Source organism: Acetanaerobacterium elongatum (assembly GCF_900103835.1).
GTDB classification, from domain to species: domain Bacteria; phylum Bacillota; class Clostridia; order Oscillospirales; family Ruminococcaceae; genus Acetanaerobacterium; species Acetanaerobacterium elongatum.
On the sequence record NZ_FNID01000001.1, the window covers coordinates 1 to 57,671 of the forward strand.

Sequence of the window (57,671 nt, forward strand, 5' to 3'; positions counted from 1 at the left end):
TCCATACAGATAGCCGATGAACAGCATGCGAAACATGATTTCCGGTTCAATTGCCGGCCTTCCGATGTTTTCGCAGTAATACGGTCTGCAAATTTCATTGATGAAAGAAAAATCAATGTATCTATCTATCTTTCTGAGCAGATGATCCTTCGGCACCAGATTTTCTATGATTACCAGTTCCATTTTTTCTTGTCGGTTTGTCCCTGTATTAAGCATTGATTTTTCCTCATTTCATGCGGTTTTCTTCCCTTCTATTATACCATATTTTTCATATATTTTCTCCCTTTTTTGCATAAAAATAGACCGCTGACTTGGACTTTGTCAGCGGTCTGGGAACGGCATAAAGCCGTTCAAAATAAAGAAACTTGGGCGGTGAATGTACTCATATTCCGCACCGTTTATTGAATGCTATCATGCCGTAGCAGTATCTGCAATATGCTGTAAATGTTGTTCATGAGGAGCCGCCCATTCATTTTGGAATATTAAGAGTTTAACATTGAAGTATACAGGCAGTATTGTTTTTATAGTACTATTTGCACTGGGCACACATTATTCAAGTATTATTGGTTAGATTTAACCGCTTACCTTTTTTAAGGTGTCTGCCACATAAGCCACATCATCGTCTGAAAGCAGGGTGTGCAGCGGCAACGTAAGCTCATTCTGGTACTGCGCAAAGGCGTTAGGGAAATCTTGTATTTTAAAACCCAGCCGTTTATAGGCAGTAAACATTGGCAGCGGCTTGTAATGCACGTTAGTGGATACTCCGCCCTCTGCCATACGATTAATAACCTGATTGCGCTGCTTTTCATCCGCGTCTTTCAGCCTTACCGGGTAGAGGTGAAGGCTGGAACGCATCCCCTCGGCAAAATGCTGAGGCAGTATGAACCGGCTGCCGCCTAGTGCTGCTTCGTAACCCTTTACAATCTCCAAGCGCCGCTGCAGAAAGGAAGGAAAACGCTCGAACTGTGCTAGGCCCACGGCGGCAAGAATATCGGGCATATTGCATTTAAACCCCAGTGCCACAATATCGTATTCCCAGTTGCCAAGCAGGGTTTTCTCAAAAGCGTCCTTGCTCTGCCCATGCAGGGAAAACAGCATATACAGGTGATAAAGCTCTTCGTTTGAGACACCTTCAATGGTTTTCCATGTTACCGCTCCCCCTTCGGAGGTGGTAAGGTTCTTGACGGCGTGGAAGGAGAAGCAGCTGAAATCGGCGGCGCTGCCGCTTACCTGCCCGTTATATTCCGCCCCAAAGGAATGTGCGGCATCGGCTATAACCGCTAGCCTGCCCATCGCCTGCTGCAAACCGCTTTTGGGCCGGAACAGCCCCATTTTTGCCTGTGTAATCTGCACAAGGCGGTTGTAATCACACATCATGCCCGCCACATCTACCGCTATAATAGCCTTGGTTTTTTCGGTAACGGCGCGTTCCACGGCATTATAATCAAGAAGAAACGAACCGGGTGCGGTATCCACCAGCACGGGCTTTGCACCAACGTGACAGATAACACTGGCGGAAGCCGAATAGGTATAGGCTGTGGTAATCACCTCATCGCCGCGGCCAATGCCGAGAATCCTCAGTGTCAGGCCGAGTGCAGAGGTGGCAGAATTCAGGCATACCGCCCGCTCGGTGCCGCAGTACTCCGCTATAAGGTGTTCAAATTCCTTGGTTTTTGAACCGGTTGTAATCCAGCCGCTGCGCAGCACCTCAGTAACCGCGTCTATCTCCTTTTCAGAGATATCAGGGGGTGAAAAAGCTATATTCTCATCCATACCATCAGCCACCTTTTTTCGCAACGCCGTTTTGAAGAATAGAGTTTATTGATATCGTTTATAAGAGTGATTAATGATTAATATGCACCATCGGCAAACCATATATTAGCTTTTTATAATTAAAGTTTTAAGTTCTTCACCTAACACATTAGGAATTTACCTTTTGTTCAATTTTTATAGCTGATCTGTGGTAAAATAGAAAATGAGTGAAAAAGATGATTTTTGCAGAAGCATAAGGAGAGATAAATTTGCAGGAATGGATTTTGGGCATTATGAACCAGTTTGGCTACCCCGGGGTAGCGTTTTTGATTGCGCTTGAGAACATCTTCCCGCCAATACCATCGGAGATTATCCTGACGTTCGGCGGGTTTATGACTACCTACAGCCGCCTGACCAGTTGGGGTGTTATACTGGCTGCTACTGTCGGTTCTTTAGTCGGTGCGATTTTGCTCTATGCTATCGGCAGAATCTTTAAACCCGAGCGATTGGAATCGTGGCTTAGCGGCAGAGTGGGACGTATTCTTCACCTTAAGCAGGGGGATGTTACCAAAGCCTGCGCGTGGTTTGAAAAGCGAGGCAAATCTGCGGTGTTCTTTGGCCGCTGTGTGCCGATTATCCGCAGCCTCATCTCGGTTCCCGCAGGGATGGCAAAGATGAATATTCCGCTGTTTTTGGTATTAACCACCGCCGGATCGCTGGTTTGGAACACGGTGCTGGTTATGCTGGGAGTTGCCGCAGGTGCCTCGTGGGAACTTATTATTCAGTACACCGACCTTTACACAGCCATTACCATCGCCGTGATAGGCGGCATTGTTGTTATTCTGGCCGCACTTTATATCTATAAGAGGTTTTTAAAGAAGAAACTCTCCGGGGAGAGCAAAGGCGACGAAAGCGCTGAATAACCGCAGAAAACCCGATGAACCAGTTTATGATTCATCGGGTTTTGTATGTATATGAGGATTAGTCATTATAAGAGGATATAAGATAATACTGTAATAACAGCATCATGCAATCCGTGCGCAAGAGCAAGGGAGAGCAGCGAGCAATTCTTTATTTTCCACCTGCAAAAAGCGTAACCCAGCCCCAGTATCGAGGTCATAACAACATTCATAATATTAAGCGTATTGGGAAAATGCCATAGGCCAAACAAGAGCGCCGAAAATATTACGGGCATCCATTCCTTTTGCGAGAGGGCCTTTATTCTGCTGTAAAAATACCCACGAAAAGCAACTTCTTCTCCAAAACCGACGCAGATGATATCGTAAAAAACATAAAAAATCAGAATAGGCAGTGATCTGCACTTAAAACCTAATACTTCGGTTTTGTTTATTCCAATTAACAATGGAATTATAACACAAACACCTATTGTAACAGCCAAAATTGCAGCCGCGGCCAGCAGCTGCTTTCCAGCCTTCTCCTTCGAAAAGCCTAGTGATGAGAACGGTATTTTCTCAAGCTTTATTACTGCCAGCGGAATCGCGGTTAATATAACATACACCAAAACTGTAAGTGCCATTTTTGCACCCACTGTGTTGCCAAGCTTTACAATATCCGATGAAAACGCAACAACTGTCATCAGTAGGATATATACTACAGCCATCTCTATCACCGGTTTGAATTGTTGTTTCATTGCGTCTTCCCCCAAAAGGACTACCACTTTTCCGATAAATACTTTTATTCATAAGCCTCTTTACAACGAAAAGCAACTATTCCTTACCTATCTTCCACTCTAACTTGTAGCTTCCCTTGTGCTTTACCGCATCAAATCGAACCGTGTAGTCGCCGCTCTTTTCAAGCTTTACGCTGAAGCTGGAGGTGGGAAGATCGGTACCCTGATAACAGGAGCTACCTTCCTGATCGGTGATGGAAAGGCTTAGCTTTCCTTCCTCTGTTTTAATGTCAACATCCGCCTCGGCGGTTTCGCCGGAATCAAGATGGAAGGTATTTGCCTTATAACCGTTAAAGTATTGGTAGCTCATCGACATACCGGTGGAGGTGTTATTCTCTATGGACCCTATAGTGGTGTAACTGCCGCTGGTACAGGCAGTGGTAAGCAGCAATACCGGCAACAGCACCGGCGCCAACCGGAAGATTCGTTTAATCACATCTATCATTCCTTCCTGCAGATATTATAAAGGGCTGTGCAGCCAAAAGCCGTCTGCCTTTGACTGCAGCAGCATCTATTAAAGGCTTCGCCACTGCCGTTACTTCTGGCGACTGTCGGGGTGCCGTTAAATATTATTCAAGATTCAGTTTTTTGTTGAGAATAACATTTGAGATGATATAATACCCTATACCAAAAAGAATGTTCAGCAAAAGAATCGAGCCAAAGAATAACGACATTAGCCCGGTAGTCAGCTGAGATTCATCAATATTAATACCGTTCGGATTTATTACATAAATGATTGCCACAATGATGCTGGAAACTAGCTGGCTTACAAAATTAAGTGCGATAAACGCACCAAAGGAAGCTATTAGCTTGTGACGGGTAAACAACTGACCGATAGAGATGGACGCATAGATATACAGAATACTGCTAAAGAGTGATACGAAAACCGAAGCCACCATCCATGCAATAAATACATTCTTATCAAAGGGTACACTCCAGTTATAAAAAGCAGTTATCAGTTGATTAAACTTCTCGAAGAAATCCGCCTGTGCGAGCATAGCAAACAGCGATAGAATAACAACAAGAAAGCTGATTACCTCCCAAGCCACCGACATCAAAAGCTTTGCAACGATATTCTGCTGCGGCGTTACCGGAAGAGTAAACATCAGGTAGCCCTCGTCGCCCAGCAGGTTTTTATAATAACGCTGTATCATTACAACAAAGGTTAGTATAAAGGTAGCCGCAATGGCTAGCACATACACCATCATTGCCAGTCCTGAAGGAATGGCCAGCAGGCCTCCCTTTTCGGTGTTACCCTGATTTAACATAAAAAAGAATCGGTTTACTATTGCAAATAGCAGAATAGCACCATAAAACGGTAAAAACACTCGTGAGGTAGCCTTCCATTCGTATTTTAACAGCTTGCCTAACATCTGAACACCTCCCTGAAGATTGCGTCAATCGATTTGCCATACTGCGTACGGAGTTCATCCACGCTGCCCTTCATGGTAATGCAGCCGTTGGAGATGATAATTACATCATCGAGTACCTGCTCAACGTCGGCAATCAGGTGGGTTGAGATCAACACCGTGGCGTTCTCGTTGTAGTTGGTAATGATGGTATTGATGATATAGTCGCGTGCAGCGGGATCTACGCCGCCGATGGGCTCATCGAGCAGGTAGAGATCCGCCTCGCGGCTCATTACCAGTATCAGCTGAACCTTCTCCTTGGTGCCCTTGGACATCGTTTTTAAGCGGTCATCTGCGTTGATATTCAGCTTCTGAAGCATATCATAGGCCTTTTTGGGGTTAAAGTTCTCATAAAAATCCGTAAAGAGTTCAATGATATCCTTTACGCGCATCCAATCGCTAAGATAGGTTCGCTCCGGCAGATAGGAGACGATCTTTTTCGTCTCGGTACCCGGCTGTTGGCCGTTAATAAGAATCTCACCCTTGGTGGGGGTAATCAGCCCGTTTGCAAGCTTAATCAGGGTGCTTTTACCACTGCCGTTTGGCCCGAGCAGCCCCACAATGCGCCCGCGGTTTACCGTGAGGTTTACATCACACAGTGCATCCTTGCCGGAATAGCTTTTACCCAGGGCCCGGCACTCCAAGATAGGGTTCATTGCACGTTCTCCTCCTTCACCGATGTCATGAGCGCTACTGTCTCCTGCTTGGTAAAGCCCAGCCTGCTCATCTTCTCTAAAAACTCTTTAATCTGTTCGATCGCCAGATTATTTTTAAGCTGCTCCACCATACTCTTATCCTCCGTAATATAGCGCCCGCTGGTGCGCTGTGTATAGACAAGCCCGGCCTGCTCTAGATCAGCCAGCGCCTTCTGCATGGTATTGGGGTTTACCGCCGCTTCCGCTGCAAGATCGCGCACCGAAGGCAGCTTGTCGCCCGGTTTGTAACAACCGGATACAATACTCAGCTGAAAATGCTCGATGAGCTGCTTGTATATCGGACGATCGGAATCAAGTTCCCATGTCAAGTGATCATCTCCTCTTGTATTATTGTATTAAGAGCTTAATACAATAATACAGTAATACAGTTACGCTGTCAATAGGTTACTTAAAAAAATTTTAGGCATCTGTTCGAGTTCCCCCTACAGATGCCTAAAAACATTTATACTAACCTGTATTTAACGTATGCGGCCTTATATGTGCAGCCTGCGAATGATCTTGTATACCACGGTATTCTCCATAACTAAGGGGCGGTTGTTCGTAAAGAAGACGATGCCGTCGGTAGGGGCAGTTATCCTTGAGATAACATTTCCCTCGTATGGGTGAATGATCTCGGCTACCGTTTCACCGTGGATTACCTCATCATTCGGGCTTTTTAAACCGCGGAAGATACCCGCACTTTCGGTTTTAACCGAAATCAGATTATCCTCCTGCACAACACTTGAGATGTAGCCCCCGTGGCCGGAATACTTAATAATGCCCATGCGCATTAAGAAGCGCAGTACCGCACCTAAACCCAACGCTGCCGACTTTTCGTCAATATTGTCGGTTTCGTTGGTATATACCGAGAAGGCGTTGGTCTTCCACTTTTGAAGGTTATAGTTAAGGGTGGAGGTATCCACCGGACGTGGTTTGCGCATAACCACATAGGGCAGCCCAAACAGTGCGGCAAGGCTGGAGGTTTGAAAGCCGGTTTCCATCATGCGCACATGGGGAATGAAATCTCCGGGCATATAAAACGAGGCGAACTGAATACCGTATTGGTATTGCTGTACCTCCTCAAACACACTTGCCGCGATGCGCTCGGTAATCTCGCCGTCTGCCCTGCCGGGAAATCTACGGTTGATATCGGAGTCATCCACCGCCCAAAACCGCTTGCCGATATTCATGGAAAAGTGGTTGACCGAGGGGATAACCAGTATCTCGCGGCCTGAGGCAATTGCCCCATTCTGCTCTAAGCGTTTTAAGGTATTAACCAGCTGTGAGCAGATGTAAAGCTGTTGAATCTCGTTGCCCCTGATAGCACCCACGATGCAGGCTGTTTTTTCGCCACTGCCGAACCGGTAACCGTGTATTTTAAACTCACCGCGATAGGGCGACTGCAGCGAGTAGATTATTTCGTTCTTCACAGATATTTGCTCCTTTCCGGGTATGTATTCTGTTATTCGAAGGTATTCCGGTATGCTGCGAATGCTATGCAGGCACGGTATCCTTAAAAATGCGTGCCAGCAGCGTACCCTTGTATGCAACGGGATATTCCCGCAGGGTGAATATCCTCCCCGCACAGGGAGCTGTAACCCGCTGCTGCAACTGACCAAGCGCCGGGCTTACAATATCGCCGAGGTGTTCGCCTTTTGAAACCGTAGCTCCAAGGCAAACGGCAGGCACAAATACACCGGAAGCTTCAGCGCTCACAAGGCAAAGCTCCCCCTCGCTTAAAAGGCCGGGAGTACAAACCGCGGGCACTTCACCCTGCAAAATATCGATTTCATGCAGCAGCCTGACTATGCCGTCGGTCAGCCGCAGGCCATATTCTGTGTTAATACGCATCCCTGCGCCTATTTCGGCCACCAGCGTAGGTACACCGATGGCATTCAGGCTCTGAGCAAGGGTGGCTTCCAATACGGTAGAGGATTCATAAACCCAGATGAGATCGGTATTTAACAACCGCGCATACGGCATAAGCCGGGGAGCGTTTTCCCTGCTAAGACGCACCTGCGGCAGTTCGTTTAAAAAGATATCGCTGGAATGGATATCTATGCACAGGTCGGCACCTGCGATGTCTTCGATAATCTTCGCCGCCACATACTCCACCGCGCTGCCGTTTTCTGAGCCCGGGAAGATGCGGTTCATGTCCAGATCAAACATCGGGATGCCGCGGTGAATGGAATCAAGCCCCAGGGGGTTCAGCGCCGGGTAGATATCTACTATACCCTTAAGCTGCTGTGGTACTTTGCTAAGCCTTCGTGCAAGCTCATAGCAGATAAACTGGCCGTCCAGCTCATCCCCATGTGTGCCGGTAACAATACATACCCGCTTGCACTTTTTCTGATTATCTACCGGCTGTAACCGGTTCTTTTGTATGGTAAGCTGCTCATCGACGGGCAAGCCCACCGAAACAACATTCATTAACATAATCTTTTCCCCCATATGGCTTTATAAAATGAAAGTTGCCCCTGAAGGCATAGAAAAAAGGCGCTCTTTTCGAGCGCCTTTGCTAACCCTATTGTACTTGTTTATCTGAGCACTGTCAAGTAAGTAAGGCTTTTACTCTGCATCCTTCTTTATGCCGGCCATGACAATCATGGTTTTATCGGTTATAGAATAGGTAATGGATACAGAGGTCTTTTCATCCTTGCTTGCTGTATACATTTTGCTGGTCTCATCAGCGGATTCAAAGGTATTCTGCGTAAAGCCGGCAGCTTCCAAGTCCTTACGGTAGCTGTCGTAGTCACCGGCTTCAACCTCTTCAATCTGAATCCAGCAGGATTCATCAGAGTTTATAACCGATTCAATCTTACCTTTTCCAAACTTCGGCAGTATTTTGCCAGCCTGATTGGAAGGCCATTCGGTGCCGCCAATTACAGCTGTTGCGCCGTCGGAACCGGTAATGGTAACCTGGCTGCCGTTAATGTCAACCTTACCATCTCCGCCTGCCGCACCATTGATAACACCTTCGGTAATGGCTTCGCCAACCTTCTGTTCAATCTTCTCTTTTATGCCGCAGCCCGCAAGGGACAGTAACAGCAAGGTTACCAAGACAATTGCCACAATACGTTTCAAAATGTACTCTCTCCTCATAATTGACTCTCTGTTCTTACTATTTCTTACTTTAATATTCTGATCTTACCGATGATAGGCAGTTCCTTAGCCTTACCTGTAAAACCGTTAATTAGCCCCATAATAGCCAGTGCAAGAACGCCAAGGCTAAGAAGCAGCTGGAATAACCAACCAATATACGGAATGAAAGCCAGAATTGTTCCAACGATGCTGGCAACAATCCCAAAAATCAGCAATACCAGACCCTGATTCGCATGAAATTTGCCATACTTAGAATCCGGGCAAATAACCAGAGGCAGGAAGAATAGGATGCCAAGGTATGCTATTCCGGCAATAGCCTTGTTCTTCTCAATATCCGCAGGATCAAACTCGGGTATGGTCGCTTCAGTTGTCTTTTGTTCCTCAGTCATGTTAATGACCTCCTCATAAAATTTGTTTAAAGCTAAGCACCAAAGGTGCATAGTCACAAAACAGGTAGGAGCAAGGACTATTTTACTTTACTTTTTGCCGCAATATCCTTATAACGGATAATCAGCTCCGCACGGCTGCCAACACCAAGCTTTTTATAAAGCTCGGTCATATGCGTGTTAACCGTAGAATATTTTATGCCCAGCATCTCTGCTGAATCCTTCATGGTGTACCCTTCCAGTAATAGCAGGCATGTTTCCCTTTCACGCTTTGTAAGAGTTGCAAAACGGCTGCGCCTCTCAGCGCTATTGGGCAGAGTCTTTACATTTTTCCCCTTACCGGCAGTTTCCTGCTGCTCTGCGGGAAGTTCAGACGCCGGCGACAATGTATTTCTCAGTTGCTTCAGTAACCCCATAAAACCCCCTCCTTAATTTTCCCTTTTTCAAAATAATAAGGCAGCAACAACCCACCCGTCTATTCATTAGTTTGTATGGTGGGCCGCAAAACGATACTCATTAGTTATAATTAGTTGCGCTTTTTTGGTATAGTTACGCCATTTATATTCATAAGTATGATTTTTTATTCACAAGCTATCATTAGTTCTACTTTAGTAATCACACCCGAAGAACGCTATAAATATCTGGTAAAGCAATAATCACTAAAATCATAAGCAAGATATTCTATTTTAATTCTTGTGTGAATGGTAACTTTTCCTATTTGAATATATCATATTAAGAGGCAATAAGCAATCTATAATTGGGATTTTCTAATAATATATCTTGCATTTTATTGACATAAGAGCGGTGATATGCTATTCTAAATGTAAACTATTGGTATACTTTATGAACTAGCGGTGTATTATGGAGGAGTAGCTTATGAACCGTGAAAACAGAAAGCAGAATATCGCAGCGTTACATCGGCAAAACATCCTCTCCGCCGCTGAACGACTTTTTATAGAAAAGGGTTATAACAACACCACCATGGACGATATCTCCCATGCCGCCGAGTACAGTAAGCGAACAGTATACAGCTATTTCGAAAGTAAGTACGAGATTCATTGCCGAATAGTACTGCAAGGAATCACCTTGCTTAAGGAGTATATCGAACAGGGCGCAAACGCTTCGGATGAATTCTTAGGGCAGTATTACGGTATTTGTACAAAGCTTTTGCAGTTTTACAGTGACCATCCCTTCTATTTTGACGCGGTGATACAGTTTCAAACATCACCGCTGAAGGAAGAACACCCCCCGCAGGTAGTGATAGACATCTACAACAAGGGTGAGGAAACCAACGCCCTGCTGGAGCAGGCCTTTAAAAACTGGCAGCGTCAGGGGGTATTGCGGCCGGATATACGTATTAAAGAGGCGATCTTTGTCTACTGGTCGAGCCTCACCGCGCTTATTCACCTGGTACAGCAAAAGGAAATTTATATTGAAAAGGCCATGGGGATTACGGGGGAGAATTTTTTAAACTACAGCTTTAATCTGCTGCTGGGAGCAATTCTGAAAACTGATATCAATTTAGATGAGTATTCAAAGAGGCAAGGCTTAGCTGAGCACTAATTGTTATTAAAGGTATGGAAGGCGTGATAGGAATATGCAAAAGCACCTCCTAGCCATTTTGGGCAGCCCAAGAAGGCACGGTCGGATTGCAGAGATGCTGCAATCCGCAGTATCGGCTGCAGAAAAGGCGGGCTACATAACCGAGACTTATGATCTTTACAACAAAAACATAGGCTACTGCACCGGCTGTATGGCCTGCCGCAGGGATGGCATTTGCAGAATCAACGACGATCTCCCCGAGCTGCGTGAAAAGCTGCTTTCCTGTGATATGGCAGTGCTTGCGGCCCCTACCTACTTTGCCAACGTACCCGCTACGGTAAAAAACTTGTTTGACCGTTTATCCGGTGCCGTGATGGACGATAACAATGGTCTCATCCCTAAACCGCGGCTGAAAAGGAGCCAGCGCTATCTGCTGCTTACCGCCTGCACCACCCCCGCGCCGTTTGACCGGTTAGCCGGGCAGAGCAGCGGCTGCCTGCGGGCAATGAATGAATTCTTTAGCGCCGGCGGCATGAGCTGCGCGGGCAAGATCGCTTGCGCCGGTACACGAAACCTGAATAAACTGCCTTCAAAGGTGAAACGCCGAATTGAGCGTGTGTTTAAGTAATATTGAAAGGAGTGTTTGCATGTGAAAAGTAAAGGCAGATGGGTTATAACAACGGTCGTTGCTTTGGCTGTTGTTGGGATTGTGTTAGTATGTATATACCTTGTTCGTGTAAGGCTGTATCAAGATAAGATTAAAAGCATCCAATTTGAGCAGATAAATCTTGCAGATGTTCCGGACGGCAGTTACAAGGGGCAATATGACGCGGATATTATCGGTGCGAAGGTTGCTGTAACGGTGAAAGACGGCAAAATTATCGATATTCAACTTACAGAACATAAGAATGAGCGCGGTGCTTCCGCCGAAGCTGTAATACCGGAAATTATTAATGAGCAACGCGTGGATGTGGACGCGGTTACGGGGGCTACAAACTCCAGCAAGGTGATAGAAAAAGCGGTTGAAGATGCCCTGAAAAACCAACGGAAATGAGGAAGGTGCAATGACGCTGCAGCAGCTGAAATATGTGTTGGCGGTCGCCGATAAGGGTTCCATCAACGAAGCGGCAAAAAGCCTGTTCATCTCTCAACCCAGCCTTTCCAATGCTATTAAGGAGCTGGAGGCTGAGCTGAAGATTACGATATTTGTACGCACCAACCGCGGCATCTGCATCTCCACCGAAGGTGCCGAATTCTTAGGGTATGCGCGGCAGGTGGTGCAGCAATCTGATCTGCTGGAAGAGAAATACCTGAGCGCTGCGCCATCCAAGCAACGTTTTTCGGTATCTACACACCACTACCTGTTTGCGGCCAATGCGTTTGTGGATTTAATTAAGGAATTTGGCGGCGAAGAGTATGAATTCTCCTTCAGGGAAACCAAAACCTACGAGGTCATCGACGATGTAAAAAACCTGCGCAGCGAGTTGGGGCTCATCTATCTAAGCGACTTTAATACCCCCGTTATCCTGAAGCTGCTTAAGGAAAGCAACCTGATTTTTACCGAGCTGTTTACCGCAAGGCCGCATATCTTTATCTATAAGAAGAACCCGCTAGCCAGCAAAAAGAGTGTGGTACTGGAGGATTTGGACGACTACCCCTGTGTTACTTTTGAACAGGGCGAGCATAACTCTTTTTATTTCTCTGAAGAGATACTCAGTACGCGCAATGTGAACAAGAGCATTAAGGTGAGTGATCGTGCGGCAATGGTGAATATGATGATCGGCGTGAACGGCTACACGATTTCTACCGGAATATTCCCCGAATACCTGCATGGGGAGGACATTATTGCTGTTCCGTTGGAGGCGGAGGAGACGATTCATGTTGGAACCATTCTGCACAAGGATGTAACGCTGTCGCGGCTTGGCGAAAACTATCTGCAGGCCTTAAAGCGGATAGCGGACGGACTTCAATTCTAATGATTGACACAGGTTTGGAATCATGCTATAAATTAATCCGGTATAGTAATAAGCTATACCGGATTATAGTTTTTTAGCGTTACAATATAACAACAAATCGTTGTATAATAATAAGCAATTAAGCCATTAGTATTATTATTATATATTTTTAGGGGGAGAACCGGCATGAGAGATGAAACCAAATGCCTGCATTCAGGCTATACACCAAAGAATACCGAACCCAGGGTAATTCCGATTTACCAAAGCACAACCTATGTTTTTGATTCCACCGAGGATGTGGGCGATGTATTCGACGAGCCCACCAAGGCGCTGATTTACTCACGCTTTGCCAACCCTACCGTCATGGCGGTAGAGGCGAAGATTGCCGACCTTGAGGGTGGTATCGGCGCGCTTTGCACGACATCGGGGCAGGCGGCGTCGCTGCTTTCTATTTTAAACCTCTGTAAAACGGGTGACAGCTTTATCAGCACCTCGCAAATCTACGGGGGCACCATTAACCTTTTTGGCTTTACGTTTAAAAAGTTGGGCATCGAATGTATCTTCGTGGATGCAGATGCAGATGAACAGACGCTACATGCCGCGTTTAAGCCCAATACCAAGGCGGTATTCGGCGAAACGCTTGCCAACCCTGCCCTGAGCGTATTGGATATTGAAAAGTTTGCAAAGGTTGCTCACGCACACGGTGTTCCCCTGATTATAGACAACACCTTTGCGACGCCGATTTTATGTAAACCAATCGATTTCGGTGCCGATATCGTGGTACATTCCACCTCTAAGTATATGGACGGCCATGCGGTACAGGTTGGCGGCGTGATTGTAGACAGCGGCAAATTCGACTGGACAAACGGCAACTTCCCCGATTTTACCCAGCCGGATGAATCCTATCACGGCATAGCCTATACCGATACCTACGGAAAATCGGCCTACATCATCAAGGCTCGTATGCAGCTGATGCGTGATTACGGCGTGTACCCTTCCGCAAATTCCGCGTTTCTGCTCAACCTCGGGCTAGAAACACTGGCTATCCGTATGGACAGGTACTGCAGCAATGCCATGAAAGTTGCCACCTATTTTAAAAGCTCCAATAAGATTGAATCGGTAAGCTACCCCGGGCTTGTGGGCGACCAATACTACCCTCTTGCACAAAAATACCTGAAGGGTGCCAGTGGCGTAGTTTCGATTGTCATCAAGGGCGGCAAGCCCAATGCCATCAAGTTTATGGATGGGCTGAAGCTCGCCTCCAACGAGGTGCACGTTGCAGATATCCGCACCTGCGTACTGCATCCGGCCAGTGAAACCCACCGCCAGCTTACCGAAGAGCAGCTGGTTGCGGCGGGAATCAACCCCGGTATGATCCGCTTCTCGGTTGGGCTTGAGAATGTCGAGGATATTCTTGAGGATATTGAGCAGAGCTTGGCCAGAATATAATCTTTGTGCATAGCAAACGGCGAATGAGTGATAAAACTCATTCGCCGTTTTTTTGTGACTAAACCTGAATCTTGGCACTCTTTACGCTCATTAAAGGCGACTACTTTTTTGCTCTTAGAATATCCACAAGCCACTCAGCCTTTGGCAGTGGTAGCTCCGGGTAGATTGCCAGATTTTCCGCAGTCCCCTGAACAGCCCCCCAAAAGGTGGCTGAAAGTGCAACAGGGTCTCCCTCGCGAATTTCCCCCAGCTCCTGGCCTTTTTTAATCAGCTCAGCAGCAGGGCCAACCATATCAAAGTCTGATACAATGCGCCTTACCCCTTCGGGAGTCCCCTCGGATTTCATGGCCTGTGCCATCAGCAGAAACATCCTGGAGGTAAACAAATCCTGCCTGAGTGCATCAAGAATGTACCCTGCCATCTGCTCAAACACCACAATGGGTGAGGAAATGCCTATGCTTTGCATAAGCAGGCTCTTGGGGGCCTGAGTACCAATCTGCACCAGCTCTTCGTACACCTTTTCCTTCGATTCAAAGTAGTTGAAAAACAGCCCGGTGCTGATATTCAGCCGCTCGGCGATATCCCGTATCTTGGTGGCCTCGTAGCCGCGGCTGGTGAACAGGTCTAAGCTGCAGCTTAATATCTGCTCTCGTCTTTTATTTCTCTGCTCTTCACGCTTGTTCATGCAAATAATCCTTATAATTTATTCTTAACTATCTTTAACGCTGCACTTTTACCTGACTGTACTGCGGTGCACAACCCGCCGCCCGCGTTTACCCACTGCCCGGCGAGCACCAGCCCTTTTACACCCTCTACCGAGGTTTTGATATTGGTTCTTAATGCCTTTGGAATGGGGACAAAGCCTTCCCATGATCCCTTATACAGGTTGGCGTACCGCATATAGGTGGCAGGGGTAGCTACATCGGTTACCACAATGCTTTCGCGTATGCCGGGAATACGCTTATCCAGCAGCTCGGCTACGCGCTGCGCAAGGGCTGCCTTTTCGGCGCGGTACTTTTCAATGTCTGTTTTGCGAAGGCTCTCCCAATACTCCAGCGGCGCGCCTGTCATTACCATAATACTGCTGCAGCCCTCTGGGGCAGCCGAAAGGTCAAACTCAAACGTTCTTAAATTATAGCCGTTTACCGTAAAGCCGGGGGCGGTTTCCAAGCCTTCCGGGCATTCGTAATCGGTTGCATACGGCAGGTTAAAGCGCTTGTTCAGGCCAAAGGAAATCAGCACCAACGGGTCAAACAGCGGGCTGGTTTTCAGCATCTCATCGAGCTGCTTGTGCCTAAACTTGCCCTCAAGCATGTTATTAAGCGTATCGTACGCGTCGCAGGCAGCTACTACGGCATCGCAGTGATAGGTCTTTCCTTTGGCGACTATACCTGTAACCCTGCCGTTTTCCACCACAATACGTTCCACCCGTGTGCTCATGTTGAGCTTACCGCCAAGCGAAATGTACTTTGCCTTCATGCGGTTTGCTACACCCAGCGCGCCGCCCATTGGGTAGCCCGCATTGCCGCTCATGCGCGTACCCAGCATCATGATAAGCCCGAAGTAGGAAAATTCCGGGGGCATCAGGTGAAACACCAGTTTCTTTAACAGCGGACTTTCAAAGCGCTCGGTATACTCCTGAACGCTTGTATTCATGTATTTGCCTGCAAGCGACATAAAGCCGCTGTTGTTTTTTAAGAAGCTGAAAAACTCCGCAGGGTTAGCAGGCGCACCCGTGGGCATAGAGGAGTTTGCGAATACCGCAACCTCCGTGCAAAACTGTTCTATGGATTTTTCATCCTGCGGTGCAAGCTGGAGCAAAAAGGCTTTAAATTGCTCGAACCTCAGCGGAATCTCGTATAAAACACCGTCAATTTCGGCAGTAATGCTATCGGAGTTATAGATCTCGGTATCCTCCGCAAGTGCATCCACCTCACGGTAAAGGTTATAGAAGTTGTCACCCTTCTTGGTTCCTACCATCCAGTGGATACAGCCATCAAAGCGGTAACCCTGACGCTCCCATGCGATGCACATACCACCTACCTGGCCGGAAATTTCAAAGATCTCGCTTTCAATGCCGTTGTTTTGCAAGTGTATACCCGCACTCAAACCTGCAAGCCCTGCCCCGATTATAATCACCTTTTTTGCCATTGTCAACTCTCCTAACTGATTTATTGAACGTAAATTCATTGATTTTGTGTTCAATGAACAGTATATCACCCAAAAGCAAAGAATGCAAGTAATTTGTTCAATTTCTAATTCTATACACCATAATTCATTATTGTTACAAAATTCGAACCGGTACATATAATGAATTAAAACTGTCTTGACACAAGTTAAATAACTAGGAGTAAGTGAAAATGGTTAGTACTATTGTTCATACCTGCGAAACTACCTATTTGTCTCTCGCACAGCCTAATCAGAACTATTGCAGTGAGACAAACCTTACCATAGATAATCGTCCGTTAGTGAATAGCAGATATTCAAGTCTCATAAAGTTTGCCCTGCCAGCCGCTCCGGTGGGCATGATTCTGCTGCAGGCAACGCTAAGCCTGTATGTAACCCAAACGGGAATCAGCCTTCCCTGTAATGGACGCGCTATCCTTGTATACAACAACCTTGCCGATTTTAGTGCCGACACCGTAACGTGGAGCACCCGTCCTTCCACCGAAGCCTCGGCGGTTGACAGCGTTGAACTTTGCGCATCTTCGGTGGGGCAGTATATTGCTTGCGATATCACTGATCTGGCTAAGGCATGGTTCAGCGGCACCAGCAACTACGGTATTACGCTCGATACCCCCGAACAGACCGCAAACAACCCCATTCTTGCAGATTCGGCAAACAGTACCCACCCGCCGCTGCTGACGCTAATCTATCAGGATATTCCCCAATACAAGGGTACTGCCGTTCCGTTCACCGACAGCAAGCGGTATCAACTCATCGGCACCTCTGCTCAACTTTTTACGACGTCAGTGGATCTTTCCGCTACGCTGAACTGCTCCTTTATCATTCAAAACCTCGGCAGCCAGCCGTTTACTGCCCTATTACAGCTAAGCCCCGATAAGCTGATATTCTTAAATGATGAACAGCGCCTTATCGTACAGCCTTCAACGGTTGTAATGCTGTGCCCGTACCGTTTTGCACGGTATGTCCGCCTGATGATTGATAACAGCGCACACATCAATGTAAACTCCACCATCTGGATACAAACCCAAAACTTAAATTTCAGTTTCAATTATCAAAGCTAAAGTAGCCTGAATAAAATATAGTAGCCTTTTTAGGCTGAAAAGAAATTAAAAGAAAGGATTACTACTCTCAATGAATAATCTTGTATTCAATACTACCGCTGCCGAGCTGAAAACCAGTGTGTACGCACAAAAATCTGATGATTCCTTTGCCGCCATACAAATCGATAACAGCGGCAACCTTTATGTAAATGTAAGCAATACCTCATTAACCGTTGCAGGCTCGGTTACCATCAACAATACCGATCTCAGTATTGCAGGTGACGTAACTATCACCAACACTTCCCTCACCGTTGCCGGTTCCGTAACCATCAATAATACCGATCTTAGTGTTGCGGGCGATGTAACCATCACCAACACATCTCTTACCGTCGCGGGCTCGGTAACGGTAAACAACGCTACCATCACCACCTTTGTAAACGGCAGCCGCCTGACCACCATTACCCTTTCCAGCTCTGCCGTTACCTCCAACACCATTCTCTTAGACAACAGCGATATTTCTCAGTATAAAAACGCAGCGTTTATGCTGTACAACGAAAGTACCGCAACTCTTGTTACGCTGAATCTGCAGGTGAGCCCCACCGATACCACCACAGATTATATCACCGACACTACGCTCGGCACGGTAACCCTTGCCGCAAACGGAAAGCTGTATATCCCCGTTAGCGTAGTAGGCAAGAATGTTCGGCTTTTAGCAACCAGCGCCTCCGATACGGTAACCGTCAACGGCTACTACGTTGCTCAGGCGTAACGTGCTCATATAAGAATAGAACCTTCTTATGTCCCGGTTTGTGCAGTGCCTCTGCTTAAGCCGGGGCATTCCGTAGTAATACAAGATAACTTTTTACCCGCATTGAAAGGAGCGCCTGCCCTATGCCGGTACGCTTAAGCGTGTGTATGATTACTAAAAATGAAGAGGAATTTCTTGACCGCTGCCTGTCAAGCGTTTCGGCAGTGGCCGATGAGATTATTATAGCGGATACGGGTTCCACCGATGATACCGTACAGATTGCCAAGAAGCACGGGGCAACGGTATACCCCATCAAGTGGCGCAACAGCTTCAGTGCAGCGCGCAACCTCTCGATCTCCAAGGCAAGCGGCGATTGGATACTGCTACTGGACGCCGATGAGGTACTGGAGGAGACGGATATCCCCCTGCTGCGGGAGTTTATGAACACTACCTCCTGTGATGGCTGCAACTTTACCATTATCAACTACATCGGCCGCACTGCAGGCGGGCTGCACACCATGCACAACGCCTTTCGGCTGCTGCGAAACAATGGGCTTTACCGATTTGAGGGTGCCATCCATGAGCAGATCATCCGCAGGGACGGAAAGCCTATCCCCGCAGGCGCCATTGAAACGAGTTCCATCCGGCTTTACCATTACGGCTATCTGGATGATGTGGTGCGGCGCAAGCAAAAGCGCAAGCGTAACCTGCCGCTGCTGCTCAAGGAGCTGAATGCCGACCCGCAGAACCCATTTTTAATGTTCAACCTTGCCAACGACTATCTCGCCTGCGGGGAACACGAGAAGGCCCTGAAGCTGTTTGACCGGGCCTACCACAAGATGGACACGACGCAGGCCTATGCCCCCCACCTGGTTTATCGCCGCGCCGTTACACTCTATAATCTGGGGCGATACGACCTTGCCGCCAAAGCCGCACAGGATGGGCTTAATATCTACCCAGCGTGCGCAGACCTTGAATATCTGCTGGGCACCGTTTTCAGCGAATGGGGGCGGTACACCCTTGCCATAGACAGCTTTAACCGATGCATGAGCATGCCAAAACCACCCGACTCTCTGCGCTTTATGCAGGGCAGCACCACCCTGCGCCCCTTGATGGCACTGGGAAACCTGTATTTACGCCTTGGAGATTACTCGCGGGCGTATGATGCATACGCAGCTGTTATTAAGAAAGACATCAACTGCTGCTCGGTACTTTACCAGATTGGCAAGGTTCTGAACCACATCTATGCCGATAAGGCTACGGTAGTTAAAAAGCTGATAGGCTTCTTCTTAAGCCCGGATTATACACCTAATCTGATATTGCTTACCGACATTCTTATTCAGGAGCGGCTTTACTCGCAAGCGGCAAGCTGTTGTGAAAAGGCGGCGGAGGATCTTTCCTATAAACAGGATACCGACTTTTTAAAGGCGAACCTGTATTTTTACAGCCGCAAATTCGGTGAGGCACGCAGGCTGTTTGAGGAACTGGTAAGTCAGGAGGCGGCATCAACCAATGTGCTTCAGAATATTACCTGCCAAAGCGCTCAATACCTGTTTGTTATCAGCCTTATAGAGGGAAAGACCGTACTGGACAGTGACCTTGCACTTGTTGAGCGGTACTGTGACCGGCTGACCTACAGGGTTTATACGCAGGTGCGGAATGTTTTAAACGACCGGGATGAATCCGTCTTCTCCCCCGATGAAAGCTGGCCATCGGTACTCACTGAGGTTGGGAGGCTGTTTGATCGTGTGCTACGAACCGGCGAGTTTGACCTGTTTGAGCGGCTGCTCTACCTGCTTAATTGGGTAGACAGCAAGGCGGTACTGATTGAGCTTGCGCAGGTGTATCTGGATAACGGTTACCCGGGTATGGCGCGGGAGCAGGTGCTGCGTTCGGTGAAGGAGCTGGATTACCTTAACCCTGCCGGGTTAAGCATTCTTGCCCAGACGGCCGGTATCCCACGGGCTTCCACATAATAAAAGCGGCAGACCGTACACTTAAGTACCGATCTGCCGCTGCTTTTATGAAGTGGGATTCATCCCTATTCTTTCTGTGGCTTAAATAAGGTTACTCCCTGTAAGATATCGGGTATTCCATCCTGCAATGCCTTGTATGCCTTTTGGGACTGTGCCGAAAGTTCGTCTAACGGTGCATTGGTTACCGAAAAATAATATACAAGCCCTTCCTGTTCGCCAACCAATCGGTTATCCGTGCAGCCTGTAACCTCCGAGATGTCCTTGCCTCCCGCTAATGCCGCTTGCAGCGTTTCTTTATTATAAACCGTAACGAAGAATACATTTTTCAGGGAGGCGTAAATCTTCTTTAGATTCTCATCCTTCTGCTCCTTGGTAAGGGCATCGGCGTTCTGCTCCATCTCGTTGATGATTTCAAGCGTTTCATAGGGCATGAAGTCTGCGTATAACTTGTGAACATACGGTGTACCGTTCTGCTCCTTGCCGTTTTGTGCCTCGGAGTAGCTGAAAACCCCCTCGGAGGCATAGTCGGAAAACACCTTGGTGAACCTAAGCGAATACCCCGCCGCGGGGAAACTGACGGCATTCTTGTCATGCTCGGGCAACGCCGAGGCAGCCGAGGAATTCTGTGCCAAAGAGGGCAGCAGTGAGCAGGCAGAAAGAACAATGGCAATTACCGGCGGAAGAATTAAGCGCATCGCCCTTTTCAGCAGCTTCATACCGTCGTCACTCCTTTAGTAAGTCATTACTTATGTTCAGTACTTGCATCAGCATTGCGGATATCTACGCGGCGAATCTTGCCGCTGAGGGTTTTGGGCAGCTCGTCCACAAACTCAATCACGCGCGGGTATTTATAAGGTGCGGTTACCTGCTTTACATGGTTCTGCAGGGTTTTCTTCAGCTCGTCGCTGGCGGTATAGCCTTTGGCCAGCACGATGGTTGCCTTTACTACCTGCCCGCGGATGGGGTCAGGCACCGCGGTAATCGCACATTCCAGTACCGAGGGGTGGGTAAGAAGCGCGCTTTCCACCTCAAACGGGCCGATACGGTAGCCGGAGCATTTGATTACATCGTCCTTACGGCCTACAAACCAGAAGTAGCCGTCGCTGTCGCGCCACGCGGTATCGCCGGTGGAGTAGGTATCGCCTGTCCACGCGCGCGCATTGGCTTCCTCATCATTGTAGTAGCCGCGGAACAGACCCGCGGGGTAAGCCATGGAGGTGTTTTTAATTACAATCAGCCCTGTAACACCATCCTCGCAAGACTCGCCGTTTTCATCCACAATATCGATGTCGTATAACGGAGAAGGCTTTCCGGTAGAGCCGGGCTTGATGGGAAACCACGGGAAGTTTGCGAGCAGCACGCTGGTTTCCGATTGGCCGAAGCCCTCGGTAACCTCCAGACCCGTAGCCTTTTTAAACTGGTAGAAAACCTCGGGGTTTAACGGCTCGCCCGCTATGCCCGCATGCTTGATGGTGGAGAAATCGGCCTTGGAGAGATCCTCTTTTATCAGAAAACGGTAAACGGTGGGTGGTGCGCAGAAGGTGGTAAGCTTCAGGCGCGAGATCGTCTCCAGCAGATGATGGGCGTTAAACTTGATATCGTCATACGCCACATTCACGGCACCGCAAATCCATTGGCCGTAGCTTTTACCCCAGCCGAACTTTGCCCAGCCGGAATCAGCCATAGTAAGGTGCAGGCCACCCTCCTCAACATTCTGCCAATACTTCGCGGTAACAATATGCCCGAGCGGGTAGGAAAAATCGTGCCAGATCATCTTGGGCATACCGGTGGTGCCGGAGGAAAAGTACATCAGCATCCGGTCGGTCACCTTGATGGCATCCTTACCGGTCGGGCGTTCAAAACCCGTGGGGGACTGGTCAAGCATCTTGCGAAAATCAATAAAGCCCTCGGGGATATTGCTGCCCACAATGCACACATGGTTTACGGTAGGGCAGGAAGGCAGTGCAAGGGTAATATGCTTTAGTATCTCATCGTCATCCACCGCCGTAATAATCTTTACATCCGCGGCGTTGCAGCGGTAGTCGATATCCTTGGGGGTAAGCTGGTAGGTAGCGGGAATTACCACCGCACCGATACGGTGCAGCGCCACCATGCACACCCATACCTCAATGCGCTGGCGCAGCATGAGCATAACGGTGTCGCCCTTCTTGATACCCAATGCACGATAGGCATTGGCTGCCTGCTCGCTGCGCTCCTTAATATCGGTAAAGGTAAGGCGTTCCTCGTTATCCTTCTCATCGCACCAAACCAACGCGGGCTTGTTGGGTTCCAGGCGTGCCCACTCGTCTACAATATCATAAGCAAAGTTAAAATCCTCGGGGATATTCAGCTTATAGTTCTGTTTAAAGTCTTCATAGCTTGAAAACTCGGTTCTCTCTAAATAACGTTCAACTAAACTCATTGTATAATTTCCACCCTAACTTATTTCGATTAGAAATAGCATAAAATCGAGCGAAAAGGTTGGATTCATGCGCTTTTGTGAAGATTTTTTAATACTATTTCTTTTTGAATTAGTTTTAATCGCAAATAATCGTCAGAAAGCGTGCGGTACCGCCTACGGCCCGCTGGCCGTGAAGCGGCTTGGGGTTAAAGTAGATGCTGTCGCCTTCGTGCAGCACAAACTCATGCCCCTGCGTGGTGACGACAATGGTGCCCTCCAGGACGTAGTTAAACTCCTGCCCTGCGTGGGATACAAGCTCGGGCGGCTGATCCTTGGGGGTAAGGGTAACGATCATCGGGTCCATCTTGCGGCCGATGAAGTTTAATGCCAGTGAATGAAAGGCATAGCCAGCGTAACGTTCTACCGCCACACCCTTGCCGTTGCGCACGATGGTATACTCCGTCATGCGCGGAGCCTCACCGGTTAACAGCTCGGCAGGGTCTACCTTCAGCACCGCGGCGCAGTCGTATAACACGCCGATAGGAATATCGGCCTTGGCGTTCTCATATTCAAGGTAGGTATCGGCCGGGATGCCGACCTTCTGTGCAACCTCTTCGGCGGAGAGTTCAAGAATCTCGCGCAGTTCCTTAATGCGGCTTGAGATTTGTTCCAGCTGGCTGTTCATATAAAGACCATGCCTTTCTTTTTTGAGCTTTTATATTCTGCCTTAACAGGTAGTATAAAGTTAAGGATATCATTAACAGGTTATTGGGCGGAATACACTAAAAGAACACTATAATTATTTTCATTATACCCTCGCTCCAAGGATACGTCAACGTTTTTACAATTAATTAGATTATAACCAATTATTTTACAACAGTATCATGAATTTCTACTTATTTTTCCTGTTCATTGGGTTCTAATTGTGCTATTATAATAACTAGGTGTAATATTTAGTGCATTTTCTGTGAAATAACTGTTATCATAAAATATTTATGTTAACCAAGCAGGAAAAGCACGAAAAAGCTACACAAATCTAATGTAGAGCACTGCATACTATAATTCTTGCAAAAGGGACTGACGCTTTATGAAAAACACCTTTCGTTTTGCTGCCGTTGTGGTTGCATTCAGCCTGCTGCTTGCCTGCCTGCCGACAGTGCATGCGGCGACAAATTCCAAAACTCTGAAGGGCAGCGAGTTGCGGGGTGTGTTTGTAGACTCGTTAAACAACAAAGACTTCCCCTCCGCACCCGGCTTGGGCAGCGACAAGCTGAAAAAAGAGATTGACGCTATTCTGAACTTTGAAGCCGCAAACGGATTAAATGCAGTATTTGTAAAGGTGCTGCCCTCGGGTGACGCGCTTTACAAATCAAAGCTCTTCCCTGCTTCGTACTACCTTACCGGCAAGCAGGGCGGCACCCTGACATTTGACCCGCTTTCTTACTTTATATCCTCCGCTCATAAAAAGGGGATTCAGGTGTTTGCGTGGATAGACCCTGTGCGCGCGACATTGGGTACAGCCTCCTTAGACAGTGTTAAAGAGATGGCCAAGTATGTAGACTCCACCCAAGGCTATACCCCACCGCCGCTTGCCGTAGCTAAGCAAAACAGCAAGCCGCAAAATGCCGCAAGTACCGACAGCCCCGCTTCCAAGCATCCTGAGTATCTGCTGGGTGCCAAGGACGGTGCCAAGTATTTTGATATCGCCAACCCCGCCGTGCGCACCATGATTGCCGACGCAGCCGCCGAGATTGCGTCAAACTACGAGGTGGACGGCATTCATATGGATACCGACATCTACCCTGCGGGGCTGAATGACGCCAAGTCTTACACGCAGTATGGCGGTACCCGTTCGATAGAGGAATTCAGGCGGGATAATATCACTAATCTTATTAAAGAGGTAAAGCAGCGTGTCAACTCCGCGAATGGTTCGGTGTTCTTTGGGGTTTCGGCTGCGGGAACCGCCTACAGCCTTGACAATGACTTCGATACCCAAAAGTGGATTGCCGATAAGCTGGTTGACTATATTGTACCCCAGTGTTACCATGCTATCGGTGCCGATACCGACGACTTTAAAGCCCTGATGGCAGGCTGGCAGAAGGCCGCCTACGGCACTGATGTGTTGATTATGCCCGCGCTGAATGTTTCTGCCGTGGGGGATAAATCGGCAGACGGCGGCAGCTACACAGACCCTTCCGAGCTCTTATATGAGATTTTGCTTTCGCGCAGCAGTTATTGTAACGGGCATGTTTACAGTGCAAGCTCCGCCCTGCTGAAAAACCCGCTTAATATCTTTTCGGACATCAGCAGGTTATACCTGAGCGGCACGGTCAACGATAAGACAAGCGCGTTTGACCTTAGCACCAAGCTTTCGGTAACCCGCCCAAGCGAGGATATTACCGTATCCACCGACGATTACTTTATTATGGGTACCTCCAACCCCAACCAGCCGCTCTATGTAAACGGCGAGGAGGTAACCACCCGCGGCCCCGGCGGCACCTTCGGAGTATTGATTGATACCCCCTCTACCACAGAGGTTACGGTAACGCAGGGCTCTAAAACCATTACTCGCACCCTGAAACGCCCCTCTTCCGGTGGGGTGAGCAAGATTACAAAGATTACCCAAAGCTCTATGCTGCCCTCGAAAACAGATGCTGTTAAAAGCGGCTTTCAATATACGGTAAAGTGCACTGCCCCCTCTGGAGCTACCGTTACTGCCAAACTGGGCAACAGCACCACCACTCTATCACAAGCCGCCGCCACCGCCGAAAACGGGGTACCTGCCACCTACAAGGGAGCCCTTACCGTAAGCGGCGATTACAGCGAATCTAAAACCACTAAGCTGGGGCCGGTGGAGTATACTTTACAATACAACGGCAAGACCACCAGCTTTAAATCTACCGGCAGCCTTTATTATATCGGTTCAAACACCACTGCTTCGGTGGAGGTTACCAATGATGTAACCCTTGTTTATAAGGGTGAAGACACCAACGAAGGTTCCATTACCAACCTGAGGAAGGGAACCAATGATTATATAACCGATATTACGGATACTATGTTTAAGCTTGGAATGGGCGGTTACATTAAGAAGTCGGATGTAACTCTGGTGGAGGGCGCTGCTCTTGCAAATCATTCTGTGAGCGGCATTAGTTTTAAAAAGGGCACCGACGGCGAAAGCTATGTAATCAAGGGGGCTGCGAAGGCGCCGTTTATGTTTGCCGACGGTGACGGTTCCGTACGGGTTTACCTTTATAACCTTAGCGGTGTAAAGGGCTTTGATGTTTCAAGCAGTGCACTCTTTTCAGGTGCCTCGGTGAAAACCGAAGGCAATGGCCTGTGCGCGACCTTTACCACTAAAAGCGGCGCGAAAGTATGGGGGTATTCACTGGAATACCGCGGTGACGACGCCGTACTGTTCTTTAAATATGCACCCAAGCGTGCCTTTGGTGAGAAACCGCTGAGCGGCGTTACCATAGTGCTTGACCCCGGGCATGGCGGCACCGACCCCGGCGCTATCGGGCCTACCGGTGCGGACGGCGCCACCGAGGAGATGCTCAACCTTGCCGTTAGCCAGAAGGCGCGCGATTACCTGCAGAGCCTTGGCGCTACGGTATATATGACACGTCAGAGCGATACCGGTGTCACCCTTACCAACCGTACGGGTTTTGATGAGAAGGTAAAACCCGATTTCTTTGTATCGGTACATACCAACAGCACCGCCGAAAACACTAACGCCAATAAAACCAAGGGTGTGGAAACGTACTATTATACCGATCAGTCCGGCAGACTTGCGGGTAACCTGCTCAACAATATCGCCTCTTCAGCTGGGCGCGAAACCAGAAAATCCTATCGTTCCACCTATGTGGTAACGCGCATCTACAATGCGCCCGCTGTACTTTGTGAGCTTGGGTTCATTACCAACCCCAATGAGTATGAGCAGATGCTAAACGGCAAAATCATTGATAAAACCGGCTATGGTATTGCGCAGGGCATCTTGGCCTCTTTGTAATACATAACTCAATTCTACTATTCATAAAAACCCGAAGGATTTTATTATCCTCCGGGTTTTAATTTTGAATGGAAAGTATGCTTGACATTATACTCGTGCTATGGTATTCTTTCTATGGAAAGCAAGCTTTACATTTAATTGAGGGATACGATGAAAATGATTGGTATATGCCGTGCTGCCCCCGTGGCATGGCGCTGGAGGAGCAGCGTGAAAGAACTTTTACGCTTGGGGAAAAGGCGCTTGCCGGCCGGAAAATGTGTCCGGCATCCGCTGCGTGGCACATGCCATTTTCATCATAATTTGTGCCGCCACTGCGGTGGCGGAATGGAGTATAATATGAACAACAGGCTTGAGGAACTGCGAAAGGAACGCGGGCTTAGACAAGAGGAACTCGCCGATATATTGGAGGTATCACGGCAAACCATCGGCTCGCTTGAAAACGGGCGGTATAACCCGTCTATCTTGCTGGCGTTTAAAATCGCTCGTTTTTTTAACAAGAACATTGAGGACATTTTTATCTATGAGGAGGCAGACTATAATGAATAAAAAGATTTGGCCCTATGTAATTGTACTGCCGGCGGGTTTGGCACTGGCGTTAGCAGGCATTTTTGTGATTACCGATGAAAGCTTAAAGGGTATTTCGGGCATCTGCATCGGCGTAGGCGCCGGTGCGTTTGGTATGGCTATCGCACAGATTGTAACCGCCGTTATGATGCGTAAAAACCCTGAATACTTCCGGCGTCAAAGTATTGAAGAACGCGACGAGCGTAATATACAGATTCGTGTTAAAGCAAAAGCGAAAGGGTTTGACGCCATGGGTATAATATTTGGTGTCGCGATGCTATGCTTAGTACTAACGAATGCCAACATCTGCACCGTTCTATTGATTGTCGGTGCATATCTGCTGGTTTATGTTGTGCAGATTTATTACATCGCTAAGTATTCAAAAGAATTTTAGCAATTAGCATAAAACGCCCGAGGCCGTTCGGCCTCGGGCGTTTTGCTTAATAATACTCTTTAAAATTCACTATTCTCATTAGGTGCCTGCGGGTAGTACTCATTCAGCTCTGCGGGGGTACACAGCCCGCCGCGATAGGCCTTATCCTTGAGTACGGCATAAAGCTCCGTAAAGGTCGCCTCCATATAGGGCTTTAAGAAGATCATACCGATACCGCAGGTTAGCGCTGAAAGCAACACCCAACCTAAGAACGAGAGGTCAAGCACAAACATGTCAAACTTTTCGCCCTTGGTCATCTGCTCGCTCAGCTCGATTGCACGGCCTGCGCCGATGTTGGGGTTGTCGGCCAGTATGTACGGAACCATACGGTAGGCGTAGCCCTTGATAATACCGGGGATAATGAGCAGCAAGGTCCATAGGAAAAGGAAGATATCCCTTAAAAACATAGTCTTTACAGCACCAAGATAGGCTTCGCTCTTAAAGCTGGAAAACAGCAGCGAAAACTTTGAAACCTGTCTGCGACTCTGCACAAAGTATCTGCTCTTGCCAACCGTAATTGGGTTAGCTACAAAAACTGCGTACGCAATGCCAATGAGTGAAACAAGTGTGATGCTGAAGATTAATACCGTAACACCGATAGAAGAAATCATGCTGTCTATTGTATTGGAAAAATCACGGTAGTAATCACTATAGCTGCCGCTGTAGGTACGATTAAACGAATTCGTTATTCTGGTGACTGCGCTGCCGCCGCTACTGCCAGTTAAAATACCCGCAACAAGACATACTGCCAGAGCCATCCAGTAGTTTGTTTTTAAAACCAGCTTCGCATTTTGCTTGAGGAATGAACGTTCCCACATAATAAATCAATTTCCCTTCTTAACAGTTATATACCATATACGATATATAACGCTTCTATCACTTCTTAGCTATTATACGATGTATAGTAGTCAACGACTTCAAAATTCGGCTCAGGAATATCCTAACCCGTTGATTACGATGTTCAGATGCCGTTTATCGGTAAGGTCGATGAGCATATTGCCGCTTAATATGCGAACCAAGGGGCGCAAAGGTGCCTCTTCGCGGTTTTTCACCACTACCGCGGTAATGCCGTTGCTCAGGCGTACACAGGTACCTACCGGATACGGGGCAACCTTGCGGATAAATGCCGATACGACATCCTCATCAAAATACGAACCGGTGCCACCCATGATATACTCGCTGGCCTCAGACGGAAGGCTGGGTAAACGGTAGGGGCGGTTGGAGGTAAGTGCGTCGTAAACATCGGCCACCGCCAAAATCCTGCCGGAAAGCGGGATTTCTTTATCTCTAAGGCCTTTGGGGTACCCCGAGCCATCCATACGCTCGTGATGAGACAGTATGCCATCAAAGATTGATTCGGGGATATCATGGCGATGAGGCAGTATCTTGGTACCATACATCGGGTGGTTCTTAATCAGTTCAAACTCATCACAGGTAAGGCGGCCGGGTTTTTGAATAATACTGGCGGGAATCATCAGCTTGCCGATATCATGCAGCACCGCACTGAGGCCCAGCTGGTGCAGTTCAACATTATTAAGGCCAAGTGCTATACCTATGGTAAGCGATATCACCGCAACACTGAGCGAATGATGATAGGTATAATCGTCATACATCTTCAGGTCAACGATGTTTACCATAAAGTCTTCGTTGTTCTTAATCTCATCAATCAACCTGCCTACCGTTACCGATATCTTTTCAATCTGCTTAATAACATCCTTGTCAAAAGAGCCCTTAAAGCTTAAAAAGAGTGATTTGACACCGGTAATAAATTCCACACGCAGCTCTTCGTTTACACCGGATTCCACCGTTACGTCATCTTCGGCCCCGTCGTCGATATAAAGCCCGGAAAAGCCCAGAGAAATGATACGAATAATCGCCGTTTCGGTAATAGTCTGGCCTTTTCTTAATAAAACGGAATGACCATAAGAAGCATCAAACAAACGCAGGTCACGCGCCAATTTCATCCCCTGCTGAACCTGTGAAGTCGGTAGAAAAAACCATCCCGTCCATTCCTTTCATAGATTGTACTGAATTTAGAGTAAGTATAGAGTAAAACTTATAGCTCATATATTGATTATAATAACATATTTAGCTAAAAAGCGCCATAAAATTTTACATTCTTATACTATTAATATGGATAAACGTTTAAAAGCGACAGAAATGACCTTTAAAATGAAATGCACAGGACAAAGCCTGTGCATTTTTGAAAAAAACAGTTAGCCCATAACAACCTTAACGGCATGCGTTTTTCCGTCGGAGAATACGGGCAGGATATTGCCGTTAATCTCCTTGCCGTCTACTGTGAGCTGCCTGATACCCTTGGAAACCTTGTTGGGGTTAGACACCTCAATCTCGTAGGTGGCACCGCGGAACTGGCGAGTAGCCTTAAATCCGCTCCACTCGTGCGGGATGCCGGGGTTAATCTCTAAGCCGTCATAGGCGGGCTTGATACCGAGGATATACTGCGAAACCGCCACGAAATTCCATGCAGCAGTACCGGTGAGCCAGGAGTTCTTGGCCTCACCGTGGCGCTTTGCGTCCTTGCCCGCAATGGTTTGCGCGTACACATAGGGTTCAGTGCGGTGGATATCGCTGTACTCCTCGGTGTAGGCGGGAGCAATCTTGGAGTAGTATTCAAATGCGCGGTCACCGCGGCCAACGAACGCCTCGGCGCAGATAATCCAAGCATTGTTGTGGCAGAAGATGCTGGCGTTTTCCTTGTATCCCGCTGGATAGGTGGAAATTTCACCGTACTCGATGAAATAACGGGTAAATGCCGGGTTGTTGAGTACCAAGCCGTACTTGCTGTCGAGGTACTTCTTCACGGAATCAAGCGTCTTGATATCCTTGCCGTCCTCGGCGCCGATACCCGCCATTACGCAGAAGCCCTGCGGCTCGATGAAAATCTTGCCCTCTTCATTCTCTTTGCTGCCGAGCTTACGCCCGAAGTCGTCGTAGGCACGCAGGAACCACTCGCCATCGTAGCCGCTTTCAAGAATCGCTTTCTTCATATCCTCGATGTGGCCCTGGGCCTTACGGGCTTCTTCCAGCTTACCCATCTTCTCGCACATCGCAACGTATTCCGGCCCGATGTAGCAGAACATACCGGCAATCAGGATAGACTCGGCCACCTGACCGTCCTTGCTGGTAGTGGTTTGGAACGATTCGCCCGGGGTTTTAGAGAAGCAGTTGAGGTTAAGGCAGTCGTTCCAGTCGGCACGGCCAATGAGCGGCAGGTTGTGCGGCCCGCGCTTATTCACTACATGGTAGAACGCGCGCTTCATATGGTCTAGCAGCGGCTGTGCCTTACTGTCGTCGTTTTCATAGGGAACCATGGTGTTCAGCACATCGATGTCGCCGGTTTCCTTTATGTAGGCTGCGCAGGCTAAGATCAACCACAGCGGGTCGTCGTTGAAGTTGCCGCCCACTGCGTCGTTGCCCTTCTTGGTGAGGGGCTGATACTGGTGGTAAGCACCGCCGTTTTCAAGCTGCGTAGCGGCAAGGTCGAGCAGCCTTTCTTTGGCGCGCTCGGGAATCTGGTGCACAAAGCCCAGCAGGTCTTGGTTGGAATCTCTAAAGCCCATGCCGCGGCCGATGCCCGACTCGAAGTAGGAGGCGCTTCTGGAAAGGTTGAAGGTAACCATGCACTGGTACTGGTTCCAGATGTTCACCATGCGGTTGAGCTTCTCTTCCGGTGTGTTTACGTTGTATACCGAGAGCAGCTTGTTCCAGTAATCCGCAAGCTCGGCCAGAGCCTCGTCCACCTGCTTTGCGGTGGAGAAGCGCTTAATCATCTCATGCGCCTTTGTCTTGTTGATAACGCCCTTGCTCTCCCACTTTTCCTCCTCTTTGTTTTCAACATAGCCGAGGATGAACACCAGCTCCTTGCTTTCGCCGGGGGCTAAGGTGATGTCGATGCAGTGGGATGCGATGGGCGACCAGCCGTCGGCCACCGAATTGTTGGACTTTCCGGCAGCAACCGCCTGCGGGTTTTCAAAGCCGTTGTAAAGGCCCATGAAGCTTTCACGGTCAGTATCAAAGCCCGAAATAGGCGCGTTTACGGTGTAGAACGCGTAATGGTCGCGGCGCTCCTTATATTCGGTTTTGTGGTAGATGGTAGAGCCCTCGAGCTCTACCTCGCCGGTGTTGAAGTTACGCTGGAAGTTGGTCATATCGTCGTAGGCTTCCCACAGGCACCACTCCAGGAAGGAGAAGAGCTTTACCGACTTTTTCTCGCCGGACTCGTTTTTTACAACCACCTTCTGCACCTCGCCCGCATAGTTTTGCGGAACGAAGAAGGTTATCTCGGTGGAGATACCGCCGCGCTTACCCTTGATAACGGTATAGCCCATGCCATGACGGCATTCGTAGGCTTCTAAATCGCGCTTTACAGGAGACCAGCCGGGCGACCAGAAATCGCCGTTATCGTAAAGGTAGAAGTAGCGTCCGCCCATATCTACCGGTACGTTGTTGTAACGGTAGCGTGTTATACGGCGCAGACGGGCATCCTTATAAAAGCTGTAGCCGCCTGCCGTGTTGGATATCAGTGAAAAAAAGTCCTGCGTGCCGAGGTAGTTAATCCATGGGTAAGGTGTTTTGGGTGATTGAATAACATATTCCTTGCGTGCGTCATCAAAAAAGCCGAATTTCAATGAAGGTACCCCCTAATGATTTTAATCTATTCAACCCCTGTTTGGGATTTACGCGCTAAATAATACTTACATACCCTTGGGTGCGCAGCTCTGACGCTCGATAAACCGCAACGGGAAGCTTTCGCTTTCAAAGCCCTCGCCGCTTCCCTCTATCTTGCCTATAACAAGCTCCGCGGCACGCGTTACCATATCGTAAAGCGGCACCTCAAAGGTGGTAAGCTGCGGGGAAAACTGCGCTGCCATTGGGCTGTTATCAAAGCTGACGATGGAAAGCTCCTGCGGTACCTTTATACCGCGCTCTTTAAACGCCTTAATCGCGGCAATGGCCATATCGTCACTGCACGAAACCAGCGCGGTGGGCAGCTTGTGCCCGTCAATCAGCCGGAGTGTTTGCTGGTAGGCGATGTCATGCTGAAAGCTGCCGCGCAGGACAAAGCTTTCGTTCACCTTTAGCCCCAGCGAGTTCATTGCCGAAAGATACCCCTGATACCGCCTGAGCCCCGTATAGGTCTCCGGACGTCCGGTGATGATGCCAATCTCCCGGTGCCCCAGCTTGTACAGATAGTTTACTGCTTGTATAGCACTCTCATAATCAGAGGAATTGACTACCACAAGGTTGGATTTTGCTAAATCGTTTTCCGGCAGCCGGTTCGGGTCAAAGTCTACAATCCCTACGGGAACCTGTGTTTGAATGAGCTTTTTAATCTGCTCGGTATCCTTTTCGTTACCCACGATAATCCCGCCGCTGATGCGTTTTTGCGAGATGGTCTGGAAGATGCGGCAGTAATCGGCCTCGGAGTAAATGGTATGTATCAGCACATAGTAGCCGCAACTGTTGGCAGCATCTACGGCGGCGTTGACAATAGAGGAGTAGTAGCTGTTCTGGTAGATGTTCTCGCGCCTGTAGATACTCACCACAAACAGGCCGAGGGTGTTGTTTGCCTTCCCTGCCAGTATCTGTGCCGAGTTATTCGGCTCGTAGCCCATCTCGGTAATAATGCGCATGACCTTTTCACGGGTTTCGGGCGGGACATTGGGGTAGTTGTTAATCACCCTTGAAACGGTACTGCGTGAAACACCCGCCAGGCGGGCGATATCTTCGCTTTTCATTGCCGGTAGTTTGCCTTTCCGGGTTTTAATTAACCCCTTGTAAGCTGAAACGCAGAGGCATTCGAAATCGTTTTCGCGTTTGCCGCAAACCATTTCATAAACGCGCGTTTACAATTGTTATTATAAATGAACCGGCGTCCAAAAGCAAACATTTTTCGATGAAAGGATAGACAATTTTACCGGGTGGTTTTCGGTGGATTTGTAAGATAGTTATTAGTGTGATTTCCCCTTTTCTGCACCTAATCAATCCTATAAATCAGGTAACTACTGTTGATCTTCGGCTTTTTGATCCGCATTACTGTACATCTTCCTGATCTTTCTGTTTTTTATCTCTGCAATTATCCAGATAATAACGGGCAGAATCACCTGCATGGGGAAGGCATAGTAAGGGTACACCTTAAATGCCCAAAGCCGCATCTGCATAATGTTATCGTATATAATCTGTGCAAATAGAATCATCAGTACTCCAATTTGTATGATAATCGACCGATAGCTTTTAAGGTTCAATAGCTTTTCAATCCCTTTGCCCGCAACCATCATACAAACAGACGTTTTAACAAACACGCCGAATACAAAGACGAAAGATACGGTTATCTCTATTCTTTCAATTACATTTCCAATGCTGATACGGCTAACCGCCTCGTAGGAGGGGAAGTAGAAACTGCCGAGCATATTACCGAGCACTGCAATATTTCGCACTGTTGTAATGGTTATAATTGCAGCAGCAATAACCACCCCTAAAAAATAAACCTTTTTGGGTGACTTCGGAGTTTTTAATGCATCGAAAACCCCCATAAAAACTACGGTCTCGGCAAAAGGGAACGCAAAAGCCGAATAACCGTCTTTCAACACGGGTGTAATACCGTTTCCGAGCACAGGCTTAAGATAATTAATATGCAGCTGTGGTAATGCAAGCAGCTGTACTATTAACAAAATGAGAAAGATGCCCGGAAGAAAATATGTAGTAGTTCTTCCCAACACCTCTACGCCCAGCCGGGCAGCTATAATGCATACCATACCCATTGCAACAAGCGGTATAATCATTGGTGTTTCCGGCATGGCAAATGAATTCATGAATTCTCCAAAGTTTCGAAGCACCAGAGAACCAAGGTGAAAGGCATATAAAGTATATACCACCGTAACGAATTTGCCTGCTATCTTACCAATGACGAGCGTTAAGATGTCGAATAAATCCTTTTGAGGGTACAGTGTGAGGATTCTTGAGTAGATTAACAGTACGGGAACAGCCATTACAAAACCTGTAATTGAAGAAAGCCATGCATCATTCTTAGAACTGCCGCTCACCCCCACAATAAGTGTGCTGCCGATTATAAAAGAGATCAGCAGACATATGGCCTCTTTATCGATGATTTGTTCCTTCCGCATTTGGTTTCCTACCCTTTATTCAATATTCTTTTACTTTCCAAAGATTGAGGTTATCAGCTCGCATATAGGAAGTTCTGGGCTAGGTATTTTCACTTTAAGGCATAGCAATACGGCAACAGTAAATGATATCCCTGTTAAAGTGACATTTACCCAAAAATCTGCCCACAGCTTTTTCTTATATAAAGGTTTAATATCAAATATGAATAATAAAAAGTATAGTAGAACCGTAAGCGCAAGCATCTCTGTAACCATGCCTTTCCGGTTTTATAACTGAATAAATTTTTTCTCTGACGGCCAATGAAACAGCCCGTGTTTCAAGATATGCAAGGATTAGCTGCTTTCTGACTCCTGCAGATTACGCGTGTAACCTGCACTGTTTTTAATGTGCACCGTAGCTGTCACGTTTATCTTCAGACTTTTAAAGACATCATTCCAATTACTGCTCACACTATTCCACACCTTCACTCTGTCTTCCCTGAGCTTTCCTCCAAACCCGAAAATGTCTGCACCATACTGCATCTTAATCTTTTCAATCAGAGCTTCGACCCTTTGCTTTAATACAGCTCCTGCCAGCTTTTCAAGCTGTACCCGGCCCTCTTCTTCAATAAAGTTACCGTTACCGCTAATTTCACCAATGGAAACCGTAGTTTCAATGTCTATATTCATCTGAATATCGTTGCCCTGTATAACCGGTGAGGTTTTTGTTTTGCTGCCAAAAATCTCAAGGGCTATTCGGGTGGGGGTTCCCCTGACCTGCACCTCTTCCGTTAATATTCCGCCCTTTATCTCATCCTTGATAAAGCTCAGATACTTGGTTTCTTCCCCGTCCAGCATGCCTGCAAGCTTATCGTCCTTGATGATTGCTACGCCCATAATCTGAGCAACTGTTTTTTTCTCCGCTTGCTTTAGGCCAATTGTTGGAATAACGGTCGCCGCTTTGCCGGACTGTGAATCGATAGCAAATTGCAGTATGTCGGTTTTAGGAGCTTTGCTTAAACTCTTCTCGTTAGTGATAATTTGGCCTAATTGAAACGATTTGATGTCTTCTGTGTTTTCCGGAATATCAAAAATCTCCCTTGCCGTTTCTGCCTGCGAAACAAGTATCAAGGTTTCTTCACGGGTTTCTGGATCGCGGCCATACCAGTCCAGAATTTTGCCTACCCCTTCACGGGCTACGGTCTCGCTTAGGATAAGCACTTTTGCATGGCTCCAATAAAGCTTTTTACCCGAAACCGATATCATATTCCTAGCCGCATCAAACATCGTCTTCCCTTCACCCGTAATTAACTCGGATGTTGTTTTGGTATCTTTCCCTCCTCCAATCTTGACGACCTCTGCCGTAAGCTTATACTGCCCGCTTTGCTCCTTATCAACCGCCACGCCTGCAACAATCGAGAATTCATCAACCTCCCTGTAATTTAGGCAACCGGCAAAGAATATACAACTGATTAGCAGCATTAATGTAAGCAGTGTTGCTTTGATTCTTTTCATAGAAGAGCCAAGCCTTTCCCAATTCTCATGCTTTAGTATGAAACGTGATTTCAAAGCATGTGCTAAAATCCTAAACCTTACCCCTTTTCGTTTTTGCTCTGAGGCTGTCTGGGTAAGTCTCTGCCCCCTATAATCTTAGGTCTTGTGGTCATCATCCACCATGGGGCGCGAATCCATGCATCCTGTCCATCATGGTTCTGAGCCTTTGTAACATTCATCATGTAGGGTACACCGAAAGAGCGTATGCTCATCAAGTGCAGATAAAGAATAATAAAGCACAGCAAAAAGCCGTAGATACCGAGAAACGCCGCACCTAACAGCAGTAACGTACGAAAGATGATTGTCGCACTGATGAAGTTCATGTTAATTAGTGTCGTAATACCTGTAATGGCGGTTACAATAATCACCGGTGCACTTACCAGTTTCGCTTCTACAGCCGCCTGCCCCAGAACAAGTGACCCCACAATGCTTACGGTCTGGCCGATGGGCGTGGGCATACGGACACCTACCTCACGCAAAACATCGAAGATGAACAGCATAATAAACAACGAAGCAACCGTTGGTATGGGCACATTCTGTCTGGATGAAGAGATACTCAGCAGCATGGGAGTAGGCAGCATTTCCTGATGATAGGTTACAAGAGACAGAAAGATAGCCGGAATGGTAATGGATGTTACCGCGGTAAAGCCACGAATCAGCCGGTTCATGGTTGCAAAGATATAGTTGTTGTAGTAATCCTCATTTGCCTGAAAGTTTTCTACCACTACATAGGGTACCGTTAGCACGAAGGGGCTGCCGTCAACAAACAGGGCTATTCTGCCTTCGAGCAGCTTGGCCGCAATTACATCCGGGCGTTCGGTGGAACCGACTGTTTCAAAAGGTGAATAGGGGGCATCCTTAATCAGTTCCTGGATGTAACCGGAATCGATAATTCCGTCAATCTTTATCTTTTCCAGCCGCTGTTCCAATTGGCTTAATACGTCCATTGAAGCCAAATTTCCAATATAGCAGATGCAGGTTCTGGTGTGTGTTCTTTCCCCAATTTCCTTAAACCTGAATTTCAACTGCGGGTTCTTTATCTTGCGCCGCAGGAGCGAGAGGTTCACCAGTATCGATTCCGTAAAACCCTCTCTTGGTCCACGCACAACCTTTGCAGAATCGGGCTCGGTTACTGAGCGTATCTGCCAACCCTTTGTGCTAATAATCAGGGCTTTGTCGTAGCCATCGAGCAGAAAAAGAGTGTCGCCGTAGATTATCGAGCCGACGATTTCGTTAATATCCGCTTTCTCTTTTACATCATTGGATACAATAACCTTGCACATTAGTTCATTTAACAGATTATCGCTTTCAATATTCACCGACAAATCGTTTCGGAGCACCGGCAGGATAATATTTTGGTTAATAATCTCGGAGTTCACCATACCATCGATATACAGAATACAGCACCGGGCAGCTTTAAGGTTCTTATTTTGGAACTCTCTTATCACCAGAGTTTCGTCGTTTTCAAAAATGCTCTTAAACAGAGCGATATTTTTTTCAAGCGTCTTACTTAGGCCTAAGTATTCGGCAGTATTTGCTTCTTTGCCCGTTGGGCTGTCTTTAGGCTTTTTCTTGAATAGGTTGTTCAGCATGATATCACCCTGTTAAATTGTTCCCTGTTTTGCCCATAAAATACCGCAACCGCCGTGGTTATATCCCACAGCGGTTGCGGTGTGCAAATATGCGCGGCGTGAGGTTAGAGAATGATACAGATCAGACCGCCGCAGCCCTCGTTGATGATGCGTTCAATCGTCTCCTGCAGCTTTTGTCTGGCGTCGGCGGGCATACGGTAGAGCTTGTTGTTGAGGCCCTCGTTCACCAGCTCGTGCAGCGACTTGCCAAAGATATTGGAGCTCCAGATCTTGCGCGGGTTCTCTTCAAACTCCTTAAGCAGGTACATCACCAGCTCCTCCGACTGTTTCTCGGAGCCCACGATGGGCGAAACCTCGGTGGTGATATTCGCCTTCATCATGTGGATGGAGGGCGCCGAGGCCTTGAGCCTTACACCGAACTTGCCGTTCTGCTTGACAATCTCCGGCTCCTCCAGTGAAAGCTCCTCAATGCTCGGGCGTACGATGCCGTAGCCGGTGGCGGCCACCTCGTCGATGGCGTTCTTTACCTTGTCGTAGTCCTTCTTCATGTTGGCAAGGTGAATCATCACGGGCATGAGCTCCGCCTCGGACTTAATCTCCAGCCCCGTTGCCTCGCCTAGTATTTTATAGAATAAATCCCCCGCTACCCCTACCTCAACCTTTGCGCTTCCCTTACCCATGTCGATGCCCTTCACCGCCATGGAGTTGACATACTCGCAGTCGCACACCATGTTGAGCTTCTGCTCCACGTCGCTTGCGTGGCGTATGCCGGAGGCGGCTTCCTTAATGGCATCGCATACGGCAGCTTTGAGCCAGTGATCGTTCTTTAAGGTCATAATCCACTTCGGGATATCGACCAGAATCTCCTTAATCGGGAACTCGTTGAGTACGGTTGCGATAATCTCGCGGATATCGGCCTCCTCCAGCCGCAGACAGTTGGCCGCCAATACCGGTACCTGATGCTTTGCCTCCAGCCGCTCACGCAGTTCCTGCGTTTCGGGGTTTTCGGGGTTGCGGCAGTTGAGCAGCACCACAAACGGCTTGTTGATCTCCTTCAGCTCGCCGATTACCCGCTCTTCGGCCTCTTCGTATTCCGCGCGCGGAATCTCGCTGATGGAGCCGTCGGTGGTTACCACCAGGCCGATGGTGGAGTGCTCGCGGATAACCTTCTGCGTGCCGATTTCCGCCGCCATGTTGAAGGGTATCTCGCTTTCAAACCACGGGGTTTGCACCATGCGCGGGTTGTCGTTTTCAATATATCCGATAGCGCTCGGCACGATATAGCCCACGCAGTCGATCATGCGAACGCGCAGGTTCACGTTGCCGTCAAGTGTAATCTCCACCGCCTCTTCGGGCACGAACTTCGGCTCGGTTGTCATAATGGTTCGCCCTGCCGCCGACTGCGGCAGCTCATCGTTTGCGCGCTCACGCTTGAATTCATTGCCGATATTGGGCAGCACCAGCGACTCCATAAAGCGCTTGATAAAGGTCGACTTTCCGGTTCGAACCGGGCCAACCACGCCTATGTAGATGTTTCCGTCGGTACGCTTCGCAATATCTGCATAGATGTTACGGCTATCCACCTGTAATCCCCCTTTACTTTATTGCTCGTCAGATACGGCGAAGGTTGGTATCAACAGCATACAGCGGTCTCTAAGGGTTTCGTCGGCTAGGTCGTTGTGGCTGGCAATCCGCTGTGCCGAGGTATTGTAGCGCTTGGCAATGTCCCAAACCGATTCATCCTTCTCGGCGAAATAGATGGTCAGCGCGGCGGCTTCCTCCGCCTTCTTGGGTGCCGCTTCGTTTACCTTGATATCGGTAAGCACATTCTGCTTGTCGGCACTAAGTATCGAAGCGTTTACGGCAATGGTATTTTGCACCTCTATCTTACCGTTGACCGGGGTAAACTTGGTATCCTTTACCTGTGCGCCTGCGCTTGCGGTCATGTTCTCGGCGGGATTTTGCAGCGGGCTGCGATACTCCATATCGGAGGTTCGCTCGTAATAGCCGTTTTCACCGTTTGCATGTTCTACCAGCATTCCGGTTTTGAGGGTTCCGGCAAGTGTAAGCTCGTTATTTTCAATCCCGGCGCTCTTAACATTCACCTCGCTCCAAACATCCAGCACACGGTTGATGTTATCGTCAGGCATATCAAGCACACTCTTAACCGTGTACTCATCACTGACGATGCCGTTGAGCCTCTCTACGGCAATGGGCTTGGTTTGGTAGTCGGATTCATACTTTGTGGAGTACATATCCACCACCGCGGGCACCTCGGCGTTATTATAGGCCTTTACGCCGTAGTTGATATCGGCGTTCAGCGCTACGGTTCTGGCTTCCCCCTCGCCGTTGGCCTTCGGCTCGGCGGTAACGCTGTTTACCGAAAGGGTGACGGCGCACTGCGAGTTTTCGTCTACACCGTCCACATCAATGATCTGGCTAACCGGAAGGGTATACTCCATGGTATCTACCCCGCCGTTTCTTTCATCGGTGGTGTATACGATATGCTCGGTAAGCTCACCTTTGAGAATAATCTTGTTGGCAATCACCTTGTAATCTGATACCACACATACGCCGTTGCTGCGGATAATACTTGCTATCGGCGGCTTGCTGTTCGGTACCTCCAGCTCTTCCTTTACCGTGAAGCTGCGGCTTACATTGGCGATCATACGGCTGTTCTGCAGCATCTTGCGTTTTAGCTCTACATTCATGCCCGCGGCCTCGCTGACAATCTGCTCGCTTTTCTGGGCGGTTACCTTGGCACATACACTCAGCGAGCCCTTCACATCCAGCCGACGCGATGAAACGGGACGACAGTTGACGTAATCGGTGCTTACGCCGGTTTCCACCATAGCGTTCTCGGCGGTGGTTCTGATATCAATCACGGTGGTAAAGGGCAGCTTGTGCTCGTAGCTGCGCAGGCGGCGGCTGTCGTCAAGATAGATTACAGTGAGCGTTGCGGTGCCGTCTATCGTGACCTTTTCGCCAATCAACTGCCTTGTTGTAACCGCAGCGCGGATATCACACTTCAGCACCCTCAGGATATCGGGACAGTAATCGGGCAAGATCAGGTCGGCCTCTACCGGCTGCTGTACACATCCGTCGTATACTGTTTCATTTATGGTAACAGCCTGTTTATTGACCATAAGCTCCATAAAGATTCCTCTCCTTTATCAGTTTTCTAAGAAATAGATATTCACCCCATGTCCAATATATGCAAGAAAGCCCTCTGTTAAAACAGAGGGCTTTGGGATTTTTTATGTCTTATGTATATCAGCAGTCTTTCTTTTTTATTCGGAAGATCATCCGAAGGATTCCCGATAAGAATTTGGGGCTTTTTACGACGATTACCTTCATGCTTTCACCCCTTTGATGTGAATTGCTTTATTGCTAAAGCATTACCGTGCAAAGCATTGTATCACCCTGCTACCACCAGAAGTTTCGGAAACACCGGCAGGCTAAGATGACAATAATCAGTGAACAGAGGAGAATGGTAAATCTAACGGAGCAAAACCATGAAAGAAACATTCCGAGGCCCATTGCAAACGCAACAAGCGGGAACCATCCCCCGAAGCAACCGCCGCGCCTGCCCCCGCACCGTCTGCGCATTGCACGACCAACCCTTTCCTTGGAACGGTGAACCCTATGCTTAAGGTATTCATTACCCATCCAATTTCGGCGCATTTTTTCCGCGGCGTTATTGTTCCTAACCCATTATACGTTTATAGGACGGGGATGGTGATGATTAAAGCAGTACAGCAGTCAACTTCTTACGATTGCACAAAAAAGAGGGAAACCTCTTTCGGTTTCCCTCTTATAAACCCTATTCAGGTTTTAATTATTCATTGATAGCAGAAACTACGCCGGAACCAACGGTACGGCCACCTTCGCGGATAGCGAAGCGCAGACCGGCCTCGATAGCGATCGGAGTAATCAGCTCAACGCTCATATCAACGTTATCACCAGGCATGCACATCTCGGTGCCCTCAGGCAGCTTGATTACGCCGGTAACGTCGGTGGTACGGAAGTAGAACTGGGGACGGTAATTATCAAAGAAAGGAGTATGACGGCCGCCCTCTTCCTTCTTTAAGATATATACCTGGCCCTTGAACTTGGTGTGGGGGTGAATCGTGCCGGGTTTACAAAGAACCTGGCCGCGCTCGATATCGGTTCTCTGAACGCCGCGGAGCAGAGCGCCGATGTTGTCGCCTGCCTCAGCGAAGTCGAGGATCTTTCTGAACATCTCAACGCCGGTAACAACGGTCTTCTTTCTCTCTTCGGTAAGGCCGATGATCTCAACTTCGTCGCCGGTCTTAAGCTGGCCGCGCTCTACTCTACCGGTAGCAACGGTGCCACGGCCGGTGATGGTGAACACGTCTTCAACAGGCATTAAGAAGGGCAGGTCGGTCTTACGCTCAGGGGTAGGAATATAGCTGTCTACTGCAGCCATGAGGTCATGGATGCACTTGTATTCAGGAGCGTTTTTGTCGGTAGAGGTGCTCTCAAGAGCCTTCAGCGCAGAGCCCTTAACGATCGGAATCTCGTCGCCGGGGAACTCGTAAGCAGAAAGCAGCTCACGGATTTCCATCTCAACGAGCTCAAGCAGCTCATCGTCGTCTACCTGATCAGCCTTGTTCATGAATACTACGATATACTGAACGCCTACACGGCTGGCGAGCAGGATGTGCTCACGAGTCTGGGGCATGGGGCCGTCTGCAGCGGATACAACGAGGATAGCACCGTCCATCTGAGCAGCACCGGTAATCATGTTCTTAACATAGTCAGCATGTCCGGGGCAGTCAACGTGAGCATAGTGACGAGTATCGGTCTCGTACTCAACGTGTGCGGTGTTAATGGTAATGCCGCGCTCTCTCTCCTCAGGAGCCTTATCGATCATGTCGTAGGCCATGAAAGCAGCCTGGCCGTTCATGCCGAGCACCTTGGTGATAGCAGCCGTTAAAGTGGTCTTGCCGTGGTCAACGTGGCCGATGGTGCCAATGTTAACGTGGGGTTTGTTACGTTCAAATTTGGCTTTTGCCATTGGGATATCCTCCTTTTATAAACACATTTTAAATTTTAGTTACGAAGAGCATATAGGAACATTGTAGCAATTCTAAAGGCAAATATCAAGAGCTTTCAAAAATTTGATAAGCCCCTATCTACTGCCATTATTCCTGCTTTGCACGGGTATTCATAATACCCTCTGCAATCGACTTGGGTACCTCAATGTAGTGGCTGGGCTCCATGGCGTAGTTGCCGCGGCCCTGTGTTTTGGAACGCAGGTCGGTGGAGTAGCCGAACATCTCGGAAAGCGGAACGAAGGCATTGATCTGCTGAGCGCCGAACTGTGCCTCCATGCCCTGAATCTGACCACGGCGGGAGTTCAGGTCGCCGATAACGTCGCCCATGTACTCCTCGGGAACGGTAACCGCAACCTTCATAATAGGCTCGAGGATTACCGGATCAGCCTTCTTCATTGCCTCTTTAAAGGCCATGGAGCCTGCAATCTTAAACGCCATTTCAGAGGAGTCTACCTCGTGGTAAGAACCGTCATACAGGGTTACGATTACGTCTACAACGGGATAACCCGCTAAAACGCCTGCCTGCATGGCTCCCTGAATACCCTGGTTAACCGGCTCGATGTATTCCTTGGGAATAGCACCGCCCACTACGGCATTTCTAAACTCGTAGCCCTTGCCGGATACGTTGGGCTCAACCTTGATCTTAACGTGACCGTACTGGCCGCGTCCGCCCGACTGGCGTGCATACTTGTGGTCAACATCCGCCAGCTTGCGGATGGTTTCCTTGTAGGCAACCTGAGGCTTGCCGACATTGGCCTCTACGCGGAACTCGCGCAGCATTCTGTCTACGATAATCTCAAGATGCAGCTCGCCCATGCCCGCGATGATGGTTTGGCCGGTTTCCTCGTCGGTGTAGGTTTTAAAGGTGGGGTCTTCCTCAGCAAGCTTTGAAAGCGCAATACCCATCTTCTCCTGGCCGGCTTTGGTCTTCGGCTCAATCGCTACGCGGATAACAGGCTCGGGGAATTCCATCGACTCAAGGATAATCGGGTGTTTTTCATCGCACAGGGTATCACCTGTGGTGGTGTTTTTAAGGCCAACAGCTGCAGCAATATCACCCGCAAAGCACTCGTCGATATCCTGACGGTGGTTGGCGTGCATCTGCAGAATACGACCGATACGCTCGTTGTTATCCTTGTTTGCGTTATAAACGGTGGTGCCCGTTTTTACCGAACCGGAGTATACGCGGAAGAAGCAGAGCTTACCAACGTACGGGTCGGTTGCAATCTTGAATGCGAGCGCGGCGAAGGGGTGGCTGTCGTCAGACGGACGAACCTCGGTCTCGCCGGTTTCGGGGTTAACACCGGTGATATGGTCGATATCAACAGGTGAAGGCATATAGTCTACTACTGCGTCAAGCAGCTTCTGAACGCCCTTGTTACGGTAGGATGTACCGCAAACAACGGGTACAAGCAGGTTCTGGATGGTGCCCTTGCGGATGCAGGCTTTAATCTCATCAATAGAAAGCTCTTCACCCTCCAGGTACTTCATCATCACCTCTTCGTCCACCTCGGCAGCAGCCTCAATGAGCTTGTGGTGATATTCCTCAGCCAGCTCCTTCATATCCTCAGGAATCTCTTCCACGCGGATATCCTTGCCCAGATCATCGTAATATACATACGCCTTCATCTCGAGCAGGTCGATAATACCCTTAAAGAACTGTTCAGAGCCGATAGGCAGCTGAATGGGAACGGCATTGCACTTTAAGCGCTGGTGCATCATGTTTACAACGCGGTAGAAATCCGCACCCATGATGTCCATTTTATTAACATAGGCCATACGCGGCACTTTGTACTTGTCAGCCTGACGCCATACGGTTTCAGACTGCGGCTCAACGCCGCCCTTCGCGCAGAAAACGGTAACAGAACCGTCAAGTACACGAAGCGAACGCTCAACTTCCACTGTAAAGTCTACGTGTCCGGGGGTATCGATAATATTGACACGGTGGCCCTTCCAGAAGGCAGTGGTTGCAGCCGAGGTAATGGTAATACCTCTCTCCTGCTCCTGCTCCATCCAGTCCATCGTTGCAGCGCCATCATGAACCTCGCCGATCTTGTGAGTTTTACCTGTATAAAACAGTATGCGCTCTGTAGTAGTGGTTTTGCCAGCGTCGATGTGAGCCATTATGCCTATGTTTCGAGTTAATTCAAGCGAAACCTCTCTTGGCATATAGTCCTCCTTCAAGAAATAGAAACTATGCAGCCTTTGCAGCGTGCATAGCACCACTGAAAAACAAAGGCACATAAATCACAATTGGTTAGACAAAAAATTATTACGGATAACGAACTACCACCTATAGTTGGCAAACGCCTTGTTGGCATCAGCCATTTTATGAGTGTCTTCGCGCTTCTTCACGGCGCCGCCCAAATTGTTGGTGGCATCGACAATCTCGCCCGCAAGCCTTTCCTTCATCGTCTTTTCAGAACGACTTCTGGAATAGGTTGTCAACCAGCGCAGACCGAGGGTTTGTCTTCTCTCGGGACGAACCGGCATTGGAACCTGATAGGTGGAACCGCCTACACGGCGGGCCTTAACCTCAAGCACGGGCATGATATTCTCCATGGCCAGCTCGAAAGCCTCCAGGGGATCCTTGCCTGTTTTGGTCTTCACAATGTCGAATGCACCGTAAACAATCTTCTGGGCAACACCCTTTTTGCCGTCATACATAATACTGTTGATTAAACGTGTGACAAGCTTTGAATTATAAAGCGGATCCGGCAAAACATCACGTTTTGCGGTTTGACCTCTTCTTGGCACTTCGCTTCCCTCCTTCACATAATGAATTCATCGGTACTCGAAAGCGCAAAACTCCCGTTTGGCCAAATGCAAGGTTTAAACCAATACAAACGTGCTTTCACACATATTATATATAGTTATCCCTTCACATCTGCCTGCTCCTGCGGCATAGCCGCTAATTGAGCGCAAACATTGGGGCTTTGATCACTTCTTCGCAGCACCAGCCTTCGGACGTTTTGCACCGTACTTGGAACGGCTCTGGTTTCTCTTGGCAACACCCTGAGCATCCAAAGTACCGCGGATGATGTGGTAACGCACACCAGGCAGGTCCTTTACACGACCGCCACGGATGAGTACCACGCTGTGCTCCTGCAGGTTGTGTCCGATACCGGGGATGTAGGCCGATGCTTCGATCTGGTTGGTGAGCCTTACCCTCGCTACCTTACGCAGAGCAGAGTTCGGCTTTTTCGGTGTCATGGTTCTGATAGCAGTACAAACACCGCGTTTTTGGGGGGAGTTTTGGTCGATGGCTACTCTCTTTTTAGAGTTAAAACCCTTCAGAAGAGCAGGAGCGGTCGACTTCTTTTCAGAAACTTCCCTACCTTTGCGTACCAGCTGGTTAAAGGTTGGCATATTGCACCTCCTTGAACTTAAAATATTTATTATAAAGGCGCTTTGAGCACCCTTATAAGCAACGTTAAGTGGTAGTATCTGCAATTTCTCATTGAAAATTACAAGACTGATGAACTTTATCGTGCCGTTTTTAGCGATAATAATGAATTTTCAACAGCAATTTTGTATAAGTACAGCACCAGTACCGACTATACATTTTATCACCCAAAAGCTTTGTTTGTCAACAAGAAAACAATATAAACTTTGTAAAATATGCGGGGGGCGCGCAGAGCGCCCCCCGCAGTGTTAAACAATACTTTATGCCTCGGCCCCGGGAACGATCTCTACGTTTCCGTAGCAGTTCATGCCGGTGCCTGCGGGGATTAGCTTGCCGATGATTACGTTCTCCTTCAAACCAAGCAGCGGGTCTACCTTGCCCTTGATGGCAGCCTCGGTAAGCACGCGGGTGGTTTCCTGGAACGACGCGGCGGAAAGGAACGAATCGGTTGCGAGCGAGGCCTTGGTGATACCTAAGAGCACCGGCTCGTAGGTAGGTGCCTTGAAGGTTTCGCCGTTTGCGGCACGCTCTTCAAGCGCCCGCTGCTCAGCTATAACATCGGCCTTATCCACCAGGGTACCGGGGAGCATGGTGGTGTCGCCGCTGTCTACCACGCGCACCTTCTTCATCATCTGGCGTACGATAACCTCGATATGCTTGTCGTTGATATCAACGCCCTGCATACGGTAAACCTTCTGCACCTCGGCAATCAGGTAATCCTGCACCGCGTCGGCACCCTGTACGGCAAGGATATCATGCGGGTTCACCGAGCCTTCGGTTAAGCGGTCGCCCGCGCGCACGATGTCGCCCTCCTCCACACAGGTTCTGGAGCCGTAGGGGATAAGATAGCTCTTTTCTTCGCCCGTTTCGCTGTTAAACACAACCACATGCTTGTTCTTCTTGATTTCAGCCATTCTTACCTCGCCGGCAATCTCGCTGATGATGGCAAGGTACTTCGGCTTTCTGCCCTCGAAGAGCTCTTCTACACGGGGAAGACCTTGTGTGATATCCTCGGCACTCGCGATACCGCCGGTATGGAAGGTACGCATGGTAAGCTGGGTACCCGGCTCACCGATGGACTGCGCCGCGATAATGCCTACCGCCTCGCCCACCGCAACGGGTTTGCCGTTAGCGAGGTTGGAGCCGTAGCAGCGCGCGCATACGCCGTGCTTGGATTCACAGGTAAGGGTGGTGCGTATCTTTACACGCTTGATGCCGGTAGCAATAATCTTCTCGGCGTCCTTGTCGTCCATCATCTTGTCACGGGTTACCAGAACGGCACCGGTTTTCGGGTCAACAAAGTCATCGGAAAGATAACGTCCGCTAAGGCGCTCGGCAAGGCCCTCAATCAGGCCGTTGCCCTCTTTAATATCATAAACCTCTATGCCCTCGTGGGTTCCGCAGTCTTCCTGACGGATGATAACATCCTGCGAAACATCTACCAGGCGGCGGGTAAGGTAACCGGAGTCTGCGGTACGGAGTGCGGTATCGGCAAGGCCCTTACGCGCACCACGCGAGGAGATGAAGTATTCCAGAATGTTTAAGCCTTCGCGGTAGTTTGCGCGAATCGGAATCTCGATGGTGGTACCGGAGGTGTTGGCGATAAGGCCGCGCATACCCGCGAGCTGACGAATCTGGTTGATTGAACCACGCGCGCCCGAGTCGGCCATCATAAAGATGGGGTTGAACTCATCAAGGTTATCCTGCAGCGCCTGAGAAACCTTCTCGGTGGTTTCGTTCCAGATTTTAATTACCTGCTCGTAACGCTCGCTGTTGGAAAGCTCACCTCTGCGGTAGCGGCGGGTTATGGTTGCGATACCGGCCTCGGCGTCTGCAAGCAGCTGCTTCTTCTGCGGCGGGATTACGGCGTCGGATACCGCTACAGTGATAGCACCGCGGGTGGAGTATTTAAAGCCCTGAGCCTTAATCTTATCAAGCACCTCGGCGGTCTTTGCCGTACCGTGCACCTTGATGCACTTTTCTATGATCTTACCAAGCTGCTTCTTGCCAACCTTAAAGGATACCTCAAGCTCAAAGGCGTTTTCCGGCTTGGAACGGTCTACAAAGCCAAGATCCTGCGGAATGGGTTCATTGAAGATAACACGGCCGATGGTGGTTTCAACCAGCTTGCGAACCAGCTTGCCGTCAATCTCTTTCTCCATCATAATCTTAATCTGCGCATGCAGACCGATTGCTTTTTCGGAATAAGCCATCAGCGCTTCGGCTACGTTCCTGAATGCCTTGCCCTCACCCGGTTCGCCGGGCTTGAGCATGGTGAGGTAGTAGGAACCGAGCACCATGTCCTGCGTAGGCACCGCAACGGGGCGGCCGTCGGAGGGCTTTAACAAGTTGTTGGCTGCAAGCATTAAGAAGCGGGCCTCAGCCTGCGCCTCGGCGGAAAGGGGTACGTGTACAGCCATCTGGTCGCCGTCGAAGTCGGCGTTGTAAGCGGTACATACCAGCGGGTGCAGCTTAAGCGCTCTGCCCTCTACCAGTACCGGCTCGAACGCCTGAATGCCCAGACGGTGAAGTGTCGGCGCACGATTTAACAGCACCGGATGGTCTTTAATTACCGTTTCCAGTGCATCCCATACCTGCGGGTTTGCACGTTCTACGGTTTTTCTTGCGTTTTTGATGTTGGAGGCATCGCCCGTCTCTACCAGCCGCTTCATTACAAACGGCTTGAACAGCTCCAGCGCCATCTCCTTGGGCAGGCCGCACTGGAACATCTTAAGCTCCGGCCCTACTACGATAACCGAACGGCCCGAGTAGTCAACGCGCTTACCCAGAAGGTTCTGACGGAAGCGGCCCTGCTTACCTTTGAGCATATCGGAAAGGGATTTGAGCGGACGGTTGTTGGGGCCGGTTACCGGCCTGCCGCGGCGTCCGTTATCAATCAGGGCGTCTACCGCCTCCTGCAGCATACGCTTCTCGTTGCGCACGATGATATCGGGCGCACCGAGCTCGAGCAGCCTTGCAAGACGGTTGTTGCGGTTGATTACCCTGCGGTAAAGATCGTTTAAGTCACTGGTGGCAAAACGTCCGCCGTCGAGCTGAACCATCGGGCGGATATCGGGCGGGATAACCGGAACCACGTCAAGGATCATCCACTCGGGGCGGTTGCCGGAAAGACGGAAGGCCTCTACCACCTCAATGCGCTTAAGCAGATGAATCTTCTTCTGCCCGCCGGTGGTCTCCAGCTCCTCTTTCAGCTGCGCGGCAAGCTTTTCAAGGTCGATTTCGGCCAGTAACTCCTTGATGGCCTCCGCACCCATTCCGGCACGGAACTCGTCCTCGTACTTCTCCTTCATGTCGCGGTATTCTTTTTCGTTTAACAGCTGCCCCTTCTCAAGCGGGGTAAAGCCGGGGTCTATTACAATATAGGAAGCGAAATACAGCACCTTTTCGAGTAAACGGGAGGAGATGTCGAGTATCTGCCCCATGCGGGATTTATTACCCTTGAAGTACCAGATATGCGAAACGGGCGCCGCCAGCTCAATGTGGCCCATGCGCTCACGCCTTACCTTTGCGCGTGTTACCTCAACGCCGCAGCGGTCGCATATCTTACCCTTGTAACGCAAGCGCTTATACTTGCCGCAATGGCACTCCCAGTCCTTGGTTGGGCCAAAGATACGCTCGCAGAAAAGGCCGTCACGTTCGGGCTTCAGCGTGCGGTAGTTAATGGTTTCGGGCTTTTTTACCTCTCCGTAGGACCACTCGCGGATGATATCCGGTGAGGCCAGACCGATCTTTATCGATTCGAAAACATTAAATTCCATGTGCGACCCCTCTTCTTATTTAATCATTGTCGTCAGACAAGCCGATATCATCCAGACCGAAGTCGCTCAGAATATCGTCAGGCTCTTCCTCATCGGGCATAAGCAGATCGTCGTCGTCCAGCTCTTCTTCCGTAAAGCCTTCGGGCAGGTCGCCGCCTTCGTTCATCATCTCATCCGGCAGCACATCCGCGATGGGGGTTAAACCGACATCGTCGTCATCGTCAAAGGTCTGCTTGAGGTCGATTTCTTTATCGTCTTTATCCAGCACCTTTACATCAAGTGCCAGTGACTGAAGCTCTTTGATAAGCACCTTAAAGGATTCGGGGATGCCGGGCTTGGGCACGTTCTGCCCCTTCACGATGGCTTCGTAGGTCTTTACACGGCCAACCACGTCATCCGACTTCACGGTGAGGATTTCCTGCAGCGTATAGGCAGCGCCGTAAGCCTCAAGCGCCCAAACCTCCATCTCTCCGAAACGCTGGCCGCCGAACTGGGCTTTACCGCCGAGCGGCTGCTGAGTAACCAGCGAGTACGGGCCGGTGGAACGGGCATGAATCTTATCGTCAACCAGATGGTGCAGCTTTAAGAAGTACATATAACCCACCGTAACGGGGTTATCGAACGGCTCGCCCGTTCTTCCGTCGTAAAGGATGCTCTTGCCGTCCTCGCGGTAACCGGCCTCCTTTAAGCAATCGCGGATATCGGCCTCGTGCGCACCGTCAAATACCGGCGTCATCACCTTCCAGCCAAGCGCCTTGGCGGCATAGCCGAGGTGAACCTCCAGCACCTGACCGATATTCATACGCGAAGGAACGCCCAGGGGATTGAGCACGATATCCAGCGGCGTACCGTCGGCTAAGAACGGCATATCCTCCTGCGGCAGAATACGCGAAACAACACCCTTGTTACCATGGCGTCCCGCCATCTTATCGCCCACGGAAATCTTACGCTTCTGGGCGATGTAGGCACGAACCACCATGTTTACGCCGGGGCTTAATTCGTCACAATTATCTCTGGTAAATACCTTTACGTCTACCACGATGCCGTACTCGCCGTGCGGAACACGCAGGGAGGTATCGCGCACCTCGCGCGCCTTCTCACCGAAGATAGCGCGTAAAAGCCGCTCTTCTGCGGTAAGCTCGGTTTCACCCTTGGGGGTAACCTTACCTACCAGAATATCACCGGCATGAACCTCGGCGCCGATGCGGATGATGCCGCGGTCGTCAAGGTCTTTGAGCGATTCGTCGCCCACGTTGGGGATATCGCGGGTAATCTCCTCGGCGCCAAGCTTGGTATCACGCGCCTCGGTTTCGTATTCCTCGATATGCAGGGAGGTGTATACATCGTCGCGCACCATCTTTTCGTTGATGAGCACGGCGTCTTCGTAGTTGTAGCCTTCCCACGTCATAAAGCCGATGAGGGCATTCTTGCCGAGGGAGATTTCACCGTTGCTGGTAGCGGGGCCGTCGGCGATAACCTGGCCCTTTTTAATCTGCTCACCGCGGTTGACAATCGGGCGCTGGTTGGTGCAGGTGCCCTGATTGGAGCGCAGGAACTTGATGAGCTTATAGGTTTCAAGCGAACCGTTGGAGGTACGGATACACACCTCGTTGGCCGAAACACGCTCCACTACGCCGTCGTGGCGCGAAACCACGGCAACGCCGGAATCCACCGCCGCCTTGTATTCCATACCGGTACCTACGATCGGCGATTCGGTTTTTAACAGCGGTACTGCCTGGCGCTGCATGTTCGAGCCCATCAGCGCACGGTTGGCATCATCGTTCTCAAGGAAGGGGATCATGGCCGTCGCAACCGACACAACCATCTTCGGCGAAACGTCCATGTAATCTACACGGCTCTTCTCCACCTCAAGAATCTGGTCACGGTAGCGGGCATTAACCTGCTCGCGCGCAAAACGGTGCATCTCGTCTAGCGGCTCGTTGGCCTGCGCCACCACATACTCGTCCTCGACGTCGGCGGTCATATATACAACATCGTCTAAAACAACCCCGGTCTTTTTATCCACGCGGCGGTAGGGTGCCTCGATAAAGCCATACTCGTTGATGCGGGCAAAGGTTGCAAGGTAGGAAATAAGGCCGATGTTCGGGCCTTCAGGCGTCTCAATCGGGCACATGCGGCCATAGTGGCTGTAGTGTACGTCACGAACCTCGAATCCTGCGCGGTCACGGGAAAGACCGCCCGGCCCGAGTGCGGAAAGGCGGCGCTTATGCGTAAGCTCGGCAAGGGGGTTTGTCTGATCCATGAACTGCGAAAGAGGCGAGGAGCCGAAGAACTCCTTGATAGCGGCTACCACGGGGCGGATGTTGATAAGCGCCTGCGGGGTAACAACCTCCATGTCCTGCGCTTGCAGTGTCATGCGCTCACGGATTACACGCTCCATTCTTGAAAAGCCGATGCGGAACTGGTTCTGCAAAAGCTCGCCAACCGAACGGATACGGCGGTTGCCTAGGTGGTCGATATCATCAACGTTGCCGATTTCATAGGCAAGGTTATTAATATAGTTTACAGACGCGTAGATATCATCTTTGATGATGGTTTTGGGGATAAGATCATCAATGCGTTCCTTAATCATGTCGGCCAGCACGGTTTCGTTTGCCGCGGCATCCAGAATCTCGCGCAGCACAGAAAAACGTACCTTCTCGGAAATGCCGAGCGCAGCGGCATCGATGGTAACAAAGTCTTTAAGGTTTACCATGCCGTTGCTGATAACCTTAACCTCTTTGCCGTCGATATCAAGAAATACGGTATTAACGCCCGCGGCCTCGATCTCCCAAGACTTTTCACGGGTAAGGGTTTCGCCGGCCTCGGCCAAAAGCTCTCCGGTAAGGGGGTTTACCACCGGCTGAGACAGCTTTTTGCCCGCGATACGGCGGCTGATTGCCAGCTTCTTATTATATTTGTAACGGCCTACACGGGAAAGGTCGTATCTTCTGGGGTCAAAGAACAATCCGTCGATATGGGAAACCGCGCTTTCAACCGTAGGCGGCTCACCCGGGCGCAGCTTGCGGTAAACCTCAAGCAGAGCCTCCTCGGTGTTCTTGGTGTTGTCCTTTTGAATGGTAGCGAGAATCCGCTCGTCCTCCCCGAAGAGATTGATAATCTCCATATCGGTGCCAAGGCCGAGTGCACGCAAGAAAACAGTGATGGGCATCTTGCGGTTTTTATCAATTCTTACATAAAAAACATCATTCGGGTCGGTTTCATACTCCAGCCATGCACCGCGGTTGGGGTTCATGGTGGAGGAGAACAGCTTCTTGCCCGTTTTATCAAACTGCATGCCGTAGTAAACACCCGGCGAACGAACAAGCTGAGATACAATAACACGCTCCGCACCGTTGATTACAAAGGTGCCGCTGTCGGTCATAAGCGGAAAATCGCCCATGAAGATCTCCTGCTCTTTAACCTCGCCCGTTTCTTTATTTAACAGACGCGCCGTAACACGCAGGGGAGCCGCAAAGGTAACGTCTCGCTCCTTGCATTCCTCTACATTATATTTAGGCGTCTCTTCTAAGCGATAGTCAACAAAGGTTAAAACCAGATTTCCGGTATAATCGGTGATGGATGAAACGTCATTAAAAACCTCCTTTAATCCCTCCTCAAGAAACCACTTGTAAGAGTTCTTCTGCACCTCGATGAGGTTTGGCATATCCAGTACCTCATTAATATGGGCAAAGCTCATACGGACATTTTTGCCCAGGTGCACTTCTTTGACATTTACCATATGCTCACTCCATTCATCTTTTTAACCATTTATCGCCACGCAAAACACTATCAGGCTAAAACTGTAAACAAGTGTTTTTGCATATTTGTATTGAAATATTTAGGCCCATATGCTATAATTAAATATCATAAAAGCATAGTAAGGCATGATGATACAGTATATTATTGTAACACCAACAAGCGCGAGTGTCAATAAAAATAAAGTATTTTTTTATGCCTTTTGAGCACAATATTCTGTTGAGGTTGCCCAAAAAACACGTTAATAGATTAAAATAGTATCTTCTCCTGCCGCAGCGGGAGATTTTTTATTTACGAAAAGTTCAGAATTAAATTTTGAAACGTCGAAGGCGAAAGGCCAATACGCTCTATTATTGGCAAAATATACCGTTTCAAAACATCTTTTATTTTTTTAATTCATTTTTGAAGTCGCTTTCAGTTTGTTATCGTTATATGACTGAAAGCTTTTAAGGCAGGTGAATGCGGGCACTCATGACAAACGAAAACTTTAATGCAGTGGTTGTGCAGTACGAGAAGCTCGTCTTCACCGTTTGCTACCAGCTTGTGCGGGATTATCACGAGGCCCAAAACCTGACACAAGAAACCTTCATCTCGGCTTACAACCACATCGACAACTGTGATCAGGCAAACCTGAAGCCGTGGCTGGCACGTATCGCCACCAATAAGGCGAAGGATTATCTGAAAAGTGCCTACTACCGGCACACCGCGCTGAGTGACGAGCCCGTAGGCGAGGATGTCGTCTCGATTGAACGTTCACCCGACGACATTACGCTTTCCAAAGAGCAGGAACAGTATATCCGGGATAAGATTTATACCCTGAAGGAGCCCTACTTAAAGGTTTCGGTAATGTTCTTTCTTGAGGAAAAAAGCCCTGACGAGATAGCCGTTTTATTGGGGCGCCCCAAAAAAACGGTGCAAACGCAGCTTTACCGAGCCAAGCTTGCCCTGCAAACTATGCTGAAAGGAGAACTATGTGATGTGTGACTTTTTTAACGAAGACGGCCACCTTACCCCACAAGCGCTGAAGGCAACCGCCAAACTGGAGCCGCTGGATGAGCTTACCCGCCTTGAAATCTCTGAACATCTTTCGTTCTGTGACAAATGTCTTTCAGACTATACCCTTCTTCTTACCGACAGCACACTGGTTTCTCCGCCGCAATCGCAGGTGCATCAGATTATGGGCCGAATCAAGCATAAGGCGCGCACCATATTCTTTAACCGCTATGCACGCGTGGCCGTAGCCGCGTGCCTGGCAATCACCCTTTGGGGATGCGGCGCGTTCAGCTTTGATTACATTAACGCCAACAATCAGCTTGTTTCCTCTGTAGCCTCCACCTCCGCTTCGGTTACGGTGAAGATGGATGAGTGGAAAGAAAGTATTTCAAAAGGTTTTTCATCCTTTTTTAAAAATATAGATACCGCAAAACCCCAAACGAAAGGAGCTTCCTCCAGTGAGAAAGAATAGCTTTTTAATTTTTATCTGCTCCCTGCTGCCCGGCGCAGGCGAAATGTACCTTGGCATGATGAAGACAGGTATCGCACTGATGAGTGCCTTTTTCGGCATTGCTTTCTTTGCAAACTGGCTGAACATAGATGTTTTAATGTTTGTTCTGCCCGTTATATGGTTTTATTCCTTCTTCCATGTTCACAATGTAAAGATGCTCTACCCCGAAACACTCAAGCAAATGGACGACAAGACCTTTATGAACTTCAGCGACGCTCTACAGGGCCAGTGGCCACGAGTTTTTGAAAAGCGTCATGCCATTGTGGGCGGAGTTTGTATATTTATTGGGTTTGCAATGTTGTTTGAGGCGTTTGTGAAGCCATATATTCAGACGATTCAGGATACGATTCCCTCACTGTATGTCTTTGTGCGCAACCTGCCCACACTGATTGTGGCAATTGCGGTTATCCTGCTTGGCGTTGTGCTGATTAAGGGTAAAAAGGATGCTGCTATTCCCGCCGCAACCCCTGACGATGACATCACCGAATTTGGAGGCAAACAGCAATGAGTAATGAAACCCCCGGCTATCAGCCGCCTGTTGCACCGCCGCCCCCGGTTTATAACGCACCCGTACAGAAGCCTGTGCGCCGTGTAGGGGTATTTACCATGGGCGCCAGCCTGATTGGTGCAGGCGCACTGACCATCTATGCAATCATCAACCCTGGGCTCGATATCTACCAGATTATCCGCTATACCCCCGCAATTCTCATCCTGCTGGGCATTGAAATTCTCGTCTATGCCATCTTTCAGAAAAACAGCCACCTGCAGTACGACTTTTTAAGCATGTTTGTGTGCTTTATTTTAATCGTATTCTCTCTGTCGCTTGCGGGGATTCCTACTATTTTTAAGAATTGGGGTCCAAACCGGGAATATACTGAAAAACGACTGCAAAACGAGGTTTACGACCTATGCTACGATAAGCTGAGCGCCGTTGAAAAGATTTCGGATGTTGATATTCACATTAACCTCGAACGTCCGGAGCTGGAGAAGGATATGACCTACAGGCAGCTTACCGGCGAGGATCTTGTAAATATCAATGTTACCTTATATAATGAATACCCTTCCACCGAGGCATTCACCGCCGCCTGCCGCAAACTTTTGAACGAATTAACCTCAACCCGCGTACCGTTTGACGGTGTCGCCTTTACCACAAACGGTAAAATCCGTTACGATCTGCATCTGGAGGGTCGCTATCAGCTCGCCATGACGGCGAAGGAGCTGGAGCCCCTTGTGGATGTCACCTCAAACGAGCAGGAAAACGCTTCCTCCGAGGTATCCTCCGCTTCGGCGAGCAGTAACACAGTGAGTAATACCTCCTCAACAACCTCCACTACAAGCAGCACCCCACCAACTTCAAGCACCGCTTCATTGGCCGCTTGATTTAAACCGCTAACATCTTCCTATTCTCTAATCATAAAAGCACTGCCACTTAAGCAGAGAGCCTCGGGGCGACCCGAGGCTCTCTGCTTTTTAAGTTATCTTCTAAAACAGCATTCCCTAAAACAATTCTATCCTGCGCTGCTTGCGAAGCTCACAGCGTTTTTTGCCCGCCTCCCACTCCTGCCTTTCCTCATCGGTTTCAATTATTAACCCCGGAACCTGAACCGGATGCTCATTTTCATCCAGTGCCACCATCACAAGGTAGGCGGTGTTCACCAGCTTCTTTTCACCTGAAAGGTATTCGGTGTAGGTATCTACCCGAACCTCCATTGAGGTATTGCCCACATAGGTGATTTTGCCAATCAGTACCACCGTGCTGTTTACATAGGCAGGTGCCTTGAATTGCAGATTGTCGATGGTTACGGTAGTTACATTACAGTTGGAATGTCTGCGTGCTACCACTGCGGCTACTACGTCAATCCATTCCACCAGCTTACCGCCAAACAAACGGTTGTAGCCGTTGATGTGCTCCGGCATCAAGATTTGTATCTGTTCGGTCTTTGATTCACAGACCCTTTTAGACTCCTTCATGCTTTTCCCTGCCTTTATTATGACTTCATGGTACTTATTATATCACAAAAACATCTCGGTTTTTTAATAAATATTTTTAGCATCGGCAGCTGAAAATTATGCAACTAGGCTGCCTTTTCACTCTAGAAATAAGAGGCTGCAGACAATGAGGGGGATGAGCAAAAATGACGGAATAACTTCATAACAAAAAGGCGGTTGAGTGAATATCTTGTTAGTAAGAGACGAAATTTGAAAGCTAAGGTCCGGCAGATCAAACCGTTAAAATCATCACACTTCACAGGAAAGGCAAGGTTGTAAAAATTATGACGCAGCTTAGTGTAGAATTCTGGATACAAATTATCATCTACGCCGTATCGTTCGGGGTAGTTTTCGGCCAATTCCAAGCAAAAATAAAGTACCTTGAGCAAAAGCTTGATAAGCATAATAATGTCATAGAACGATTATATAAGTTAGAGGAAAGTACGAAATCGGCGCACAGCCGAATTGACGAACTGAAGGAGGACTGCAGATGAGTGATTACACCTCGTTTATTAAACCGGAACTGCTGATACTCATTCCCGTTT

53 protein-coding genes (1 of these 53 running past the window's edge) are annotated in these 57,671 nt (G+C 48.9%); 18 read left to right on the forward strand and 35 right to left on the reverse strand.

Annotation, left to right across the window (positions count from 1 at the left end):
* Both BLR50_RS00005 and BLR50_RS00010 read right to left on the reverse strand, forming a co-directional pair.
* On the reverse strand, positions 1 to 216 hold a 216-nt coding region (locus BLR50_RS00005), incomplete at its 3' end, for a transposase (RefSeq protein WP_143008003.1).
* 357 nt (positions 217 to 573) lie between these two features.
* A complete protein-coding gene (locus BLR50_RS00010; protein ID WP_092637203.1) occupies positions 574 to 1,773 on the reverse strand; it encodes a DegT/DnrJ/EryC1/StrS family aminotransferase in 1,200 nt (399 codons plus the stop codon).
* 272 nt (positions 1,774 to 2,045) lie between these two features.
* Between BLR50_RS00010 and BLR50_RS00015 the strand changes: the two genes are divergently transcribed.
* Entirely contained in the window at positions 2,046 to 2,675 is a 630-nt protein-coding gene (locus BLR50_RS00015; RefSeq protein ID WP_341465387.1) for a DedA family protein, read from the forward strand.
* 65 nt (positions 2,676 to 2,740) lie between these two features.
* Here the strand turns inward: BLR50_RS00015 and BLR50_RS00020 are convergent, their stop codons facing one another.
* The 10 genes from BLR50_RS00020 to BLR50_RS00065 form a co-directional block, all read right to left on the reverse strand.
* The gene (locus tag BLR50_RS00020; RefSeq protein ID WP_143008004.1) at positions 2,741 to 3,403 is read right to left on the reverse strand and encodes a CPBP family intramembrane glutamic endopeptidase; all 663 of its coding nucleotides are present in this window, start codon (positions 3,401 to 3,403) and stop codon (positions 2,741 to 2,743) included.
* A gap of 76 nt (positions 3,404 to 3,479) precedes the next feature.
* The gene (locus tag BLR50_RS00025) at positions 3,480 to 3,887 is read right to left on the reverse strand and encodes a hypothetical protein (RefSeq protein WP_092637206.1); all 408 of its coding nucleotides are present in this window, start codon (positions 3,885 to 3,887) and stop codon (positions 3,480 to 3,482) included.
* Between the two features lie 124 nt (positions 3,888 to 4,011).
* Entirely contained in the window at positions 4,012 to 4,815 is an 804-nt protein-coding gene (locus BLR50_RS00030; protein ID WP_092637207.1) for a hypothetical protein, read from the reverse strand.
* Positions 4,809 to 5,507: an ABC transporter ATP-binding protein gene (locus tag BLR50_RS00035; protein ID WP_092637208.1), complete on the reverse strand. Its 699-nt coding sequence runs from the start codon at positions 5,505 to 5,507 to the stop codon at positions 4,809 to 4,811. The genes BLR50_RS00030 and BLR50_RS00035 overlap by 7 nt, the downstream gene beginning before the upstream one ends.
* Positions 5,504 to 5,875, reverse strand: a complete 372-nt coding sequence (locus BLR50_RS00040) for a GntR family transcriptional regulator (protein WP_092637210.1) — start codon at positions 5,873 to 5,875, stop codon at positions 5,504 to 5,506. The genes BLR50_RS00035 and BLR50_RS00040 overlap by 4 nt, the downstream gene beginning before the upstream one ends.
* Positions 5,876 to 6,040: 165 nt before the next feature.
* The gene (locus BLR50_RS00045; protein ID WP_092637212.1) at positions 6,041 to 6,976 is read right to left on the reverse strand and encodes a M14 family metallopeptidase; all 936 of its coding nucleotides are present in this window, start codon (positions 6,974 to 6,976) and stop codon (positions 6,041 to 6,043) included.
* 64 nt (positions 6,977 to 7,040) lie between these two features.
* Positions 7,041 to 7,982, reverse strand: a complete 942-nt coding sequence (locus BLR50_RS00050) for a M14 family metallopeptidase (protein WP_092637428.1) — start codon at positions 7,980 to 7,982, stop codon at positions 7,041 to 7,043.
* A gap of 132 nt (positions 7,983 to 8,114) precedes the next feature.
* Positions 8,115 to 8,630 (reverse strand): DUF6591 domain-containing protein, encoded by a 516-nt coding sequence (locus BLR50_RS00055; protein WP_092637214.1) that lies wholly within the window; start codon positions 8,628 to 8,630, stop codon positions 8,115 to 8,117.
* A gap of 44 nt (positions 8,631 to 8,674) precedes the next feature.
* Entirely contained in the window at positions 8,675 to 9,037 is a 363-nt protein-coding gene (locus BLR50_RS00060) for a hypothetical protein (RefSeq protein WP_092637217.1), read from the reverse strand.
* 77 nt (positions 9,038 to 9,114) lie between these two features.
* On the reverse strand, positions 9,115 to 9,450 hold the full coding sequence (locus BLR50_RS00065) for a helix-turn-helix transcriptional regulator (protein WP_092637219.1): 336 nt from the start codon (positions 9,448 to 9,450) through the stop codon (positions 9,115 to 9,117).
* A gap of 460 nt (positions 9,451 to 9,910) precedes the next feature.
* Here BLR50_RS00065 and BLR50_RS00070 point away from each other — a divergent pair, with 460 nt between their 5' ends.
* The 5 genes from BLR50_RS00070 to BLR50_RS00090 all read left to right on the forward strand — a co-directional run bounded on the left by BLR50_RS00070 (position 9,911) and on the right by BLR50_RS00090 (position 13,980).
* Complete coding sequence (locus BLR50_RS00070) at positions 9,911 to 10,597, forward strand: TetR/AcrR family transcriptional regulator (protein WP_092637221.1); 687 nt, start codon at positions 9,911 to 9,913, stop codon at positions 10,595 to 10,597.
* A gap of 34 nt (positions 10,598 to 10,631) precedes the next feature.
* On the forward strand, positions 10,632 to 11,204 hold the full coding sequence (locus tag BLR50_RS00075; RefSeq protein WP_092637223.1) for a flavodoxin family protein: 573 nt from the start codon (positions 10,632 to 10,634) through the stop codon (positions 11,202 to 11,204).
* A 21-nt stretch (positions 11,205 to 11,225) separates the two neighbouring features.
* Positions 11,226 to 11,630 (forward strand): FMN-binding protein, encoded by a 405-nt coding sequence (locus BLR50_RS00080; RefSeq protein WP_162840253.1) that lies wholly within the window; start codon positions 11,226 to 11,228, stop codon positions 11,628 to 11,630.
* 10 nt (positions 11,631 to 11,640) lie between these two features.
* The gene (locus BLR50_RS00085; RefSeq protein ID WP_092637227.1) at positions 11,641 to 12,552 is read left to right on the forward strand and encodes a LysR family transcriptional regulator; all 912 of its coding nucleotides are present in this window, start codon (positions 11,641 to 11,643) and stop codon (positions 12,550 to 12,552) included.
* Between the two features lie 165 nt (positions 12,553 to 12,717).
* Complete coding sequence (locus tag BLR50_RS00090; RefSeq protein WP_092637229.1) at positions 12,718 to 13,980, forward strand: O-acetylhomoserine aminocarboxypropyltransferase/cysteine synthase family protein; 1,263 nt, start codon at positions 12,718 to 12,720, stop codon at positions 13,978 to 13,980.
* A 100-nt stretch (positions 13,981 to 14,080) separates the two neighbouring features.
* Here the strand turns inward: BLR50_RS00090 and BLR50_RS00095 are convergent, their stop codons facing one another.
* Positions 14,081 to 14,665, reverse strand: a complete 585-nt coding sequence (locus tag BLR50_RS00095; RefSeq protein WP_092637231.1) for a TetR/AcrR family transcriptional regulator — start codon at positions 14,663 to 14,665, stop codon at positions 14,081 to 14,083.
* 11 nt (positions 14,666 to 14,676) lie between these two features.
* The gene (locus tag BLR50_RS00100) at positions 14,677 to 16,131 is read right to left on the reverse strand and encodes a phytoene desaturase family protein (RefSeq protein ID WP_162840254.1); all 1,455 of its coding nucleotides are present in this window, start codon (positions 16,129 to 16,131) and stop codon (positions 14,677 to 14,679) included.
* Positions 16,132 to 16,340: 209 nt separating this feature from the next.
* Here BLR50_RS00100 and BLR50_RS00105 point away from each other — a divergent pair, with 209 nt between their 5' ends.
* The 3 genes from BLR50_RS00105 to BLR50_RS00115 all read left to right on the forward strand — a co-directional run bounded on the left by BLR50_RS00105 (position 16,341) and on the right by BLR50_RS00115 (position 19,931).
* Positions 16,341 to 17,228 (forward strand): DNRLRE domain-containing protein, encoded by an 888-nt coding sequence (locus BLR50_RS00105; protein WP_143008005.1) that lies wholly within the window; start codon positions 16,341 to 16,343, stop codon positions 17,226 to 17,228.
* 70 nt (positions 17,229 to 17,298) lie between these two features.
* The gene (locus BLR50_RS00110) at positions 17,299 to 17,976 is read left to right on the forward strand and encodes a hypothetical protein (protein WP_092637237.1); all 678 of its coding nucleotides are present in this window, start codon (positions 17,299 to 17,301) and stop codon (positions 17,974 to 17,976) included.
* A gap of 122 nt (positions 17,977 to 18,098) precedes the next feature.
* Positions 18,099 to 19,931, forward strand: a complete 1,833-nt coding sequence (locus BLR50_RS00115; protein WP_092637239.1) for a glycosyltransferase — start codon at positions 18,099 to 18,101, stop codon at positions 19,929 to 19,931.
* Positions 19,932 to 19,996: 65 nt separating this feature from the next.
* Here the strand turns inward: BLR50_RS00115 and BLR50_RS00120 are convergent, their stop codons facing one another.
* From BLR50_RS00120 to BLR50_RS00130, 3 genes are all read right to left on the reverse strand, one after another.
* The gene (locus tag BLR50_RS00120) at positions 19,997 to 20,647 is read right to left on the reverse strand and encodes a hypothetical protein (RefSeq protein WP_092637241.1); all 651 of its coding nucleotides are present in this window, start codon (positions 20,645 to 20,647) and stop codon (positions 19,997 to 19,999) included.
* A 26-nt stretch (positions 20,648 to 20,673) separates the two neighbouring features.
* Positions 20,674 to 22,353: an AMP-binding protein gene (locus BLR50_RS00125; protein ID WP_092637243.1), complete on the reverse strand. Its 1,680-nt coding sequence runs from the start codon at positions 22,351 to 22,353 to the stop codon at positions 20,674 to 20,676.
* Between the two features lie 115 nt (positions 22,354 to 22,468).
* Positions 22,469 to 23,017, reverse strand: coding sequence for a helix-turn-helix domain-containing protein (locus BLR50_RS00130; protein ID WP_092637245.1), 549 nt, complete (start codon positions 23,015 to 23,017; stop codon positions 22,469 to 22,471).
* Positions 23,018 to 23,419: 402 nt separating this feature from the next.
* Between BLR50_RS00130 and BLR50_RS00135 the strand changes: the two genes are divergently transcribed.
* From BLR50_RS00135 to BLR50_RS00150, 3 genes are all read left to right on the forward strand, one after another.
* The gene (locus BLR50_RS00135; protein ID WP_092637247.1) at positions 23,420 to 26,341 is read left to right on the forward strand and encodes an N-acetylmuramoyl-L-alanine amidase; all 2,922 of its coding nucleotides are present in this window, start codon (positions 23,420 to 23,422) and stop codon (positions 26,339 to 26,341) included.
* 336 nt (positions 26,342 to 26,677) lie between these two features.
* The gene (locus tag BLR50_RS00145) at positions 26,678 to 26,887 is read left to right on the forward strand and encodes a helix-turn-helix transcriptional regulator (RefSeq protein WP_092637251.1); all 210 of its coding nucleotides are present in this window, start codon (positions 26,678 to 26,680) and stop codon (positions 26,885 to 26,887) included.
* Entirely contained in the window at positions 26,880 to 27,299 is a 420-nt protein-coding gene (locus tag BLR50_RS00150) for a DUF6442 family protein (RefSeq protein WP_092637254.1), read from the forward strand. The genes BLR50_RS00145 and BLR50_RS00150 overlap by 8 nt, the downstream gene beginning before the upstream one ends.
* Before the next feature lie 59 nt (positions 27,300 to 27,358).
* On the opposite strand, the gene BLR50_RS00155 is transcribed toward BLR50_RS00150, so the two are convergent.
* The 17 genes from BLR50_RS00155 to rpoB all read right to left on the reverse strand — a co-directional run bounded on the left by BLR50_RS00155 (position 27,359) and on the right by rpoB (position 53,616).
* Entirely contained in the window at positions 27,359 to 28,156 is a 798-nt protein-coding gene (locus BLR50_RS00155) for a DUF975 family protein (protein WP_092637256.1), read from the reverse strand.
* A gap of 111 nt (positions 28,157 to 28,267) precedes the next feature.
* Positions 28,268 to 29,296 (reverse strand): HD-GYP domain-containing protein, encoded by a 1,029-nt coding sequence (locus BLR50_RS00160; RefSeq protein WP_162840255.1) that lies wholly within the window; start codon positions 29,294 to 29,296, stop codon positions 28,268 to 28,270.
* 258 nt (positions 29,297 to 29,554) lie between these two features.
* The gene (locus BLR50_RS00165; protein ID WP_092637261.1) at positions 29,555 to 31,990 is read right to left on the reverse strand and encodes a glycoside hydrolase family 94 protein; all 2,436 of its coding nucleotides are present in this window, start codon (positions 31,988 to 31,990) and stop codon (positions 29,555 to 29,557) included.
* 66 nt (positions 31,991 to 32,056) lie between these two features.
* Positions 32,057 to 33,100 (reverse strand): LacI family DNA-binding transcriptional regulator, encoded by a 1,044-nt coding sequence (locus BLR50_RS00170; RefSeq protein ID WP_092637263.1) that lies wholly within the window; start codon positions 33,098 to 33,100, stop codon positions 32,057 to 32,059.
* Between the two features lie 264 nt (positions 33,101 to 33,364).
* Positions 33,365 to 34,486, reverse strand: a complete 1,122-nt coding sequence (locus BLR50_RS00175; protein ID WP_092637265.1) for a GerAB/ArcD/ProY family transporter — start codon at positions 34,484 to 34,486, stop codon at positions 33,365 to 33,367.
* A 30-nt stretch (positions 34,487 to 34,516) separates the two neighbouring features.
* Entirely contained in the window at positions 34,517 to 34,738 is a 222-nt protein-coding gene (locus BLR50_RS00180; protein WP_242871653.1) for a hypothetical protein, read from the reverse strand.
* A 78-nt stretch (positions 34,739 to 34,816) separates the two neighbouring features.
* Positions 34,817 to 35,977 carry a Ger(x)C family spore germination protein gene (locus BLR50_RS00185; RefSeq protein ID WP_092637269.1) on the reverse strand — a complete coding sequence of 387 codons (1,161 nt, stop codon included), beginning with the start codon at positions 35,975 to 35,977 and terminating at the stop codon, positions 34,817 to 34,819.
* 77 nt (positions 35,978 to 36,054) lie between these two features.
* Positions 36,055 to 37,608 (reverse strand): spore germination protein, encoded by a 1,554-nt coding sequence (locus BLR50_RS00190; RefSeq protein ID WP_092637272.1) that lies wholly within the window; start codon positions 37,606 to 37,608, stop codon positions 36,055 to 36,057.
* Positions 37,609 to 37,712: 104 nt separating this feature from the next.
* Entirely contained in the window at positions 37,713 to 39,191 is a 1,479-nt protein-coding gene (gene spoIVA / locus BLR50_RS00195; protein WP_092637274.1) for a stage IV sporulation protein A, read from the reverse strand.
* A gap of 18 nt (positions 39,192 to 39,209) precedes the next feature.
* On the reverse strand, positions 39,210 to 40,763 hold the full coding sequence (locus BLR50_RS00200; protein WP_092637277.1) for a DUF3794 and LysM peptidoglycan-binding domain-containing protein: 1,554 nt from the start codon (positions 40,761 to 40,763) through the stop codon (positions 39,210 to 39,212).
* A 118-nt stretch (positions 40,764 to 40,881) separates the two neighbouring features.
* The gene (gene spoVM / locus BLR50_RS14825) at positions 40,882 to 40,965 is read right to left on the reverse strand and encodes a stage V sporulation protein SpoVM (RefSeq protein WP_143008008.1); all 84 of its coding nucleotides are present in this window, start codon (positions 40,963 to 40,965) and stop codon (positions 40,882 to 40,884) included.
* 481 nt (positions 40,966 to 41,446) lie between these two features.
* Positions 41,447 to 42,649 carry an elongation factor Tu gene (gene tuf / locus BLR50_RS00210; RefSeq protein WP_092637281.1) on the reverse strand — a complete coding sequence of 401 codons (1,203 nt, stop codon included), beginning with the start codon at positions 42,647 to 42,649 and terminating at the stop codon, positions 41,447 to 41,449.
* 127 nt (positions 42,650 to 42,776) lie between these two features.
* A complete protein-coding gene (gene fusA / locus BLR50_RS00215) occupies positions 42,777 to 44,858 on the reverse strand; it encodes an elongation factor G (RefSeq protein ID WP_092637284.1) in 2,082 nt (693 codons plus the stop codon).
* Between the two features lie 117 nt (positions 44,859 to 44,975).
* Positions 44,976 to 45,446, reverse strand: a complete 471-nt coding sequence (rpsG, locus tag BLR50_RS00220) for a 30S ribosomal protein S7 (RefSeq protein ID WP_092637287.1) — start codon at positions 45,444 to 45,446, stop codon at positions 44,976 to 44,978.
* Between the two features lie 183 nt (positions 45,447 to 45,629).
* Positions 45,630 to 46,058: a 30S ribosomal protein S12 gene (rpsL, locus tag BLR50_RS00225; protein WP_092637289.1), complete on the reverse strand. Its 429-nt coding sequence runs from the start codon at positions 46,056 to 46,058 to the stop codon at positions 45,630 to 45,632.
* A 297-nt stretch (positions 46,059 to 46,355) separates the two neighbouring features.
* A complete protein-coding gene (rpoC, locus tag BLR50_RS00230) occupies positions 46,356 to 49,874 on the reverse strand; it encodes a DNA-directed RNA polymerase subunit beta' (RefSeq protein ID WP_092637291.1) in 3,519 nt (1,172 codons plus the stop codon).
* A 19-nt stretch (positions 49,875 to 49,893) separates the two neighbouring features.
* Complete coding sequence (gene rpoB / locus BLR50_RS00235; RefSeq protein WP_092637293.1) at positions 49,894 to 53,616, reverse strand: DNA-directed RNA polymerase subunit beta; 3,723 nt, start codon at positions 53,614 to 53,616, stop codon at positions 49,894 to 49,896.
* Between the two features lie 488 nt (positions 53,617 to 54,104).
* Between rpoB and BLR50_RS00240 the strand changes: the two genes are divergently transcribed.
* From BLR50_RS00240 to BLR50_RS00255, 4 genes are read left to right on the forward strand one after another with little or no spacing between them, the layout of a single operon-like run.
* Entirely contained in the window at positions 54,105 to 54,617 is a 513-nt protein-coding gene (locus BLR50_RS00240) for an RNA polymerase sigma factor (protein WP_092637294.1), read from the forward strand.
* The gene (locus BLR50_RS00245) at positions 54,610 to 55,098 is read left to right on the forward strand and encodes a hypothetical protein (protein WP_092637296.1); all 489 of its coding nucleotides are present in this window, start codon (positions 54,610 to 54,612) and stop codon (positions 55,096 to 55,098) included. The genes BLR50_RS00240 and BLR50_RS00245 overlap by 8 nt, the downstream gene beginning before the upstream one ends.
* Positions 55,085 to 55,645 carry a hypothetical protein gene (locus BLR50_RS00250; RefSeq protein WP_092637298.1) on the forward strand — a complete coding sequence of 187 codons (561 nt, stop codon included), beginning with the start codon at positions 55,085 to 55,087 and terminating at the stop codon, positions 55,643 to 55,645. The genes BLR50_RS00245 and BLR50_RS00250 overlap by 14 nt, the downstream gene beginning before the upstream one ends.
* Positions 55,642 to 56,517, forward strand: a complete 876-nt coding sequence (locus tag BLR50_RS00255) for a hypothetical protein (protein WP_092637301.1) — start codon at positions 55,642 to 55,644, stop codon at positions 56,515 to 56,517. Before BLR50_RS00250 ends, BLR50_RS00255 begins: the two co-directional genes overlap by 4 nt.
* 117 nt (positions 56,518 to 56,634) lie before the next feature.
* Here the strand turns inward: BLR50_RS00255 and BLR50_RS00260 are convergent, their stop codons facing one another.
* A complete protein-coding gene (locus BLR50_RS00260) occupies positions 56,635 to 57,108 on the reverse strand; it encodes an acyl-CoA thioesterase (RefSeq protein ID WP_092637303.1) in 474 nt (157 codons plus the stop codon).
* Between the two features lie 302 nt (positions 57,109 to 57,410).
* Between BLR50_RS00260 and BLR50_RS00265 the strand changes: the two genes are divergently transcribed.
* Together BLR50_RS00265 and BLR50_RS00270 are read left to right on the forward strand one after the other, a co-directional pair.
* Positions 57,411 to 57,620 (forward strand): hypothetical protein, encoded by a 210-nt coding sequence (locus BLR50_RS00265; protein WP_092637305.1) that lies wholly within the window; start codon positions 57,411 to 57,413, stop codon positions 57,618 to 57,620.
* A protein-coding gene (locus BLR50_RS00270; RefSeq protein ID WP_341465388.1) for a phage holin family protein crosses the window boundary here: on the forward strand, positions 57,617 to 57,671 show its start. 242 nt of this gene lie beyond the right edge of the window; only the first 55 of its 297 coding nucleotides appear in the window; its start codon is at positions 57,617 to 57,619; its stop codon lies off the right edge, out of view. Before BLR50_RS00265 ends, BLR50_RS00270 begins: the two co-directional genes overlap by 4 nt.

What these genes read in the sequence shown, in the direction of transcription:
- BLR50_RS00115 (WP_092637239.1), top strand. Translation starts at nt 18,099, where the DNA reads ATGCCGGTACGCTTAAGCGTGTGTATGATTACTAAAAATGAAGAGGAA.
- BLR50_RS00190 (WP_092637272.1), bottom strand. Translation starts at nt 37,608, where the DNA reads ATGCTGAACAACCTATTCAAGAAAAAGCCTAAAGACAGCCCAACGGGC.
- rpoC (WP_092637291.1), bottom strand. Translation starts at nt 49,874, where the DNA reads ATGGAATTTAATGTTTTCGAATCGATAAAGATCGGTCTGGCCTCACCG.
- spoVM (WP_143008008.1), bottom strand. Translation starts at nt 40,965, where the DNA reads ATGAAGGTAATCGTCGTAAAAAGCCCCAAATTCTTATCGGGAATCCTT.
- BLR50_RS00240 (WP_092637294.1), top strand. Translation starts at nt 54,105, where the DNA reads ATGACAAACGAAAACTTTAATGCAGTGGTTGTGCAGTACGAGAAGCTC.
- BLR50_RS00060 (WP_092637217.1), bottom strand. Translation starts at nt 9,037, where the DNA reads ATGACTGAGGAACAAAAGACAACTGAAGCGACCATACCCGAGTTTGAT.
- tuf (WP_092637281.1), bottom strand. Translation starts at nt 42,649, where the DNA reads ATGGCAAAAGCCAAATTTGAACGTAACAAACCCCACGTTAACATTGGC.
- BLR50_RS00065 (WP_092637219.1), bottom strand. Translation starts at nt 9,450, where the DNA reads ATGGGGTTACTGAAGCAACTGAGAAATACATTGTCGCCGGCGTCTGAA.
- BLR50_RS00110 (WP_092637237.1), top strand. Translation starts at nt 17,299, where the DNA reads ATGAATAATCTTGTATTCAATACTACCGCTGCCGAGCTGAAAACCAGT.
- BLR50_RS00265 (WP_092637305.1), top strand. Translation starts at nt 57,411, where the DNA reads ATGACGCAGCTTAGTGTAGAATTCTGGATACAAATTATCATCTACGCC.
- rpsL (WP_092637289.1), bottom strand. Translation starts at nt 46,058, where the DNA reads ATGCCAACCTTTAACCAGCTGGTACGCAAAGGTAGGGAAGTTTCTGAA.
- BLR50_RS00085 (WP_092637227.1), top strand. Translation starts at nt 11,641, where the DNA reads ATGACGCTGCAGCAGCTGAAATATGTGTTGGCGGTCGCCGATAAGGGT.
- BLR50_RS00185 (WP_092637269.1), bottom strand. Translation starts at nt 35,977, where the DNA reads ATGAAAAGAATCAAAGCAACACTGCTTACATTAATGCTGCTAATCAGT.
- rpoB (WP_092637293.1), bottom strand. Translation starts at nt 53,616, where the DNA reads ATGGTAAATGTCAAAGAAGTGCACCTGGGCAAAAATGTCCGTATGAGC.
- BLR50_RS00245 (WP_092637296.1), top strand. Translation starts at nt 54,610, where the DNA reads ATGTGTGACTTTTTTAACGAAGACGGCCACCTTACCCCACAAGCGCTG.
- BLR50_RS00150 (WP_092637254.1), top strand. Translation starts at nt 26,880, where the DNA reads ATGAATAAAAAGATTTGGCCCTATGTAATTGTACTGCCGGCGGGTTTG.
- BLR50_RS00050 (WP_092637428.1), bottom strand. Translation starts at nt 7,982, where the DNA reads ATGTTAATGAATGTTGTTTCGGTGGGCTTGCCCGTCGATGAGCAGCTT.
- BLR50_RS00145 (WP_092637251.1), top strand. Translation starts at nt 26,678, where the DNA reads ATGAACAACAGGCTTGAGGAACTGCGAAAGGAACGCGGGCTTAGACAA.
- BLR50_RS00125 (WP_092637243.1), bottom strand. Translation starts at nt 22,353, where the DNA reads ATGAGTTTAGTTGAACGTTATTTAGAGAGAACCGAGTTTTCAAGCTAT.
- BLR50_RS00170 (WP_092637263.1), bottom strand. Translation starts at nt 33,100, where the DNA reads ATGAAAAGCGAAGATATCGCCCGCCTGGCGGGTGTTTCACGCAGTACC.
- BLR50_RS00075 (WP_092637223.1), top strand. Translation starts at nt 10,632, where the DNA reads ATGCAAAAGCACCTCCTAGCCATTTTGGGCAGCCCAAGAAGGCACGGT.
- BLR50_RS00090 (WP_092637229.1), top strand. Translation starts at nt 12,718, where the DNA reads ATGAGAGATGAAACCAAATGCCTGCATTCAGGCTATACACCAAAGAAT.
- BLR50_RS00035 (WP_092637208.1), bottom strand. Translation starts at nt 5,507, where the DNA reads ATGAACCCTATCTTGGAGTGCCGGGCCCTGGGTAAAAGCTATTCCGGC.
- BLR50_RS00135 (WP_092637247.1), top strand. Translation starts at nt 23,420, where the DNA reads ATGAAAAACACCTTTCGTTTTGCTGCCGTTGTGGTTGCATTCAGCCTG.
- BLR50_RS00010 (WP_092637203.1), bottom strand. Translation starts at nt 1,773, where the DNA reads ATGGATGAGAATATAGCTTTTTCACCCCCTGATATCTCTGAAAAGGAG.
- BLR50_RS00175 (WP_092637265.1), bottom strand. Translation starts at nt 34,486, where the DNA reads ATGCGGAAGGAACAAATCATCGATAAAGAGGCCATATGTCTGCTGATC.
- BLR50_RS00180 (WP_242871653.1), bottom strand. Translation starts at nt 34,738, where the DNA reads ATGGTTACAGAGATGCTTGCGCTTACGGTTCTACTATACTTTTTATTA.
- BLR50_RS00120 (WP_092637241.1), bottom strand. Translation starts at nt 20,647, where the DNA reads ATGAAGCTGCTGAAAAGGGCGATGCGCTTAATTCTTCCGCCGGTAATT.
- BLR50_RS00095 (WP_092637231.1), bottom strand. Translation starts at nt 14,665, where the DNA reads ATGAACAAGCGTGAAGAGCAGAGAAATAAAAGACGAGAGCAGATATTA.
- BLR50_RS00020 (WP_143008004.1), bottom strand. Translation starts at nt 3,403, where the DNA reads ATGAAACAACAATTCAAACCGGTGATAGAGATGGCTGTAGTATATATC.
- BLR50_RS00200 (WP_092637277.1), bottom strand. Translation starts at nt 40,763, where the DNA reads ATGGAGCTTATGGTCAATAAACAGGCTGTTACCATAAATGAAACAGTA.
- BLR50_RS00155 (WP_092637256.1), bottom strand. Translation starts at nt 28,156, where the DNA reads ATGTGGGAACGTTCATTCCTCAAGCAAAATGCGAAGCTGGTTTTAAAA.
- fusA (WP_092637284.1), bottom strand. Translation starts at nt 44,858, where the DNA reads ATGCCAAGAGAGGTTTCGCTTGAATTAACTCGAAACATAGGCATAATG.
- BLR50_RS00015 (WP_341465387.1), top strand. Translation starts at nt 2,046, where the DNA reads ATGAACCAGTTTGGCTACCCCGGGGTAGCGTTTTTGATTGCGCTTGAG.
- BLR50_RS00025 (WP_092637206.1), bottom strand. Translation starts at nt 3,887, where the DNA reads ATGATAGATGTGATTAAACGAATCTTCCGGTTGGCGCCGGTGCTGTTG.
- BLR50_RS00260 (WP_092637303.1), bottom strand. Translation starts at nt 57,108, where the DNA reads ATGAAGGAGTCTAAAAGGGTCTGTGAATCAAAGACCGAACAGATACAA.
- BLR50_RS00030 (WP_092637207.1), bottom strand. Translation starts at nt 4,815, where the DNA reads ATGTTAGGCAAGCTGTTAAAATACGAATGGAAGGCTACCTCACGAGTG.
- BLR50_RS00070 (WP_092637221.1), top strand. Translation starts at nt 9,911, where the DNA reads ATGAACCGTGAAAACAGAAAGCAGAATATCGCAGCGTTACATCGGCAA.
- BLR50_RS00100 (WP_162840254.1), bottom strand. Translation starts at nt 16,131, where the DNA reads ATGGCAAAAAAGGTGATTATAATCGGGGCAGGGCTTGCAGGTTTGAGT.
- BLR50_RS00255 (WP_092637301.1), top strand. Translation starts at nt 55,642, where the DNA reads ATGAGTAATGAAACCCCCGGCTATCAGCCGCCTGTTGCACCGCCGCCC.
- BLR50_RS00130 (WP_092637245.1), bottom strand. Translation starts at nt 23,017, where the DNA reads ATGAACAGCCAGCTGGAACAAATCTCAAGCCGCATTAAGGAACTGCGC.
- BLR50_RS00105 (WP_143008005.1), top strand. Translation starts at nt 16,341, where the DNA reads ATGGTTAGTACTATTGTTCATACCTGCGAAACTACCTATTTGTCTCTC.